Genomic DNA, 57,671 nt, shown 5'->3' with positions numbered 1-57,671 from the left:
TGGAAGCCTCAGTCCTTCCCGTCATGCGGCACCTTTTTTTGGGCTAAGTAGGTTGGAGTACCAAAAAAAGGGGTTAACCGCCCAGCTATATTTCCAGTACCAAGGAGAGCAAAGTTTTGAACATCTAGCCATTGAAGAGCGAAACAAAGATGAAATTTATGCCAAAGATCAAAACGGAAACAACTACTCCCCTGCCTGGTACACCGCCAATTTTAAAGTGAGCTATCCGATTTATAAAACCATACACACTCTGGTTGGAATCGAAAACATCACCGATCAACGCTATCGGCCTTACAGCTCGGGCATTTCCGGTGCTGGAAGGAATATCCTAATTTCGCTGAGCTATAATTTTTAGACCAAAAGATTCTTGAGTTCGGCTAGAATGGTATTTTTGAGCTGTATCTTACACCAATGAGCTCAAATTCAGATTTTTCTCCATTCTTACAAACCCTCGAAAATACGGGACTCAGCCAAGAGGAAGTTACTGCGCGTCAAGCTATTTTTGGAAAAAACACCTTAAAGGAAAGGAAAAAGAAACCTGCTTGGAGGCAATTTTTAGCCCAGTTTCAAGATTTTATGATTGGGATACTTTTGATTGCGGCTCTCATTTCGGGGCTAGCCGGTGACCTAACCGATAGTATCATCATACTGGTCATTGTCTTTCTCAATGCGGTAATGGGTTTTATCCAAGAATACCGCGCTGAAAAGGCATTGGAATCCCTCAAAAATATGAGCGAGGTTCAGTGTAAGGTTCGTAGAGAGGGAAAGCAATTACAGGTTGCCTCCACCGAATTGGTTCCCGGAGACATTATCTTAGTGGAATCGGGCAATATGATTCCTTCGGATATCCACTTGTTGGAAGCTTTTTCGGTAAAGGTAGATGAGGCTTCATTAACCGGAGAATCCATTCCGGTCGAAAAACAATCCCATCAACAAGTCAGACCAGAACCGGATATCAACAGCCCTTTCCAACTTTTCAAAGGTACCCTGATGACCAACGGACGGGCCACCGGGATAGTGCTCCGAACGGGGATGGATACCCAACTGGGAAAAATCGCCGATTTACTGGAGCAAGACCGACCGGAAACGCCCTTACAAAACCGAATGAAAAAATTCAGTAAGGTGATTTCCTACCTGATTTTACTGATTTGCCTGGTTTTGTTTGGCTTGGGGATTCTCAGGGGAGAAGACCCAATCCCACTACTTTTGGTCACGGTGAGTTTGGCTGTTGCAGCCATTCCCGAAGCCTTACCGGCCTTGATCACCATCGCGCTGTCTCTTGGGGCTGCCCGGTTAGCCAAAAAAGAAGCTTTGATTCGGCGACTCCCCGCAGTGGAAAGCCTCGGCTCAATCACCTATATCTGTACAGATAAAACCGGCACTTTGACCAAAAATGAGATGGCAGTCCTTCGAGAGGAACACTCCGAAAATCCTTCCATTCAGCATGGATCCCCCAATCTCTACTTAGCCCTGGCCTTTAACCATGATATCAAAATAAGCCAGACAGGTGACTTGGTCGGGGAAGCCACTGAAAAAGCGTTAGTTCAATACATGCTTGACCAATGGGGAAGAATGGAATTAGAAAAAATTCAAAAACAGTTCCCCCGAATCGGGGAACTCCCGTTTGATTCGGAGCGAAAGCGAATGAGCACTTTTCATCAAGTAGGAGATCGAGTGCTCATCTTGTGCAAAGGAGCAACTGAGTCCATTGTGCAAGTTCTTTCTGAACCTTCATTGGAAACCAAAATCACCTCCACGTCCAGGAAATGGGCAGCAGAAGGAGAACGCGTGTTGGCTTTTGCAGGCAAGATGATCGATCAACTGCCTGAACAAACCCGTTGGAATGAACTGGAGAATGAATTGGAATACTATGGTCTGGTTGGCATGATTGATCCTCCCCGAGCCGAAGTAGCTCAAGCCATACAGGAATGTAAATCGGCAGGAATCAAACCGGTCATGATCACCGGAGATCATCCTGAAACTGCTAAAGCCATTGCTGCAGCAGTAGGTATTTTTCAAGAAAAAGATTTGATTTTGACAGGGAAAGCTTTGACTGAGCTTTCAGATCAAGACTTTGAAAATCAAATCGAGCAAACCTCAGTTTATGCCCGGGTCGCACCGGATCAAAAGCTACGAATTGTCAAAACTTTACAGAAAAAAGGACATTATGTAGCCATGACCGGGGACGGAGTTAATGATGCTCCTTCCCTTAAGGCGAGCACCATCGGGGTAGCCATGGGAATCACGGGAACTGATGTGAGTAAAGAGGCCGCTCATATGATTTTGTTGGATGATAACTTTGCCACAATTATCCGGGCAATTCGAGAGGGAAGGCGAATTTTTGACAACATCCGCAAATTCATCAAATACATCATGACTTGTAATGGAGCCGAAATCTGGACGATTGCCATGGCTCCCCTTTTTGGATTACCTATTCCGCTATTACCTATTCATATTCTCTGGATCAATTTGGTCACCGATGGTTTGCCTGCCCTCGCATTAGCTGGAGAGCGGGAAGAAAAAGACGTCATGAGACGCCCCCCTCGCCCACCCCAGCAAAGCCTTTTTGCCGATGGCGTGGGAGTCCACATCATTTGGGCAGGAATTCTTATGGCGGGAGTAACGCTGTTCACCCAATACTGGGCAATTCGAAACCACGGGCATTGGCAGACCATGGTATTTACGGTTTTGGCCTTTTCCCAACTAGGCCATGTGATGGCAATAAGAAGTGATCGAACATTCTTGTTTCGGCAGGGGCTGCTGGGTAATGCTCCCCTCTTGGGTTCGGTTTTGGTAACCTTAGCCCTTCAGTTACTGGTGATTTACCTTCCCTTTTTTAATCAATTATTTCATACCGAAGCCCTTCATCTCACGGAATTAATTTACTGTGCAGGAATGGGGTTAGTCGTTTTCCATGCCGTAGAGATCGAAAAATGGGTCAAGCAACTCGTAAGCAACCGATCAAAAAAGGATTAGAATCTTTCCGCATTCTGCTTATCTTCCCTTTTTAAAAATTTCACCAACTTCATCAGACGTGACCAACCCCATTTCCTCGGAAGAAAAGCTTGAAAAATTACCACGAAATCTCGGCCTTTGGGGAGTTTGGATGCTGGTGGTCAATGGCTTGATTGGAGCGGGTATATTCGGACTGCCCTCTGGTGCTGCTGCCCTTGCTGGTGAATACAGCGTTTGGATTTATGCCTTTTGTGCGCTTTTGATGCTCCCGGTGATTTTGAGTTTTGCAGAGTTAGGCAGCTATTTCCGAGGGACTGGAGGTCCCATTAAGTATGGCACCTTAGCATTTGGGGGATTTGTTGGTTTTCAGGGTGGATGGCTTTATTATTTGGCTAGACTCATTTCCTTTGCGGCCAATACTGTCCTTTTGACTGACAGCATCGCTTATTTTATTCCTGCAGCAGGCTTGGGAGGCGGACGGTTGGTGACTGTATTTTTAACCATTTTCCTGCTAAGCCTGGTCAACACCCTGGGTTCCAGTCAATCGATAAAATCAATGACTTTGTTTACGGTGATCAAGTTCACCGTATTGATTGGGCTGGTTTTTGGCGGTTTTTTTCTGCTTGGGGATGCTGTTCTCCCAGGTTTTACCAGCCCTGTTCCACCGGGTTCAGATTTGGGAGCTGCGGCTTTACTGCTAATTTATGCGTTTGTGGGCTTTGAGGGAGCTATAGTACCCGCAGGGGAGGCAAAAAAACCTGAACGAGACATGCCTTTAGGATTGATTTTAGGGTTGCTGATCGTAGTAATTTTGTACATGCTCATTCAATTGGTGACCCTGGCTGCGGTACCTAATTTAAAGGATTCCAACACGCCACTTTTGGATGCTTCCTCTGCGCTTTTTGGTGAATGGGGCGCCTATGCTTTGATGGTTGGTGTAGCCACATCGGTGATTGCCAATTTAATCAGCTCCATGTTTTCGGCTACCCGAGTGACCTATGCCCTAGCGTTAGAAAACTCCCTTCCCGCTTGGTTTGGACAAGTTCATTCCAAATTTCTTACACCCGCCAATTCAGTCATTTTCTTTGGGATTGCAGCTTTTGCTCTAGCCGCTATGGGATCATTTCGTGTCTTGGCTGCCATGACCGTTCTTTCACGCCTTTTTTTATTCATCATGACCTGCGCGGCTGTGCCTGCCCTTCGATCCCGATTTCGAGGGCCGGGAAAATTCGTCCTTAAGGGAGGATATACTGTTCCGATTCTGGGAATTGCATCCTGCCTGTGGCTGATGATGCAAGTAAACTGGAATTCGGTTTGGATGACAGCTCTTTTTATTGGCATTGGAGGTGTACTTTATGGGCTGGGAAAAAGACAAAGTCCAAATTAATTCCTTCCGGCAATCCGCTCTTTACTTTCATTAATTGTACCTTTGATCATGTCCAAAAGTAAGCTTGCTATACGAACGGTAATTTTTAGCATGATCGGAAATGCAGGCTTGGCCGTCATTAAGTTTTTAGCAGGTTTTTTTGGAAACTCCTTTGCCTTAATTGCAGATTCCATCGAATCACTCCTTGATGTATTTGCCAGTATTTTGGTCCTCATCGGGTTGCGCTATGCCGCACGTCCAGCGGATGAAAATCACCCCTATGGACATGGGAAAGCCGAGCCACTAATCACTTTTCTGGTAGTAGGCTTTTTGATCATCTCTGCGGCCACTATTGCTTACCAAGCCATACAAAACATACATACTCCCCATCCCAGACCGGAAAATTGGACCTTGTTGGTTTTGGGTGCAATTATCATTTGGAAGGAAATCTCCTTTCAGTGGGTGATGGCTCGCAGCAAAAAGCTAAAATCCTCTTCGCTAAAAGCGGAGGCTTGGCATCACCGAAGCGATGCAATTACTTCGATAGCCGCTTTTATCGGGATTTTGGTAGCCGTATTTGGTGGAGAGGGTTTTGAAGTTGCCGATGATTATGCCGCATTAATTGCGGTAGCTTTTATCCTGTACAACTGCTACCGGATTTTTCGTCCCGCCTTGGGAGAGGTCATGGACGAGGACAATCATATCGAATTGACCGCTGAAATAAGAAAAATAGCGCTAACGGTCCAAGGGGTTCAAGAAACTGAAAAATGCTACATCCGTAAAGCAGGAATGAAATACCATGTCGACCTCCACGCCCATGTGGACGGGGAACTCAGTGTACGCCAGGGACATGATATCGCCCATGACCTTCAAGACACCCTACGCAAACAACTCCCTGAATTGGGTCATATTTTGATCCATATTGAACCGACAGAAACTAATGGGACAATGCTTGTCAAAAAATAAGATCATCAAGCATTTAACCTAGCCATTTTGTACTTTAGGTCTATGGAAAAAATTCAGGTTCAGACCTTCAAAAGTCCAGTCGGGGAATTGATTTTGGGTTCTTACCAAGAACAACTTTGTCTTTGCGATTGGACATTCCGTAAAATGCGGAAAACCGTGGATGCTCGAGTTCAGAAAGGCTTGAATTCAACATTTGAATCCGAAAAAAGCAGGGTCATCGAGCAGACGATTCGGCAACTCGAGGAATATTTTGACCAAAAGCGAAAGGTATTTGATATTCCCCTACTTTGGATTGGAAGTGAATTTCAGCGATTGGTTTGGGGGAAATTATTGGAAATTCCATTCGGGGAAACCAGAAGCTATGGGGCACTTGCCCGGGAACTGGGAAATCCGGATGCAATCCGAGCGGTAGCCACAGCAAATGGTGCCAATGCCCTCTCCATCCTGATCCCTTGTCACCGGGTGATTGGTTCGGATGGGAGTTTAGTCGGCTATGCCGGTGGACTTGAAGCCAAGAAAAAACTGCTAAGACTCGAGGATGCCCAGTTGCTGGCAAATAATGATCAACTATCGATGTTTTGACTTTTTCTAGATCAAAATCTTCTTAAGCTACTGTTCTATTCTCCAGTAAGCCAAAACATTGTTTGGCTATTTCCAATTCTTCATTGGTTGGTATTACCAGTAATTTAACCCGGGAATCTTCACGTTGAATTTCCTGAACCGATTGCTTTGACCCTTCGTTTTTTACCGGATCAAGAACTATACCCAGATAATCCATTTGCTCACAAACCAACTGACGGGTCATCCGGTCATTCTCACCCACTCCCCCGGTAAATATTACCGCATCCAACCCATTCATTACCGCAGCAAAAGCACCGATGTATTTTTTAACTCGATAGGCATAGAGCTGATAGGCCAAGCTTGCCTCTTGATTACCCTTAGCAATTTCTGCCTGAATATCCCGCATGTCGCTGAATCCGGTCAAGCCCAGCATCCCGCTTTTTTTATTCAAAATGGTGTTGACCTCATCTAAGCTGTAGCCCAACTGATTGACTAAGTGAAAAATAACCGATTGATCGATATCTCCTGCCCGGGTCCCCATAATCAAGCCATTCATCGGTCCTAATCCCATGCTGGTGTCTACGCATTTTCCATGTTGGATAGCGGCCATGCTGCATCCATTCCCCAGATGAATGGTGATCATTTTCAGCGGGAGTTGCTTGAGGTATTCGCTCGCTCGTTCAGAGACATATTTGTGGCTAGTTCCGTGGAATCCATAATTTCGGATTCCATGCTTTTGATAAAACTCATTGGGAATAGCCATGCGATAAGCAATCTCCGGCTGTGATTGATGGAAAGCCGTGTCAAAAACCGCTACTTGTTTGGCCTTGGAAAAAATTTGCTCGGCTACTTCAATTCCCAGAAAATTGGCTGGATTGTGCAAGGGAGCCAAAGGAAATAGCTCCTTGATTTTTGACTTTACCTCAGGGGTAATCCACTGAGTACTCGCAAATTTTTCTCCACCATGGACCACCCGATGACCTACAATTTTCACTTCATCAGGATTGCGAATCACTCCAATTTGAGGATCAGTCAGAAAGGTGGCTACGGCCTGAAGTCCCACCGAATGATCGGGAATTGGCATAATTTTGTACTCCTTAATTTCCTTGCCTGATAAAGTTGCTTGATAGTCTACTCGGGCACCTTGTTGCCCGATTCGGTCCACAATTCCTGAACAAATCACCTGCTCTTCAGGCATACTAATCAATTGATATTTGATCGAACTGCTGCCCGAATTAATTACAAAAACATGCATCATCTTAATTTTCTTGGGATTGAATAGCGGTAATGACCACCGTATTGAAGACATCAATAACGGTACAGCCTCTACTGAGATCATTTACGGGTTTATTGAGTCCTTGAAGCATCGGGCCGATAGCGATGGCGCCGGTTTCACGTTGGACTGCTTTGTAAGTATTATTTCCGGTATTAAGATCTGGGAAAATCAACACACTCGCTTGTCCGGCCACTTCGGAGTGGGGAAGCTTTTGCTTCCCAACGATCGGATCCACTGCCGCATCGTATTGAATCGGTCCTTCGATTTTGAGATCAGGCCGTCTTTCTTTGACCAACTCTGTGGCTTTTCTCACTTTTTCTACTTCCTCACCGGCTCCGGAAGTCCCCGAGGAATACGAAAGCATGGCAATTTTGGGCTCGATCCCAAACATCTGTGCCGACTCAGCCGATGAAATCGCAATATCGGCAAGCTGCTCTGAACTGGGATTAGGCACCACGGCACAGTCCCCAAAAACCGAAACTCGATTGGGCAAACACATGAAGAAAACCGAGGAGACGGTGCTGACTCCAGGTTTGGTTTTGACAAATTGCAAAGCGGGTCGAATGGTATGTTGAGTCGTATGCACTGCCCCGGAAACCATTCCATCCGCATGGCCTTGGTATACCATCATGGTTCCAAAATAGGATACATCCAAAATCAGGTCTTTGGCCATGCCTAAGGTCAACCCTTTATTTTTACGCAACTCATACAATGCTAGGGCATATTCATCAAAATGAGCCGAACTGGCCGGATCCTCAATTCGGATTTGATTCAAGTCCAAGGACAAATTCAGCTTTGACACCAAGCTTTCAATTTCCTCTCGATTGCCCAATAACGTCAAATCCACCACTTCCTGAGCGATAAGCATCGCTGCAGCCTTTACGATTCGCTCATCGGTACCTTCGGGCAAAACAATGTGTTTTTTATAAGTTTTAGCCCGACGAACAATTTGATATTGAAACATCCGTGGGGTAACAATATCGGAACGAAAAGCCACCATTCGGTCGGAAAGTGCGGTTTCATCGACATGCGCATCAAAGAGTTGGATGGCTAGCGCAATTTTTTCTTTGTCCTCCGGGGCGATCCGAGCCCGAATCTGATTTACTTTAGTGACGACCATAAACGTCCCCTCCTCCACTTGAAGAACGGGCACGACCGTCTCCAAGCCTTCAATTAATTTTACGATAGTTTTTTCTGGAAACATCCCCCCAGTTACAATCACCCCAGCTACTTTTCCAAAGTTTCTTGAAATATTTGCTTGCAAGGAACCCACCAAAATATCTCCTCTATCTCCCGGAGTGACCACCAACGTATTATTGGAAAGCCGATCCAGAAAATTGTGCAATTGCATGGCTCCAACGATGGAATGATCCACTCGATTGGTTAGAAACTGTTCTCCAAAAAGCAAATTAGCCCCCAAAGATTCTTTGATCTCCCCCATGGTGGGATTACTCAACTGTTCATGAGCCGGAATCGCATTGACCAAAATGCTTTCGGGTAGGACAAATCGCAATCGACGAAGCACTTCCTCGAGTTTTCCTTCTTCCACTTTGTTGGCCACCAGGGTCAGGACTTGTACACCCCTACTCAGGTAACTATTGGAACTGGCTACGGCCAAATCGATGATTTCTGAGGTGGTTCGCCCGGCACAATTTAAAATAATAGCCGCTGGAATTCCCAGATTTTTGGCAATCATCACATTCCCATCAAACTCCAAATTTGTATTGACATCGGTAAAATCAGTCCCTTCCACAACTACAAAATCTGCTTGATCCCGAAGTGTATTAAACTTTTCAATAATAGTATCAATCAAATACGCTTCGTTTCGCTTGTTGATTTCCTTTAAGGCATTTTTACGGGTAAATGCATACATTTCCTCATAGGGTTGAGGGAGGTTAAATTGCTTGGAAAGCAATTCCAATCTCCGATCTCTATCCTTCTTATTCCCGGTGATGATGGGTTTGAAATAGGCCATTTTGGCTGTTTTTCCAGCCAGCATATTCATTAGACCCAAAGCAAAAATTGATTTTCCCGAATAGGGTTCTGTGGTCGTGAGGTAAATGGCATTGGTCATAGCGGTGCGATTTGATCTAAAATTTGATGCGCCAAAAGTAGAATGGCTTAGCTTGAATTTAGCTGATAAAAATCAGTTTAGGAGATGAAGTTAGGTAATTTTCAAAAAGGATTGCGGAGTTTATCTTCTGGTCAGTTTGCTTTTTTTGCCTCTTATCTCCCATGGGTAGATTATCCTTACAAAGTTCCCGCTACAAAAAAACCAATATAGGTTCCCAATGCATTGCCTAAACTTCCCACCAGCACGCCCGGAATCAACAAATCGGGCCTGTTCAAACTCTCTGCCGCTGCTATCGCGGTGGTATTTCCACCCACATTAGCCTGAGAGGCCACCGCGATCACGTCCCAATCCATTTTTAACAAAGATCCCAAACCGAAAACCACCAATCCATGAATGGATACCAGGAGTAAGACAAACAGAATGAGTGTTCCGGCCAAATCCCCCACCTGGGTCAACGCTCCTACATCGCAAAGGGTACCCACCACTGCAAGAAATAACATAATCATAAAGAAGCCCAAAGTATGCTTCCCTTTCAACTGCTGAACAGAAGGAAATTGAGCTAAAATTAAAGCAAGGGTCGTCAATGTGATGAGTTCAGGAAGGGCAGGCAGATAGGCCTGTACTACTTTACTGATCACCATTGCCAGAAAACCCAAGGCAAAAATTGAGCCCAAGGAGGACATGGAAATGAATTCAACAGTGGGTAATTTTTCTGCGGATTGAGCAGAGTTCAACTTCTTTCTAGGAAAAAGCTTTTGTAAATAACGGGGCAAAATCAAAGTGGCAATAATCCAAGGTGTTCCAATCAAATTATCCACTACTGTGGCAGCAGCGAAAAGCGGCCCGTTTTCATTTACTCCATAGCTCAGGGCAATTGCATTAAAGTTAATGCTTCCTCCGATGTAAGTTCCCGTGTACATGCCTGCAACAGCCGAAGCCATCTCCCCAATAGCCACTGCAGGAGAAACCAAATACCAGGCTGTGATTACGCCGATCACCGTTCCCAGGGCCCCAATTCCAAACATCAGTAAAAGAGGAAATCCGGCATTTTTCAAACTTTTCAACTCTACTTCCAGCAGGGCAATAAAAATCCCCAAAGGAGCCAAATAACCAAAAACACCATCGTAAATAGGGCTACCCTCCATAGCAGATGGAATCAAGCCGATATTGGCGAAAACAGCCCCCAGGAGAATCACCCAAATCGGGGTGCCGATGCTTCTCCCCCAAGAAAAACGAGTCAACCAAATCGCAAAAAATACAGAAATGCAAAGGGTAGCAGCAATAAATAGCGGGTCCTGTGTAAAATCCATCAGGGAAAATAGGAGATTTTTGCTAAATATTTTACACGCAAACAAAAATGGCTGAACAGCAATCAACTAGCCTGACTGCCCCCCAACGATTAGCTTCTCTCTCAACCTAAAACCTAATTCCAGTTTCCCAGATAAAGTATGTATCTGATAATCTTATAATTATTTAAAATAATTATGTAATAACAATACTTCCATTCTTGGTCAGCTTTGTAGGGTAGCAACTCTGCTATCCATAAACTCACCTAAAAATGGATCCCAATCAAGCCAACCAAAACACTCAGCGAAAAGATAGACAGGCAGAAGATCGGTCAAATCGGGAAAATCAGCAAAAAAAATCTAATCCAAATGATCCAGATCAAAACGATATGTTTCAACAAGGAGATAAAACCAAAAAAGACAGAGAAGATCAAGTCTTGGCTAAACTGAATGAAGATCCCAATGAGAACCAACCAGATCAAGATGAATACTGCTCAAATCACCAGAAAAATTCAGAGGATTCTTCCCAAGAATCAGACCGCAAAAAAGATCATTCCCATATTGTCCAAAAATCAAAAGATCATAATTCTGATTCGGACCAAAAAGACAACCGGCCAGATAGAACGAAACTGGACAATAGCCGAAGGTGAATTCAATAGAGCGGGAAAAAGGGATTATTTTCCGTTTTGACCGACCACTCCAGGGCATATTCCCTTTGGAAAAGGATAGTTTCTGGCTTTTAAATCCTTAAAAGCGGGGTTGGTGTAAATTTCAGTACTACAGTCCTCGAATTACGCAAATCCTTCTTTCGAATTCCGTTGGATTGTTCTGACAAGAAACTTGTCAGCCCAACTCCTCATTCTTTTTCTTACCCTACCTTTCATTTACGACCCAACTGTCCCCCATCCACCCTATTATTTTAATAGTAATTTATACCTATCGCGGAAAAAATAATAGACTGGATAAATGCTATCCCTGATCTAAGGTTTTGAGATGAAATTCTTAAACCCGTTGAGATGGATCACGCAGAACCCCTTTCCATCATTGAGAATGCAATTTCAGATGTTGAAGTTGGATACCTTCACTCAAACCAGAAAGCAAGCCAATGCTTAACCTATGGCTTACAAAATCAGATGGGTGATAGGTGCCAATAATGACCTAGCAGCACATTATCCGTATTGATTTCAGAAAAATCTGTCAGAGCACTTTGCGAAAAACCTCAACTAACTTTATGAAAAATCAGCCTTAATTATTTCCCGCTTTCCAACTTTGGGATCAAGGAAAAATTACCGAAATGTGAATACAAAAATGTAAAACCATCCAAAATTTTTAATCGAGTCACCGAGGCTGAAATTCAAATTTTTCGGGTTTGTGACTCCAGATGTGATCTAGACTTTATAGTTCTTTGAACAGTTAACTTCGCCCAAGCGGAAGACTTCAATTCATAGCACTACACCCCTGATAAATAATTGGAAAATCAACCAAAAAACTGCCTCACCTTCTTGACGATATATTCCGACTCTTCCTGGCTCAAATAAGGATTTAAGGGCAAGGAGAGGCTTTGATCAGCTAATAGTTGGGCATTGACAAAGTCTCCTTCGATTCGAAAGGGCTTCATGCTAGGAATAATCTGAGGATAATGAATGGCGGTTCCAATTCCGTTTTTGGCCAAAAAGTCCTGCAACTCATCCCTTTTTTCAGTCCGGACCACAAACAAATGGGCATTGTGATCTTCTTCCAACATTCCCTCTGGAAGAATCAATTCCGGTATTCCAGTAAGGCCTTGTATATAATCCTGCGCTATTCGCTTGCGAATGTTCTGATTGGCTTCAAATTCAGCCAGCATCTCCACTAAAAATCCAGCCTGAAGGGTATCTATCCTACTGTTTCTCCCGATCAACTCATGTTGATCCCGAATCGGCTGACCATGAGTGGAAAGCAAACGGATTTTTCTTGCTAACCTTTCGTCTTGGGTCAGACACATTCCCGCTTCCCCGAGGGCTCCGAGATTTTTGGTCGGATAAAAGCTCAAGCAACCCACGTCTGCCCAAGTTCCTGCTGCCTTTCGCTGCTGATGGGCTCCAAAAGCTTGGGCCGCATCTTCGATCACAAAAAGCCGATACGTGTTGGCTTTTTGGATGAGCTCATTCATTTGCTGCATTTTTCCATACAAATGAACTGGAATCACTGCTTTGGTTCGCTCAGTCACTGCTTTCTCCCAATCTGATCGAAGCAATCCCTGCTCATCGGTATCCCAAAAAACCGGTTTGGCCCCTACCCAAACTACCGCCTCAGCAGTACTCACCCAAGTCATCGCAGGCACCACAACCTCATCCCCTGGCCCGACACCTAAGGCTCGAAGGGCAAGCTCAAGGGCATCGGTTCCATTGGCACAAGGAATCGCAAATCGAGTCCCCAGGAGGTCTTGAAGTTGAGATTCAAACCGCTCCACTTCTTTTCCTCCTGAAAAAACACCTTGATTCAAGAGCTCGGAAAATTTACGCTCCAAACGTTTTTTTAACTCAGGACTTATCCTAGACAGCTCAAGAAAGGGGATATTCATCAAGGATCTCAGCTAAGTGTTGGGTGAGGTTTTTTCGGGAAAATTGAGCAATCAAATCCGGGTCTGCGGCAGGTAGGTTTCCTTCGCAGAGTTTTCGAAGGGCCACTTGCATCTTGACCTGATCAAAATGGGGAATTACCTCCCCCGCTCCGGTTTCCCGAAGGATTTTGGCGGTATCTCCTTTGGGATCTCCAATAGCCAAGATGGGAACTCCGGTGGAAAGGTATTCAAACACCTTTCCGGGGATATTTCCCTGTGCATTTTTGGTATCGGTCAAAATAAGCAGCAAAGCACTGGCTTCTGCATAAAACTGAAAAACAGCTTGGTGAGCAACATATCCTGTAAAATACACATGCTCGGTGAGCCAGGTATCCTGAGCCACTACGTACCGGATCACCTCACTTACTTTGCCTACAAATGTAATCCGAACGGTTTGCTGGCTTTCCATAAATTCCTCTCGAAAAGCTTTCAACAGAGGAATTGGATTTCGAATGGCATCAATCACACCGGTATAGACCAAATGAAAATCCGTGTTGGCTTTCTTCAGTTTTTCAAAATGATCTGGGAGATCAGTAGGATCGAAGCCATTGGTCAACAGGTCAATCTTCCGCTGGGATAGCCGCTCAAAATCCGATTGAAAAGTCGGAGAAATAGTCAACACGCGATCTGCCTTTTGCAAGACTTCCTGCTCGAGCTGCTGATGCTTTTTACGAACCGATTTCCGCATGGGTAGGGTATCCAAAAACTCCCACTCAGACCAGGGATCCCGAAAATCGGCCAGCCAATACAATCCCATTTTCTCCTTGAGCGCTTGACCAATCAAATGCATGGAATGCGGAGGTCCTGTGGTAATGACTGCCTGAAATTGGCCATTACTCACCAAATTCAGCAAAAATTTAATGGAGGGTTTTACCCAAAAAACACGAGGGTCGGGGATGAGCAAATTCGCTCGAGCCCAAATTCCCGCTTTTTCAAGAACGCTTTTTTGGGTTTGCTCCAGGACCCTGGAGGGATGGTTTTTCCTTTTCCCTCTTAGCTTTCCAAAGATCGAGTAGGGCTCCCAAATCGGAAACTTAATCACCTCAAGGGAGGGATTGATTTCACGTTCCAAGGAAGGGTCCTGAATATCAAAATCAGGGTTTTCGGGAGTAAAAATGACCGGTTCCCAACCAAAATCCGGTAGGTATTTGGAAAATTTCAGCCAGCGTTGCACGCCAGAACCGCCACTCGGTGGCCAGTAATAGGTAATAATGAGAACTCGCTTTTGCATGAACGTACAAAATACTGGTAAACCAGGACAAAGTGCAATCTTAAGCCAAAAAAGGGGAAAGTTTCCTCTCCCCTGTATTCCTGACTAGGACTTCAATCAAAAATCCTATTTTTCACATCAATTTATTCTCCTTGGGCAAGCGAATAGCCTCTCTGCCCATCAAACACACAAAGGTGCTCGGTTTTGATAAAGTCAAATCCGAGATCCTTGATTTGCTTCAACAGTTCCAACACATGCTCGTGTGAAATTGCACGCTGATCATCGGTTTTGAATCGACATCTCCAATGGTCAGTGCAGAATGTTTCGCGCAATCCCTCAGGGAATACTTTTACTCCTCTGTTGGTAATCAAATGAAGCTGCAGACCGTCCACATTTGCTTTGCGTAATCGTTCTCCAATGACATTGGGATTGCGATTATCTTCATCCCAGTCAATAAATACATCGACGCCCACCAATTCTTTCTTGGCCTTGGTTTTTGGTGTTAATTTGATCTCCATGGGCTGGGTAGCCTCTTGCCCAAATACCGCGGGAGTCATTTTTTCCGGTTGCTGACCCAGACGCTCTATGACCGCATTGGCAAACGCTGTGGTGGTCGCTCTTGTTGCTGAAAGCCCTTCTTGGTAAATGTCTCCGGTATGAATGCCATCTTCTAATGTTTTCATCCAAGCGTTGGAAATCTTCTCGGCAATTTCCGGCATTCCAATATGGACAAGCATCATGATTGCCCCATTTAACAAGCCGGATGGATTGGCGATCCCCATTCCAGCAATATCCGGTGCTGACCCATGAATCGCTTCAAACATGGCCACTTCTTCGCCCACATTGGCCGAGCCCCCCAATCCAACAGATCCGGTTACTTGTGCCGCGACATCGGAAATGATATCCCCATACAAGTTGAGGGTCACAATCACATCAAAGGTCTCTGGACGATCGGCAATTAAGGCCGTTCCGATATCGATGATTTTATGATCCGCTTCAATTTCCGGGTACTCTTTGGCAACTTCATTGAATTTTTTATGAAAAAGACCATCGGCTAACTTCATGATGTTATCCTTGGTCATGCAGGTCACCTTTTTGCGGCCATATTTTTTGGCATATTCAAAAGCATATCGAATGATTTTCTCCGATCCTGGTTCAGAGATCAACTTTAAAGTTTGATAGACCTCCTGGGTTTGTCGGTGTTCGATTCCAGCATATAGATCCTCCTCATTTTCCCGAATGATCACCAAATCAGTTTTTGGAAAGTGGGTTTTGACAAAAGGTGAAAAGGCCTTGCAGGGACGGACATTGGCATAGAGGCCAAATGACTTCCGGGTGGTCACATTAAGCGACTTAAATCCTCCACCTTGCGGTGTGGTGATGGGGGACTTCAAAAAGACTTTGGTTTCGCGAAGGGAGTCGATTGCTTTTGGTTCCATACCCGAAGAAATCCCCTTCAGGTACACTTTCTCACCGATTTCGATGACATCATATTCGAGTTGGGCGCCGGCTGCATCAAGAATCCGAAGGGTGGCATCCATGATTTCTGGACCGATTCCATCTCCGTATGCCACGGTAATCTTTCTTTTTGAAGACATATATGTTGAGGGTTTAGTTTAAAATTTTGTTCTGCAAAAGTAAGTAAAAAAAGCCAGATGGAGGGTTTGGAAAGGATCATTTTAGCCTTATGGATATCATAAGTTTTGAACGGACTTAGATTCAAAAATTGGATTTTCCAAAGACTTAATTTGGGATTGAAAACCCGACTTGTATATTTGTTCACTACTGAAAAGCAATCTCTATGGAAGATTTAAAAAATATCCTCGCTGAAGAAAAAAACGGTGTATTGTTTTTGACTATAAATCGGCAAGACAAAATGAATGCCCTCAACTTTGCCACCTTAGAAGAGCTGCGCGAAATTTTTGATGAGGTTGTCGATAATAAGGCGATCAAGGCGGTGATCTTGACCGGTGCGGGAGAAAAAGCATTTATTGCCGGTGCGGATATCAAAGAAATATCGGAACTCAATGAGGTCAATGCACGGAAATTCGCCGAACATGGCCAAGAAATTTTTTCCATGATCGAAAACTGTCACAAACCGGTCATTGCGGTGACCAACGGATATACGCTAGGAGGTGGCTGTGAATTAGCCATGGCCTGCCACATTCGGATTGCGTCTGCGAATGCCAAATTTGGTCAACCTGAAGTCAATTTAGGTATTATTCCCGGTTACGGGGGTACCCAGCGATTGACCATTTTAGTCGGCCGGGGAAAAGCCAATGAGCTGATGATGACTGGGGACATGATCGGTGCAGAAGAAGCCCGAGAATTGGGATTAGTCAACCATGTCCTCCCAACGAAAGAGGATGCCATGGCAAAGGCTCAGGAAATCGTGGAAAAAATCATGTCCAAAGCACCTTTGGCGATTGGAATGGTCGTGGATTGTGTCAATGCAGCTTATCTTGCCGATGAAAACGGTTTTCAAACCGAAGCAAATAGCTTCGCACGATGCGTCAAATCGGGCGATTACAAAGAGGGTACCTCAGCATTTTTAGAAAAACGTAAACCCGTATTTAAGGGAGAGTAACTTCCCTTTTCAGATGAGCAATCTCAAAAAACTCGCCGGACAAACGGCAATTTATGGACTGAGCAGCATTCTGGGCCGGTCCATTAATTTTTTACTGATCATGGTCTACACGGCCTACCTGAGCAAAGCATCCCTAGGGTCGTTTACAGCGATTTATGCCCTGATTGGATTTTTGAATATTGTCTTTACCTATGGGATGGAAACGAGTTTTTTTCGCTTTGCCACAGGGAAAAACTTAGACCCCAACCGGGTGTATTCTCATAGTCAATCGCTGCTGGTAGTCAGTAGCTTGATTCTGGGCACAGGTCTTTATTTGGCCGCTCCGGTACTGGCCAATTGGATGGAGTACCCCGGCCAAGCCTACCTCTTTCGTTGGTCAGCCCTGATTCTGACCTTTGATGCGGTACTGGCAATCCCTTTTGCCAAGCTGAGACTGGAAAACAAGGCGCTGCTGTTTGCCTTGGCCAAACTGATCAATATTTTCATCAATGTCGGGTTGAATATCCTGCTCATTATTGGGTTTCCCCATTGGATTGAAACCGGAATCATTCCGGCAAACTTTCTGGGTTATCAACTGGATTGGGGCGTGGAATATATTTTACTTTCCAATTTGTTAGCCAATGGATTAATCATTCCTTTGGTCTGGTGGAAAGCAGGATTTTTCAAATTTGGAGTCGAAAAATCGCTACTTAAGCCCATGTGGTCCTATTCCCTACCCTTGCTGTTTATGGGCTTGGCTGGGGTGACCAATGAGCTGCTGTCACGAATGCTATTTGAATATATTCTGCCGGAGAATTTCTACCCTGGACTCAGCAGCCGTGAAGCAGGCGGGGTTTTTGGAGCCAATTTCAGGCTGGCCATCTTGATGAACCTGGTCATACAAGCCTTCAAATATGCGGCTGAACCTTTTTTCTTTAAGGAATCTGAAAATAAAAACTCCCCCAAACTTTATGCGCAGGTGATGCATGCCTTTATCCTTTTTTGTTGCCTGTTAATGATTGTTATTTCTGTCAACTTATACTGGATTGGACCGCTTTTCCTCCGCAGTCCAGGGTATGAGGATGGACTGTTTTTTGTACCTGTCCTACTGATGGGCTATTTGCTCTTGGGCGTTTATTTCAATCTTTCGATTTGGTTTAAAGTCACCGACAAAACCCAATACAGCTTTTGGATTACCTTTATCGGCGCAGGGGTGAGTGTGGCAGTGATTTGGTTTTTGGTGCCCCTGTGGGGATATATGGGAGGGGCCTTAAGTACGTTGGCTTGCTACCTGGTTATGACTGTAATTTGCTATTATTTTGGGCAGCGCTACTACCCCATTCCCTATCAAACCCAAAAAGGGATCAGCTATCTATTACTTGCATTATTACTAAGTTATGGTGGTTTTTACTTGAGTTTGGATCAGCCTATGCTGAATTTTGTGGTAAAAAATGCGTTTTTGATCCCCTTCATTCTTCTAATTTTATGGAGTGAACAGGCGTTTATTGCCAGGTTGAAAACCAGATTTAAAATTTAAAAGGATCATTTTAGGGACAAGATCGTTATACATGGATATGTCTTTTCAAAGCTTTAGCACGAGCATTAGGGTAAAAGGCATTATGTTTGTGATTTGATCCCCATAATTTAAGAAAAGTGATTTCAAGAATAACTCTCTATATATTCCTGTTTTTGACCAGTGTACTAGCTGGAGAAGTCCTAGCTCAGAAAAAACTCAGTAAAAAGGAGCGCAAAGCCCAAAAAAATGAAGCTTTGGCCAGTCGGTATTTTATTGAAGGAACCAAGCTGATGAATCTGGGAGATTTGGAGAAATCCTATTTTTATTTTCAAAAAGCCCTCGAACTGGAAACTGAAGAGCCTGCTATCCATTATAAAATAGCAGAGCTCTACACGAAGGCCAATCAGCCTGACAAAGCATTACCCTTTGCCGAAAAAGCGGTCACACTCGATCCAGAAAATAAATATTATGCTTTGATGGTGGCCGAGATTTACACCCAACTCAAGCAACCGCTTAAAGCCGCAGAAATACTCGACCGCTTGACCGCTGATGGACAAACTAATCAACAGTACAATTTAGATTTGGCTTCGATCTATCTCAATGCCAATGAATTTGACCAAGCACTCCTAGCCTTGGATCGAGCAGAACAATACTACGGAATATTGGAGCCCATCACCTTGCAAAAGCAGCGAATTTACCTTCGTAAAAACCAACTCGACCAAGCGGTTAAAGAAGGGAGAAAACTGATCGAAGCCCAGCCTGGGAATCCAAATTACGTATTGGGTCTAGTCGAGATTTTATTCAATAACAATCGATTGGAAGATGCCATTTCCCTAGTTTTGGGCGAAATCAAAAAATACCCCAACCAGCCCGAACTGCAAATGGCCGCCCATAGTCTATTCAAAGAAAAAGGAGATTTGAATCGGGCAAACCGCTATTTATTCACCGCTTTTCAGAGTACAGAACTCGATCCGGAAGTGAAAGCCAGAGCTTTTATGGGCTTGATGAATGAAATCAAAACCCAAGAGCGCGAGCTGGTGCTGGATTCTTTGGAAGTTCTCATGATCGAAAAAACCGCAGAAAACGCCCTGATTTTTGAGGCACTTGGAGAGCGGGCAGGGCAGGTTGGAAATCAGGAAGCGTCCATTGATTATTTCAAAAAATCATTGGAATTAAAGCCCGAGAATGCCTCTGTTTTGGAAAAAGTCATTTTAGGCTCCTTTGGCGAGGATGCGGATTTTGCAGAACTCGAACAATACACCACCTTGGGCGTCGACCAATTTCCCAAAAATCAGGAATTTTGGTTTTACGATGGAGTAGTCAAATCTGCTCGCAAAAATGACAGTTCAGCTGTCATCTCCTTACAAAAAGCCCTAGCGCTCAACCAAGGTCAAAATCCACAATTAGACCAAGTAGCCTTTGGTTCATTGGGTAGCTCTTACTACAATCTAGGAAAAAAGGATTCAGCATTCCACTATTTTGAAAAAGCACTCCAAATCAACCCCAACGATGAGCAGGTCTTAAATAATTACGCCTACTTCCTTTCCTTAGAGAAAAAAGACCTGCAAAAAGCCAAGGCTATGTCCGAAAAAGTGGTCAAGCGATTTCCCAATAATGGCACTTTTCTTGACACACATGCCTGGGTATTGTTTCAGATGGGGGATTACGAAGGTGCCAAATATTACATGAACCTAGCCATTGAACAAGAAGTGGAACCCAGTGGGGTGATGCTAGAGCACTACGGGGACATCCTGTATCATTTGGGGCAAAAATCCGAAGCATTAAGTTTCTGGAAAAGAGCTGCCGATAGCCCGGAAGCCTCAGAAAAATTGCCTTTAAAAATAAAAGACGGTAAATACCATGAATAAATTTTTATTGCTTGGATGGGTATTGATTGGAATGATTTTGCTCAATTCCTGCTCTAAGCGGGTGATTCCTTACCAATCCAATGAGCGAATGAAGGAATTTTCACCCCAATACGCAGATTTTGATTATTTGAGTGCCCGAGCTAAAGTGGTCATTGAAGAAGGCTCCGGCAAAATTACGCGAGGCACGTTGAATCTGCGTGCAAAAAAGGACAGTTTGCTTTGGTTTACCATTTCTCCAGGATTGGGTATGGAGGCTGTTCGAGGGTTGATTTCGAACGAAAAGATCCTAATCAAAGATCGAATCGGAAATCAGGACATCGACATGAGTTTTGCCGAATTCAAGTCACTCTATGGCTTAAATTTATCCTTGGATTTATTCCAAAATATGCTTTGGGCGAACCCTCCCTTTCGGTTTGATTACCGAGACCGACTCGTTAAAGTGGGCAAAGTGTATGAGCTCACCCAAGTCCGTGATCAAGTCCGGTATTTTTCCAAAGTGGGAACAAGTGAAGCAAAAGTGACTGAACTGGTCAGTAATTCACTCGATGACCGGGGTAGCTTGCTGGCAAGTTTCGCTCATTTTCAAACGATCGATCAGATGCCCTTTCCAGCCGAAACCCTTTATAAACTCATCTATCAAACCCCTCAAGGCGCCCAAAACACCATTATCCACGTGGAATGGACCTCAATTGATCGACACTCCTCTGCCTTGAGTTTCCCATTTAGATACTAATCAAGCATGCGTCAACTACTCTTATTTTCAGGCTTGCTTTGGATACTGATGAGTTGGTCAGTGACCGATTCTTTTTCCCAGACCAAAAAAAGTAGGGAAGAACTGGAACGGGAAAAAGCCGAAGTACAAGCCCGCTTACGGGAATTTGACGCGATTCTCAAAAAAACTTCAGCGACCAAAAAAACAACCATTGGGGAACTCAATGCCATCACCAGGCAATTTCAAACCCAAAATCGCTTGGTCAATACCCTGGACCGGGAAGTTAAACTCATCGATCAAGAAATCCAGGAGACTGAATCGAAAATCAAAAAAATGGAGCAGGAGTTGATCGATTTGAAAGCAGAATATTCCCGTATGATTTACAATACCTCTAAGCTCAACCGGAGTATTTCCATCGTCGCTTTTGTATTCAGTTCCAGCACCTTTAATCAGCTCTACATGCGCTTGAAATACCTCAAGCAATATACCGATAGCCGAAAACAGCAAGCCGCTCAAATTGAAGAAGTCACGCAGCAATTGGCCCAGGAACGCATCCAGCTGGATGCTCGAAAAGGCGAAAAAGTGAAAGTCCTGGCAGAGGCTCAAGCCGAACGACGAAAGCTCGAAGGCCTGCGAAGAGAACAACAGGGAATGGTCAATAACCTGACCAAGCGGGAGACCGAAATCAAGCGAAAGATCACCGCTACCAAAAAACAACAAGAACAGCTCGAGTCACTCATCCGACAGGTCATTGAGGAAGAAATTCGACTGGCAGAAGCTGCGGCCAAAAAAGATAACAGTACGGCCACCAAATCTGCAGGAAGTTCCATGCCCATGACTCCTGAAGTGGCCGCTTTATCCAGTTCATTTGCCGGTAATAGAGGAAAACTTCCCTGGCCGGTAGAAACTGGTTTTGTTACCGAAGTGTATGGGGATAATCCCCACCCGACGCTCAGAGGGATCAGCGTGCCCAATGACGGAATCAATATCCGGACCCAACCCAATGCCAGCGTGCGTTCGGTCTTTGACGGAACGGTCACCAAAGTGGCTACCATGCCCGGCTATGGGGAGACGGTCATTATCAAACACGGGGAATATTATACCTTATACAGCAAGCTAAAAACCATTACTGTAAAAACCGGTCAGACTGTCAAAGCAAAAGACGTAATTGGCCGGGTAGCGGTTGATGCCAACGGAGAGTCAGAGGTTCATTTCCAAACCTGGAAAGGACTTCAAAAGATGAATCCTTCCACGTGGATTGCACCCAAATAGCTTAAAAATTCGTATATTTAAAAAAAGATTCATACTAGCCCTTTGCTTCTTTGTGTAAGCAAATGACAATTATATCTTTGTGACCTCATTTACCCTAAAACAAAAGTAATTATGACAACATTGGGTTTTATTCAAAATATGGGCGGAGGCTCGATCGTACTGATCATACTTGTCATCCTCCTGTTATTTGGTGCAAAACGAATCCCTGAACTCGCTCGTGGACTTGGCCGAGGAATCAGAGAATTCAAAGACGCTACTAAGGATATTCAAAACGACCTCGAAGAAGGATTGAAAGACAAAAAAAAGTAATCCTCCAAAAAGGCTAATCGCTTTGAAAAAATTCATTTCGTTCGAGGAAATCAAAAAATTGCTCGAGAAAAAACAGACTTCCTGCCAGGCAATAGTTAGTCATTATCTCCATAACATTCAAACGAAGGCGCATCTCAACGCCTTCGTTGAAGTTTATGGGCAGTCCGCTTTGAAGCGGGCCGAAGAAATTGATGAAAAATTAGCCAATGGGAATGCCGGAAAACTAGCCGGCATGGTCATCGGAATCAAAGATGTCCTCTGTTATCAAGGCCATGAATCTACTGCTTCCTCAAAAATTTTAAAAGGCTACCAAGCCCAATTTACTGCCACAGCCATTCAGCGCTTGATCGACCAAGATGCCATTATCATCGGTCGACTAAACTGTGATGAATTTGGAATGGGGAGCTCAAATGAAAATTCTGCCCATGGCAAAGTACGCAATGCTTTAGACGAAAATCGTGTCCCTGGCGGATCTTCAGGAGGATCAGCCGTTGCGGTACAAGCCAATCTTTGTACCGCTTCCCTGGGTACAGATACCGGAGGATCAGTTCGCCAGCCCGCAGCATTTACGGGTGTGATAGGCATGAAACCCACTTATTCTAGAGTGTCTCGGTGGGGATTAATTGCCTACGCTTCATCTTTTGATACGATCGGTATTTTTTCACATACCGTAAAGGACAATGCGCTAATCATGGAAATCATCGCAGGGCATGATGAGTTTGATAGTACCTCCTCGCGCAAACCCATTTTCCCCTATAGTCAATTGCTTCATTTTGAGAAAAAAACTAAAGTTGCCTACTTAAAAGAAGCATTAGAATCCCCTGCTTTACAGCCCGAAATCAAGAAAAATACAGTTGCTGTCTTGGAAAAATTGAAGGAAGAAGGGCATGAAGTGGAGCAAATCAGTTTTCCGCTACTTGATTATATTTTGCCTACTTATTACATTCTTACCACTGCTGAGGCAAGCTCTAACCTTTCCCGGTTTGATGGGGTGAAGTACGGCTATCGCACCCCAAATGCACACAATTTGGAAAGCATGTATAAAAAGACTCGATCGGAGGGCTTTGGGGAAGAAGTTAAACGGAGAATCATGTTAGGTACTTTTGTGCTTTCTGCGAGCTATTATGACGCTTATTTTACTAAAGCCCAAAAGGTCAGAAGGATGATAAAGGATTTCACCGAAGATCTTTTATCCGATTTTGATTACATTATTATGCCGACTACGCCCACTTCAGCGTTTAAATTTGGGGAGCATCGGGATGATCCTGTGGCCATGTATCTGGAGGATTTGTTTACAGTACAGGCCTCAGTTTCTGGCGTTCCTGCCATTTCGATCCCCAATGGTAGCGATCAAAACGGCATGCCGATTGGGCTTCAGATTATGAGCAATTCGTTTAAAGAAGCAGAACTGTACGCCTTTAGCCATTACCTTAAAGATCTAACCCTGTAAAACAATGAAAAAAACTTTGCGCAGCTTATTTACAGTATTCAGCTTGACTGGCTTACTCATCCTGCCCAAAGCTTTTGCTCAAGTAGAAGAAACCATTGAGGCCCCATCCCTTTTTAATGAAGAAGAAGTCCAGCCTAATTACCACTACGAATACATTCCTGATTTCACCTACGCCGAAGTGGAAGAACGGATTAAGGCGATGGACACCGAAATGCCCTTTGAATTAAATGACCGGATTTTTTCTTTTATCCAATATTTCACGGTTAGAAACCGGGATTACACCAAAATGGTATTGGCTCGAAAGGACCTGTTTTTTGACATGTTTGATCAGACCCTGCGTAAACACGAGATGCCTGAGGAGATCAAATACCTTTCGATTATCGAATCGGGATTGGATCCACAGATCCGCTCTAGAGTTGGAGCCATGGGGCTTTGGCAGTTTATGCCTGCCACGGGAAGAATGTATGGAATGCATGTGAATCCAGAAGTGGATGATCGCATGGATCCGGAAATGTCTACCGATGCGGCAGCTAAGTATTTGAAATCCCTGTATCGCATGTTTGGAGATTGGGAAGTGGCTATGGCTGCTTATAATTGTGGGCCAGGAAACGTCCGAAAAGCCATTCGTAGGTCTGGTGGAAAAAAGACCTTCTGGGAAATTTACAACTACCTGCCTCGGGAAACGCGGAGTTATGTTCCCCAAGTCCAGGCTATGCTCTACATCCTCAATCACCTCGATGAGCATAATTTTCATCCAGAAGACCCCACATATGCACTGGAATATGAAAAGATTCGATTCGATCGAGCCATGAGTCTGGACAAACTGGCCGAACTGACCAATCTCTGTGTGAGTGATTTGGAAAAGCTAAACCCCTCGGTGAAAAACCGAAGAATCCCAGAAGCAAATCGAAGTATGGCCCTCCGGATTCCAAAAGCTAAACTCCCCTTCATCAACGAAAATCTGGCTTGGATTAGTGATTCACTCGGAAACGCTCCGCTTTCGCTGTTGGCCTCTGACAAGGTTCGGGTTCAACCCGTCGAAAGCCTGGCTCAAGAAATTCAGCGAAACGGCATCACCTATCGGGTAAGACCAGGGGATGTTCTTGGACGCATTGCAGGAAATCACGGCGTTTCGGTGGCCCAACTGAAAGCCTGGAACGGTCTGAGCTCAAACCTGATTCGAGTAGGACAACAATTAACCATTTATTCGGCAAATGCCCCCACAGCAGCGGCCACAATTCAGACCAATTCCAATGGTCAAAAACTCTACACCGTTAGGCCAGGAGATTCACTTTGGATCATTTCAAAAAGGCATGCGGGGCTGAGCGTCGAACAAATCAAACGACTGAATAACCTCAGCAACAACACGATCAAGCCCGGTCAAAAATTGATCATTGGATAGGCTTTTTTTTAAAATCGGCTTCTAAAAACAGGGAATCTGTTAATTTTTTTTAACAAACGCCAAATCGGACCGAGGAAACAAGGTTTGCGCGGGGAAAGTATTTATTTTGTACACACCCAAAGAATCAAACCAACATTCGAATGAAAACCATTTTCCGGATAGTTTCTGTAGTACTGATTGCCTCGCTCTGGATGGCATGCGATTCAGATGGCAGCAACTCAAACAGCTCCAAACCTAAAGCCCGTGGATCTATTGGAGAGATCATTTTAGTCATGGACTCTGCAAAGTATGCAGGCCCCGTGGGCGATGCAATTCGTGACATTTTCGAATCCGACCTACCGGGAATGATTCGATCAGAAGCCAAATTTAAGGTTAATCGTGTGGATCCCCGTGCGATGACCCGAATGCTCCGGATGTCAACCAACCTGATTTACGTGACCACATTTGATGATCGGGGTGCTGCCAGCCAAGTAATTAACGCTCAATTTTCCAAAGAATCGAAAGAAAAAGCACTCAATGATCCCAATCTCTATTCCTTGCGTGTCGAAGATGAATATGCAGTGGGGCAAGAAGTCCTTTACCTATTCGGCAATACCGAGCAGCAACTCATCGAAAATCTAGAAAAGAACGGAGACCGACTAGAAAATCTCTTTGAAGTACGAGAAAGAGGTCGACTGGAAAAGGCCATTCTGGCCCGAAAAAACACCGCGGCAAATGCAGAGGCGGAACAACAGCTCGGAATTCAAATCAATGTTCCTGCCTCCTACCAGATCGCCAAATCTGAACCCGGTTTTTTGTGGGTCCGCCAGCCTACCCCAACGGCTAACCGAGCGGATATTAGTCTGTTTTTTCACGTAGAAGATTACGTCTCCGAAGAGCAAACTTTTCCAGAGAACATCCTGACAATGAGGGACTCAATTACAAGACAACACATTTTTGGTGATCCCGAAGATCCTACCTCTTATGTAGTAACTGAAAAACAAATCGTCCCTGCTTTCCAAAACATGGTGATAAATGATAATTTTACCACCGAAATCAGGGCTTCTTGGAAAACCAACAACATGAGCATGGGCGGATCCTACCTAGGATACCTCATGGTGGATAAGGAAAAAGGGAAACTTTATTACCTCGAAGGATTTGTGTATTATCCCAATGAAGTTCATCGGGACGCACTTCGAGAGATAGAGACAATTTTACTTAAAACCGATGTAAGCTGGACACCAGAAACGGGAGCCTAAAACCCAAATAATTCAGCTTTTTATGGCAATTAAAATTCGAAAGGAAGACGCACTCAATTATCACACACAGGGCTCTCCAGGGAAAATTGAAGTAGTTCCCACCAAACCCCTATCCAGTCAGATGGACCTTGCATTGGCTTACTCTCCGGGAGTAGCCGAACCCTGCAAGGAAATCGAAGCAGATATCGAAAACGTGTATAAATATACTGCCAAAGGAAACTTGGTGGCAGTAATTTCGAATGGGACGGCAGTTTTGGGACTTGGAGACATTGGACCGGATGCTTCCAAACCGGTAATGGAGGGAAAAGGTGTCTTATTCAAGAAATTTGCTGGAATCGATGTCTTTGATATCGAAATCAACGAAAAGGATCCCAAAAAACTCATTCAAATCATCAAGTCTCTTGAGCCGACTTTTGGCGGAGTAAATCTCGAAGACATCAAAGCGCCTGAGTGCTTTGAAATCGAGCAAACCTTAAAGCGGGAAATGAACATTCCCGTCATGCATGATGATCAGCACGGAACTGCCATTATTTCAGGAGCGGCTCTTCTAAATGCCCTCGAACTTGTCGAAAAAGACATCACCGCAATCAAATTGGTCGTCAATGGCGCGGGGGCTTCGGCAGTGTCCTGTACCCGATTCTACATGTCTCTTGGCGTTAAGCGGGAAAATTTGATCATGTGCGATAAAGAGGGTGTGATCCGAAAAGACCGGGAAAACCTCGATGACATTAAAGCCGAATTTGCCACAGACCGGGATATTCACACCTTAAGTGATGCCTTACAGGATGCGGATGTGTTCTTGGGGCTTTCTGCCGGAAATATCGTTTCGCAGGATCAAATCAAATTGATGGCCCCGAATCCGATTGTTTTTGCCTTAGCCAATCCTGATCCTGAAATCGCTTATGATTTGGCTATTGCCGCACGAAAAGATGTCATCATGGCAACGGGAAGATCCGATCATCCCAATCAGGTCAACAATGTATTGGGTTTTCCCTACATTTTTAGAGGTGCTTTGGACGTCAGGGCTACCGCAATCAATGAAACCATGAAGTTGGCAGCTGCAAAGGCCATTGCCAAACTGGCCAAAGAGCCCGTTCCAGATATTGTGAATAAGGCCTACGGTGAAAGTAAATTAGGCTTTGGAAGAATGTATTTGATTCCAAAACCCCTTGACCCTCGCCTAATTACAACCATTGCTCCCGCTGTAGCCAAAGCAGCCATGGATTCGGGAGTTGCCAAACATCCCATCCAAGACTGGGGAGCCTATGAACTTGAATTACAAGAGCGGATCGGTATCGATCAGCGCTTGATGTCAGTGGTCATCGCACGGGCGAAAAAAGATCCTAAGCGTGTCGTATTTGCCGAAGCAGACAACCGAAAAATTCTCAAGGCGGCCCAGATCATCCGGGATGAAAAAATTGCCCATCCGATCTTATTGGGAAATCGAGAAAAAATCCTTCAACTTATAGAAGAAAATTCCCTCGATCTCCAGCAAGTCACCATTATTGATCCTTTAGAGGAGAAAGAAAAAACCAATCAGTTTGCCGAAATTCTCTACCAAAAGCGTCAACGCAAAGGAATGACCCTACCGGACGCGAGTAGATTGGTTACCCAGCGTAATTACTTCGGTGCCATGATGGTCGAAACGGGCTATGCGGATGCCTTTATTTCGGGTTTGACTCGGGATTACCCCAAGACTATCCTTCCTTCCCTTCATTCTATCGGCGTAAAACCCGGAACCAACCGAGTGGCGGGAATGTATATCATGAATACCGACAAAGGACCCTTTTTCTTTGCCGATGCCACCGTCAATCTCAACCCAACTGCTGAGGAATTGGTGGAAATCATTGGACTTACCGCAGATGCGGTCAAGTTTTTCAATATCGAGCCAAGAATCGCGGTCTTATCCTATTCCAACTTTGGATCAGCCAAAGGAGACATTGCCTCCAAAACAGCAAAAGCCACCGCAATGGCCAAAGAAAAATATCCGGATTTGGTCATAGAAGGAGAGATGCAGGCAAATGTGGCCCTAAATGAAGAGATTCAACGAGAAATGTATCCCTTCTCCAAGTTGGTCAATAAACGAGCAAATACTCTAATTTTCCCCGACTTGAGTTCCGGAAACATCGCCTACAAACTCATGGCCGAATTGGGAAATGCCGAAGCGATTGGTCCTATTCTTTTGGGAATGAACAAACCGGTTCATATTCTTCAACTGGGTAGTTCGATTCGAGAGATCGTCAACATGGTTGCCATCGCAGTAGTGGATGCTCAAACAGCCTCGGGATCATGATCGCCTATTTGCAAGGCAAACTGGTATTCAAAGACCCAACCTATGTCATCATTGATGTCGGAGGAATAGGCTATCAGGTCAAAATATCCCTGCAAACTTATAGTAAAATCAAGGAGGAGGAGCAAATCAGGCTCCTCACCTTTTTGCATATTAAGGAAGATGCCCATACACTTTACGGGTTCAAAGACGAGGAGGAAAAGCGGCTTTTTTTACTTTTGATTTCGATCAATGGCGTGGGGCCCAATACGGGTTTGATGATTCTTTCCTCGCTCAGCACTGGGGAAATCGAGCAGGCAATTTTGGAAGGAGACGTGGCTACCATTCAGCATGTCAAGGGAATAGGTGCCAAAACCGCCCAGCGGATCATTTTGGAATTGAAGGACAAAGTGGGTAAATCTGGATCCGAAAATACGCCAACCCCACTTGGATTTTTGAAATCAAGCAATAAAATACGCGAGGAGGCGTTACAAGCGCTCATTACTTTAGGATTTCCCAAAGCTGCCGCAGAGAAAAATATTGCGCAAGTACTGAAAAAAACCAATGGGGAAATTTCTTTAGAAGATTTAATTAAAGCATCTTTAAAGACACCATAACAAACAATTGGATTGGACTTCCGGAAGATACTGACTTTTTGCAAGAGAAGGTTCCGAGGCGGTTGGTCAGCTGGCCTTATCCTGTTTGGTTTGATTCTCAGCTACCAAACTGCCCAATCCCAGCAAATAGCCACTGACACGACGCAAACCCGCATCGACTCGCTAAATCAAAGGCGATTATCCCGCTCATTTTTGCTTTGGCAAAATCTGAGAACAAATCCACTTTTCCCCTTTTCCAATCCCTTTTTACGACCGCAATCCCCATTTCTTCCAAAGTCTTCGATTACTCAGTCGGTGGAAGTTAAAATCGATTCCACACTCAAGTATAACCTTGTGGATCAATTAGACACCACCCGAATGGGGAATGAGCAGGAATACGATTTTGAGCAATTTTCCAAAATCCAGGAATACAAGGTCCGGCAAGAGTACTGGAGAAGCAGAGCCCGTGGAGGAGACGGAGAAAGTGCGGTTGAGGGACGGGGATTGATTCCCCCATTGACGGTAAGTCCGCAGTTTGATCGGATTTTTGGTGGAAGTGAAATAAATATTGAACCGACCGGATATGTAAATCTTGACTTTGGAGCCATTTTCAGAAGAATTGATAACCCTACTCTTCCGATCCGGCAACAGCGAAATGGAGGCTTCAATTTTGATCAGCAAATCCAAATGGCTGTCAATGGTTCTTTGGGAGAGAAAATGAAAATCGGAGCCAATTTTGACTCCAACAACTCCTTTGATTTTCAGAATCAGCTTAAACTGGAATTTAATGGATTTGAAGAAGACATCATCAAATCCGTGGAAATCGGAAATGTTTCCATGCCGGTTCAAAATCGACTCATTCAAGGCGCCCAAAATCTGTTTGGGGTTAAAACTCAACTCCAATTTGGAAAACTGGGCATCACTGCAGTGGCCTCCACCCAGCGTGGCCGAAGGGATAACCTGGTCATCGATGCGAATGGTCAAGGCAGAAGTTTTGACATTCAGGCCTCTAAATACGACGAAAACCGCCACTTCTTTCTCTCCCATTTTTTTAGAGAAAATTACGAGCGCTGGCTTCGGGGATTGCCCCAGGTGTTATCCGGAGTGAACATCACCCGAATTGAGGTGTACATCATGAATCGAGCGGCCAACACCGAAACACTCCGAAATTTTGCCGCTTTTATGGATTTGGGAGAAGGCAGGGTTTTACTCAACCCTGACAACCCGAACATTGGCCCTGGAAACCCGAATGCCCCGGCAAGCAATTCGGCCAATAGTCTATTTCAAAACTTGAGTACCAACCCCGCTTTCAGACCCTTTGATACCGGCTCTCGATCCATGGAAGATGCGCTGGGAATCCGAAAGGGAGTGGATTTTGAACAAATCAATGGAGCCAGAAAACTGGATGAAACGGAGTTCTTTTTCAATAAGCAATTGGGCTTTCTTTCCCTTTTCCGCAGACTTCAAAATGATGAGGTGTTGGCCGTATCCTACGAATACACCTACAATGGGCAGGTATATAAAGTCGGGGAATTGACCGAAGACTACCAAAATCGGGAGGGGGATGAGTTGATTTTCCTCAAACTCCTTCGACCCGCGCGAATTAGCACCCAGGTTCCCACTTGGGATTTGATGATGAAAAACGTGTACAGTCTCAATGCCTCTCAAATTTTGAGAGACGGATTTCAGCTTCAGGTAATCTACCGGGACGACCGTACAGGACTGGACAATCCCTCCCTGCTGGAAGGCGAAAATGTCAAAGACGTGCCTTTGATCCGATTGACCGGTTTGGATAACCTCAACCCTCAAAATGATCCTGCACCGGATGGGAATTTTGACTTTGTGGAAGGAATTACCATGATTTCCAATCGAGGATTGTTGATTTTTCCTGTGTTAGAGCCTTTTGGCTCCAATCTGGAACGACGATTTTTGCCTACAGAAGAGGTACTCAAAGAAAAATATGTATACGATACACTTTATGAGACCACGCAAGCGGATGCCGAGTTAGTCACTCGACTCAATAAGTTTTTTATCAAAGGCCGCCTTACCGCAGGCTCCGCGAGTGAAATCCAATTGCCTGGATTAAATATTTCTCCGGGATCGGTCATTGTACAAGCGGGAAATATTCCACTGACCGAAGGGGTAGACTATACCATCGATTATAATGTAGGTCGATTGGTTATTATCAATGATGCCATTCTCCAATCCGGCAAACAAATCAATGTCAGTTTTGAAAAAGCCGATTTGGTTTCCTTTCAGACCCGGAGTTTGTTGGGAACACGCTTGGACTACCTTTTCAATGAAAATTTCAGCTTAGGGGGTACCTTTTTATACTTAAATGAGCGACCGAATGTTACCCGTATTGCCACTGGAAACGAAACCCTTCGCAATAGTCTATGGGGCTTGGATGCCAATTTCAGCGATGAATCGCGCTTGCTGACGCGACTGGCCGATGCCTTACCTTTTACAGATACCAAAGAAACCTCCCAAGTCACTTTCAGCGGAGAATTCGCCCACCTCATACCAGGCACTTCCAACCGGGTCAATGGAGAACAAGCCTCGTATATTGACGACTTTGAGGCGGCCATCACGCCCTTTAATTTGGGGGGAGCAGCAAATCAAAACTGGAAACTGGCTTCAACTCCTCAAACCGAGGACAATCGCTTTGATCTGAGTTTTCAAACTGAAGATAACCTGGGAACCACCTACCGGAGGGCTCGATTGGCTTGGTACAATATTGATAATATTTTCTACCGAGAAAACGGTCCCGGTGTACCTCCCAATATCAATAGAGAGGATCGAAGAAATCACTATGTGAGACGAGTGATCCCTCAGGAAATTTTTCCAAATCAAGATCGGGAGGTGATCATTACCCCGCAACCGCTCTTCGAAATGGCCTTTTTCCCCAGTGAGCGAGGAATGTACAATTACAATCCCAACTTGACTCCAGAAGGCTTGCTTCCCAATCCTGAACAAAATTACGGAGGAGTTACCCGAGCGATTACCACTGAGGTGGATTTTGATCGAACCAATATTGAGTACATTGAATTTTGGCTGTTGGACCCCTTCATTGAAGGAGAAAACGGCCGGGTCTTGGATGGGATCTTTAATGAAAACAATACCACGGGTGGAAAGCTTTTCTTCAACCTAGGAGACATTTCTGAGGATGTCATGAAGGATGGAAGCCACGCATTTGAAAATGGACTTCCCGAAGATGGAGATCCTGCCGAAACCCGAAGTAACGAATGGGGTAGAATTACTCGGGAGCAATTTCTGATTCCTGCTTTTGATAATTCGGAATCCGCCCGTGAAAATCAGGATGTGGGACTGGATGGCTTGAAAAATGAAGATGAGGTTGAATTTTTCCAAGATCGCTTTATCGACCGACTCAATGTCAATCAACAGGCTAGAAATCAAATTTTGCAGGATGTTTCGGGGGATCTATTCCAGTACTACCTCGATGAGGAATTTGACCAAAATGATGTCAAAATTCTCGAACGTTACAAAAAATTCAATGGTATGGAGGGCAACTCTCCGGTCACCTCAGATCAAAACCTTCCCTACACCCCCTCGGGAACCAACAATCCAGATAATGAGGATCTCAATACTGACAATACCATCAATGAACTGGAAAATTATTACGAATACGAAATTGACCTCCGGCCAGAAACGATGGAAGTGGGGCAAAACTACATCGTAGACAAAGTTACCCACAATGAAGCCGGAGAAAATGTAGATTGGTACCTATTCCGAATCCCTGTCCGTCAGCCCGACCGAACTCAAGGGGATATCTCTGGATTTAAATCCATTCGCTGGATGCGAACCTACCTGACTGATTTTGAGCAGCCCGTAGTGATGCGAATGGCAAATTTCAGATTAGTGGGAAGTCAATGGCGTGTTTTTCAGGAGTCTTTATATGAACGAGGTTTTTTTGAAATTCCAGAGCCTGATGTATCCAATGTGGTCGTGGACGTAGTGGGCATTGAAGAAAATTCCCAAGGGAGCGATACGCAAAGCCCTTATGTTTTACCTCCAGGCATCATCCGGGACCGGGATAATACCTCCACTGTGGAACGAAGGTTAAACGAACAGTCCCTACGAATCTGCATCGAGGATTTGGCTTCTCGAGATGCCCGGGCGGTATTCAAAAATATTCAGCAGGATTTGGTGCAGTTTGAGCGAATTAAGATGTTTTTTCATGCGGATAGCGAAGATGCTCAGGATGGGGAACTGACCGCATTTTTGCGCTTGGGAACCGATTATACGGATAATTATTACGAAATCGAGGTTCCTCTGATCATCACTCCAAAAGGCACTCGAGACCCAAGGGGGATCTGGCCTTTGGAAAATGAAATTGACATTGCGATTCAGGAAATTGTCGATGTGAAAATCGAACGGGACAATCAACGGATTCCGCTAAACCTCCCCTATTCCAAGCAAGTCAGACAATATACCGTGACGGTGGTGGGAAGACCTGAGCTCAATCAAACCCAGGGAAGTATGATCGGCGTGAGAAACCCCGGAACCAGCGGTGGGGGGAGCAAAAGTGTCTGCATTTGGGCCAACGAACTCCGAGTCACAGGAGCTACCAAATCCAATGGTTGGGCGGCAAATGCCTACATGAATGCAAAAATCGCAGACCTGGCAGTAGTTTCTGCTTCGATTCGACACAATTCCATTGGATTTGGAGGATTAGAAACCCGACTTTCTCAGCGAGCCCGTCAGGCCACGACTCAATACGATATTTCCACCAATGTGGATGTTCACAAGCTATTACCTGAGCAATTGGGAATTACCATCCCCATGTATTTCAGCATTGAAAATGCATCTACCAGACCGGAATTTGACCCGCTCAATCCCGATGTTCCCTTCGAATTGGCGCTAGGAAAATTTGAGACCGACGCTGAACGGGATGCCTATCGGGATATTGCACTGGATCAGCAGAAACGAAAAAATATCAGCTTCAATAATATCCGGAAAATAAAAGCCAATCCAGAAGCTCCAAACCGAATTTACGATTTAAGTAATTTTTCCTTTAGCTATGCTGTTGGTACGGTGACCCAAAGCAATGCCCAGATTCAGAACTACGAGTTCAAAACAAACCGGGGAAATATTACCTATTCGTTCAGCCCCAAACCGCTACCTATTGAACCCTTCAAAAATTCCGAATGGCTAAATTCACCCCATTTGAAATTGATCAAGGACTTCAATCTCAATCTTTCTCCAACCCTGATGTTGGCCAGACTCGATGTAGACCGTAGATTTTTACGATCCCAATATCGAAATGATCAGCTCTCCGCCACGGGGGTAGATCCCTTGTTTCAAAAGTCCTTTTTCATGAATCGCTCCTATACCTTAAACTGGGATTTGACTCAAAACTTACGGGCTGACTACTCGGCCTCGGTGATGGCTGTAGTGGATGAACCTCAAGGGGATTTGGATACGGAAGCCAAACAGGATTCGGTGAGAACCAACTTCTGGAATTTTGGCAGGAGAACCAATTACAATCAGGTATTGGATGTAAACTATACGCTCCCACTAAACAAAGTCAAGCTCTTGGACTGGATTCAATCTGATTACCGGTACAATGCCACCTACACTTGGATGACCGGGGCCATTGGACAGCGAGACACCTTAGGTAATACGATTCAGAATACCCGGGAGCAAACCCTAACCGGGAAATTCGACCTGCTTAGACTCTATGCCAAGAGTAAAAAACTGGATGCCTTGAATGCTCCCAAAAGACCGAGTATTCCCGGCAGACAAAACATCAATGCAGAAGACACCATCGGCACCCCTTTCAGCAATAAGCTGCTGAAATTCCTGATGATGGTCAAAGAAATCACCTACAATTACACCCTGATCGAAGGAACCTATTTACCGGGCTATATGCCCAATACGGGGCTTTTGGGGATGGATCGAGAGTTTTCCAATCCGGGTCTGGCCTTCTTGTTTGGAAGTCAAAACCCTCAAATCCGAAATGAGCTCGCACTGCGAGGCGAAATCGCCCCAAGTGCCGAACTTACCCAGCCCTTTGTTCAGAACCGCTCGTTCAATCTGCGACTGGGTGCCTTGGTGGAGCCTTTTCAGGATTTTCGAATAACCTTAAATGCCACCAAGCGAGAAAGTGGAGATTATCAAGAAATTTTCCGCAACTCCCTGGATAATCCGGGAGAATATGTATCGGTCAGTCCCAATCGAATAGGGTCCTATTCCATTACTACTCTGATGTTGGGCACGAGTTTTTCGCGGGATGACAGTCAAAATAACTCTCCAATCTTTACTGATTTTGAAACTAATCGGAGTATTATCAAATCCCGACTTGACGCCCTCAACCCGGGGGGAGAATACAGTATTAATGGGCAGGATGTGCTGATTCCGGCATTTTTAGCCGCCTATCGAGGTAAAGACGCATCGGATTTTAACCTTAATCCATTCCCCAAGACCCCACTCCCCAATTGGCGGATAGATTATCGAGGTCTTTCCCGTTTGAAAGGGCTAAGTGATATGTTCTCCAGTATCAATATCACCCACGGCTATACTTCCACCTATGATGTAAGCAATTTCTCCAATTCCCTCCAGTATCAACAGGGACTGGAGTTATTTAATCGACTTCAAGACATTCCACTGGCCAATCAACTGACCACCGAGGGGCAGTATATCCCCATTTTTGTGCTCAACCAAGTCGTTTTATCTGAACGCTTTGACCCTTTGATTGGACTGGATTTATTAACTAAGGATCGATTTAGTATCGCAGTCAATTACAATAAAGAGCGGGCGTTAGGACTTAATTTTTCCAATTCACAAGTGACCGAACAACGCACCACCGGATTTGGCTTAAACTTGGCTTATACCAAGGCAGGGATGAAAATTCCATTTAAAATCCAAGGACGAGAGACGGTACTGAAAAATGATGTGCAAATGCGCCTGGATCTAAAAGTTGGAGATACCCGGCAAGTGCAACGAAAAATCGAAGAAGAAAGCACGGTGACCAACGGTAACCTCAATATCCAATTCCGTCCAACGATAGGCTACATCATCAATCAAAATTTGGAATTGACTATTTATTTTGACCGTACGATCAATGATCCCCGGGTCACCACAGCCTACAAGCGGGCCACTACCTCATTTGGTGGACAATTACGATTTAATTTATCTCAATAGATTTTTTAAAGTGTCGAATCATCTTATTTTTGAACTCGATTTTAAAATCTTTCAAACATGAATTTTCCTCAGGAATTAAAGTACACCAAAGATCACGAATGGGTTAAAATTGATGGTGACATCGCCACGATTGGAATCACCGAATTTGCACAATCTGAATTGGGAGACATCGTCTATGTAGAAGTAGAAACCGTTGGTGAAACCATCGAAGCCGGTGAAGTCTTTGGAACAGTAGAGGCAGTAAAAACCGTTTCCGATCTATTTATGCCACTCAGTGGAGAAGTGATTGAATTTAATGAAGAGCTGGAAGGTTCTCCAGAACTGGTCAATGAATCTCCCTATGAATCCGGTTGGATGGTCAAAGTAAAAATCTCCGGAGATCTTCCTGAAGATTTATTAAGCGCTGAGGAATACACCGAGTTGGTAGGAAAAGATTAAATCAACTTTTGCGCCTTACTGTCAGTATCCTTTGGCTGATCCTGTTGGGTTTTGCCATGCTTACTCCCGGAGACCGGTTTCCCGAAGTCAATGCTTTTGACTTTCAGGATAAATTTATTCATCTCCTTTGCTTTTTTCTCCTGGCTTACCTCTGGGCAGGCGTAGGAAAAAAGCGAAATTTGAACGATTGGAATCTAAAAAACTGGATCATATTCCTTTTTCTGGGATTCTTACCGGGAGTATTCTTGGAAACCGGACAACTTGTTATTCCCAATCGGTCGTTTGATGAATATGATCTGATTATCAATTTATTAGGTGGATTTTTAGGAATATTAGCATATTTTAAGACTCCATCCATCCTCAGTCTCTTGCATTAATGCAGTAGATTACTTACAATTGTTAGTAAATAAGAATAAACTTAACCTTCATAAACCAAATTCGCCATGGAAGCAAAAAAGACTCCAAGCGCTGACTTGACCAAAAAGACAGGAATGTTCCTGAACTTAGGGTTGGCAGTAGCTGTAGGTGCTACCCTTGCGGCCTTCGAATGGAAGTCTTTTGACGACGGATCTTTAAAAGATCTAGGGATGGTCAATGACAATTTCGAAGAACTGCTAGATATTCCAATCACGGAGCAACCACCGCCCCCACCGCCACCGCCAGTAGAGCAGCCTATTATTCAGGAAATTCCTGATGAGGTAGAAATCGAAGAGAAAATCGAAGTAAACTTTGACGTGGACGTGAAAGAAGAAACGGTGATCAAGGAAGTGGTCATCGCTGAAGCTCCAGTTGAAGAAAAAGTAGATGAGATTTTTGACGTAGTAGAAACTCAACCTACACCTCCAGGTGGAATGAGCGGTTGGAATGAATACTTAAGAAAGAATCTTAAATACCCCACTCAAGCCAGAAGAATGGGGATCGAAGGAACCGTAATTGTGGTCTTCGTTATCAACACCGATGGATCAATTCAGGACGTTGACGTACTGAGAGGTATTGGAGGAGGTTGTGATGAAGAAGCAATCAAGGTTGTAGAAAATGCTCCTAAGTGGGAGCCTGGTAAACAACGAGGTCGTCCTGTACGAACTCGAATGAGATTACCGATTCGCTTCGCATTGAGCTAATCAATCTTTGAAAATATGAAAGCCCGATTCTGTCGGGCTTTTTTTATGCCTATTCACAACTTTTAACCTAGTTAACAAATCTTAAAGGGCTCATTTTTAGCATTTTATTTTATAGCTTTTCCTATGTTTCATTTAACCACAAAAACAATGGAAGCTAAGAAAAACCAAAAAGCAGATCTCAAAAACAAATCAAGTCTATTCTTAAATCTCGGACTGACCCTCAGTGTCGGTTTAGTCTTGGTAGCTTTTGAATGGAAAAGTCCATACTCAGGACCACTGAAGGAGATCGGGACAAATTCGGAAAATTGGGTAATTGAGGACATCCCGCTTACTATTCAGACACCACCTCCCCCACCACCTCCGCAGGTTAGCGTGGAAATCAAACAAGTAGATGATGAAATCGAATTGGATGACCTGGATATTGATATCGACATTAACCTCTCCGAAACCGAAGAGATCTCCGATGTTATTCTTCCCGGGGAGGCTCCCATCGAGGAGGAAGTTGATGAAATACTGGATTTTACAGAAGTCCAAGCTACTTTCAAAGGAGGAATGGAAGCCTGGTATAGCTATTTAAATAAAAACCTTCGCTATCCAAGCCTGGCCAAACGAATGGGAATCGAAGGAACCGTGTTGGTGAGATTTGTAATCAATAAGGATGGGAGTGTTCAGGATGTGGAAGTGCTCCGACCTCTTGGAGGTGGCTGTGATGAAGTAGCCATGAAGGTAATCCAAAACTCCCCAGAATGGATACCCGGCAGATTTAAGGGACAAGTCGTCCGCTCTCGGATGGTTATGCCCATCAAATTTAAACTCGATTGATCAAGGATGCTGTCTCAAAAGTTCGCCTTTCTCAGCCAACTAATCGCTCTGGCCGAAGAATACAGGGATTAAATTTGAGACAGCCTCTTTTTGAAGGCAGGATTAACTAGCTAATTCAAAATTAAGGAATAAGGTATTTTTAATAAAAAGGCGTATTTTTCATCTGTTTATAATTTGTTCTTCAGCGGTCATATGGAATCTCGCAATTCTAATCATCCCCGAGTGTGACGGGTACGTCGTGCTCAAATTCATTTACCCAAATCGTATTCGTGATGAAAAATCATTCCTCTGCCTTAATTCTGATTTTCCTTATCTTTTTTTCCTGTCAAAGACAGGAAACATTTGACATTCTGATTTTAAACGGAACCATCTACGATGGAATGGATAATCCACCCCTTGAGGCAGACTTGGGAATCCGAGATGGTAAAATAGCAAGGATTGGAGAGCTTGCCGGGCAAAAATCAAGAAAGACGATCAATGCAAAAGGGTTGATTGTCTCTCCAGGATTTATTGACATGCACACCCATTTAGAACCTATCATGGAAATGCCACTGGCCGAAAGCTTGCTCAGGCAGGGAGTGACCTTGGCTTTGGGAGGACCAGATGGCGGAGGTCCTTGGCCATTTTCTGATTATTTGGATTCCTTAGATCAGATGGAAATAGGTCCCAATCTCGCTTACCTAGTCGGGCACAATACCATCCGAAGGGAAATTATGGGGAATGAAAATCGCGAACCTACTCCAGAAGAATTAACTACGCTAAAAAGTTATGTTGCCCAGGCGATGGATGCGGGAGCCTTTGGTATTTCCACAGGACTTAAATACCTCCCCGGGACCTTTGCCCAATTGGATGAAATCATAGCGCTTTCGCAAGTAGCAGCAGCTGCCGGCGGCATCTATACTTCCCATTTACGGGAAGAAGGATTGGGCTTAATTGAAGCAGTACAGGAAGCAATTCAACTATCAAAAGCGGCAACAATCCCGGTGGTACTGACGCATCATAAAGCGATCGGGGTGAAAATGTGGGGACAAAGTGCCCGTACTCTGGAATTAGTTGACTCGGCTCGATCGGCGGGATTGGATATCATGATGGATCAATACCCCTACGCAGCAAGTCATACGGGAATTAGTGTTTTAATCCCCAGCTGGGCTTTGGAAGGGGATAAATTTGAAGAGCGAGTAAAGGACCCTGCCTTAAAAGACAGCATCAAATCTGGCATCATCTTCAATATTCTAAATGATCGAGGCGGGAACGACCTTTCAAGAATCCAATTTTCGCGGGTGAGTTGGCAAAAGGACCTCGAGGGTAAAACCTTAGCGGATTGGCTAGAAATGGAAGGATTGGAGCCGAGTATTGAAAATGGAGCAGAGTTGGTCATTCAAGCCCAGCTCAATGGGGGTACAGGAACAATTTACCATGCGATGGATGAAAAAGATGTGGAAAATATCATGAAACACCCCATGACTATGATCGGCTCGGATGGACGTCTTTCCAGGCCCGGGGAAGGTCATCCTCACCCTAGAGCATACGGTACCTTTCCGCGAGTACTCGGCTATTACACCCGAGAAAAAGGAGTTTTAGATCTTCAAAAAGCCATTTATAAAATGACGGGGCTCTCAGCCAAGCGGCTGGGTATCCCTGATCGTGGTAGGATCAAGGAAGGGAATTTTGCCGATATTGTGATTTTTGATGCTGATAAAATAATTGACAAAGCTACCTTTACCGATCCCCATCAATACCCCGAAGGCATTCCCTTTGTGATCATCAATGGCCATATGGTAGTGGAGGACCATCGATTTTTAAACCGGGGATACGGGCAGATTCTCCGAAAAAATCAACTCTGATAAGCAAATTCAAAGCTGCGAAACCCTTTTTTCACAGCTTTGATTTTCAATTGAAACTTACAAAACGTTCAAGGCCTGCTCTTTGATTTTTTCAAGCTCATCTTTCATTCGAATGACATAGCGCTGAATTCCTGCATCATTGGCTTTGGAACCGATGGTGTTAATTTCCCGGCCAATTTCCTGAGAAATAAATCCCAGCTTTTTACCTTGACCCGTTTCCTCAGAAAGCGTTTTGGTGAAATAGTTTAGATGGGTATCCAATCTCACCAGCTCCTCGGTAATATCCAGTTTCTCAAAATAATAGATCAGCTCTTGCTCAAATCGATTCTCATCAAAGGAATTTTCATCAAGCCATTCGTTAAAATGGTTTCGAATCCGATCTTGGATTTTAGTCTTTCTTCTCCCTTCTTCAGATTTTACCGAATCGAGGTTTTGAGCGATTTCTTGAATAGTTTCATTTAACTTTTCGAAAAGTACCTTCCCTTCGTCTTGCCGGAATCCATCACATTTAAGAATCGCCTCTTCCAAAACCCGCTTGACCAAAATCCATTCTTCGGCCACATCGGCAGTTTCTATGGCGGTGGAATTCATGACCGATGGGGCTTGTAAGGCAAGTTTGAAAACCTCAGAAGCATCTGCACCGACCGATTCAGCCAAATCCTTAAACTTATGGTAATAGGATCGAAACAAGTCTTCATTAATCAGCACCGGCAAGTCACTGCCTGCTTTGGACAAAAATTCAATACTCACGCTAACCTTTCCCCGTTCCAGAATCCCCTGAACGAGCGTCCTAATTTCAAGTTCTTTATCCGAAAACTGTCGTGGACTTCTTATGGATAAGTCTAAAAACTTGGAATTAAGGGATTTTACTTCGATATGAATGACATAGCGATCATCCTCCCATCCGGCATTTCCAAAGCCGGTCATTGATTTTATCATGCTGATTTTATTCGATTAGAAATTATAGCCCAAAGATACATAGAACTTCAAGTCTTCGGTTTCATAATTCCTAATTGGTCTGGCTATGTCAAATTTGACATAATAATTGAGCAATACAGTGCGGATACCTGCACCATAACTTTGAAGCCAAGGATTATTGAAATTATTGAGTGTAATGGTGAAAGGTGAACCTTCGGTATTAATTACTTCTGTATTTTGATCATTGACCCGCTCCCAGGGAGCAGCCTCATCCCAAGCGGACCCGATGTCGTAAAAGCCAACCAATTGGAAATTTCGGATAAAATTAGATGTGATATTTCCCCTAGTGAGGTAAGAAAACACGGGAATACGCAGCTCTGTTGTAAAAGTGATTACGTTATTTCCCCGGATTTCATCGTAATCATACCCTCTCAGGTCGACAAAGTCTGCGAAAAGAATATTGGAGTTTTCCTCGCCTCCTGGGTTTCGTACCGGAGAAACTTCGGGTCTATTGGTGGGTGGGCGATAAAAGGAATTGAATAACCAATTGTCCATCCCTCCCACAAGGTAGGTTTGTGGATTTTTCCCAAAGAACGAACCGGTATACAGGCGTGAGGCTAAGATGATATTTTTATGGATTCGCTGATAATTCCGAAAGTCTAGGTAAAAATTGGAAAAACTTCGATTGCCTTCATTCAATCCTTGGTAATGAATGATTCCCATTTTACCCTTCAATCCGGCTTGGGAATATAAGCCGATTTGCTGCGTTCTGTCGTAAACAAACTCCGCTTTCCCCCCGACATAATTCACATCAAACCGATTCAATTCTGGATTGGTCGCTAAAATCAATGAATCCGAGTTCAAATTGAAGTATTGACTCTTGGCAATAAAGGGGGCAAGAGTGAATCGCGAATTAATGTTGAACGGATAAGAAACTCCAAGCTCCGCCTTGGTTAACACGTATTTCTGAAAGGTAATGTCTCCCTCGGTGACTCGGATCGTCCTGCGGTCAAAACGTCCACGGAAATCCAAGCGGCTTTTCAGGTACTCATATTCAAAAAACACATCTCCACCGGACCTAAAGTCCAATGCGGTCATAATTCCCCCTTGAAAAACGTGATTGTCCAATAGATCGGTCATTTTTCCATGGAGATTGATCCCAAACCCGCGAAGAGGATCGATGACAAATCTAGAGTTGATGCTATTGGTAAAAAACTGGGGCTCCATAAACTGAGGACCCGTGACCCGCTTTTGAAGATTCTGAGCACGAAAACTTTCTAACAGGTTAAATTGATTTGATCCTTGTCCGGATTCCCCTGCCTGAAAATTTCCGGGAATGGTATCAAACTGATAATTTTCAGTATTGATTCCCCTAGAATTCTGAAATTTTAGGCGATCGATATTGATACTGGAAGTTTGCGGGCTAGTACGAATGGTATCCACCGGGATTTCGGCTTGGGGAACACTTGGCTTCTTTTCCTCGACAGCAGGAGTTTTCTCTCGTTCTTCCGCTGTATTGGTATCCAAGCGACGTCTGGCTGCAATTCGTTCATTCAGACTCTTGGCTTGTTCGAGCTGAATTCGAGGGGTGCTCGGCGTAAATTGATCCGCCGCGCTGTAATTTTGAACAACCAGAAATGACTGCTTGCCTTCCCGTACAGCAAAGGCGATTTTATTCATCCTACTGGTCACATCAAAAACCTCCACACTTTTGTCCCATGCGCTAATTTGATTGGCGATCTCATTGCCAATGTTCAATCGCATCAAATTCGTAATCCCACTCAAATCACTGAGGTAGACTAAGTTATTGGAATTGACTTTTCGAGGGATACTGTTTTTACTAAAAGAATTAGTCAATCGGGAAATTCGTATCGTGTCTCTTACTTCAATCTTAAATAGGTTATAACTTTCCTCAAAAATACTCAAGCTCGGATCATCGGAGGCTACCGAATCCGGAATATCGGAATAATTAGTCGAATAAATGATGGTAGAATCATTTAAAAACATGGGAGTGAGATCATCAAATTCATCATTGGTTAGTCTCCTTCCACCCCCTCGCGCATTTAAGGAATAGATATCCGTTTTTCCATTAGAAATAGCCGAAAGGACCATATTTCGTCCCGTGCTATTGTAATCCATACTTAAGATTTGAGTGATATTACGCAAAAATATTTTGTCCTGATTCGTCCCATCAATCGACCTTAAGCGTAGCGTCGTCAGTCCCCTTTTGAAAGAGGCAATGGCTAAATTTGAGGAATCTCTCCAAGCAATGACCGGGGTCAGAAGATTGGCCTCTTGATCCTGATGAACCGCACCTCCTTGAAGGAGGGTGCGTTCTACTCCGCTGGACAGTTCCCTTACCTGAACTTTATACTTGCCCCCATTATTAAGAACATAAGCCAAATGAATCCCATCTGGGCTAAACTTGATATCGGTAATAGCTCCGGTAACTCGTGCAGAGGTAGTGGCTATTCCTTGCGAAGCTTCGATAGACTTGAAATTGGTATTGACCTGTTTATTGATCGTGAGGTAATAATTTTTCCAATCTTGAGTAAACGTCTTGTAGTTTAGACCAACCGTATTGGCTATACTATTTTCTTCATTCCGATTAATCCTTGAGAGATTGAGAATGCTGGAAATATAGCGTTTCCCGTAGCGCTCTGCAATGTAATTCCAGACCGACTGGCCGACCAACCCAGCTTCCAATCCGCTCAATTTGAGAATTTTTGGATTTTCTTCTTCTTTAAAATACTGTCTGGTGAAATCATCCATTTCCCTACTCCAGCCTTTTGCGAGGTATAGCGCAATCCCTTCTACGTACCAATCAGGGAAAGAATTCATCAAATTAGACTGAAATGCATCGGCTACGGAGGCTCCGTAAAGCATTTCTTGGATAATTACTTTCGAAGTGGCATAGATTAAGTCCTCTTTGAATAAATCCACCCGACCTTTGTAGCCTACCTCAGCGATAAGGCGACTGAAATTGGTTTGCCCTTCTTCATTATATTCTTCTTTGTTCAGGTTTAAATTACTCTGAAGGAGTTCTTCGGGGGAATTGTAAATGTAAATTTTGGGCTTGGTATAGGCCACATAGCCAATCATTTGGGTCAGCCGCTGAAATTCTTCTTCGAGAAACTCGATAGCCATTTTGGCATTGGCTCCCCCTCGGTCATAATAATAGACCTCAAAATTATTGGAGGAAAAATAATACCACTCGAATTCCTTATGCTGAATCCTGTTTTTACCGAATCGTTCTTGATCAAATTGTGCGAAACTGACCCCGGTAACCAACCAGAGCCCTAGTAAGAGTAGAAGATGGTTTACTTTTAATCGCATTCGAAAATTTTTCTTAGTCGGTTAAATATAATTAAAATACCTCGCGATATCTACCTCTTGGGGAAGTGGCGTGTTTCTGATCAAAAAAGAAGTCATGACCTTACTGTAATAAGGGATTAACGACACTCCTTTCGCTCCGAAACCATCAAACAAGTAAACGTTTTGCTTTACAGGATGTTTTCCCAAAAAGGGTTTTCTATCCTTAGTTGCTGGACGGATGCCTACTTTTTGAGAAATATAGGCATCAACGGGCAATTTGATCAATCCGCTCAATCGTTCAGTCAATTCCTTTTTCGCGCTTTCTGTGGGACCCTGGTCTAAATCATGCCAGGTATAAGTTGATCCCACCCGATGCAGGTCATTGCCCAGATGCACCCGAAAGACTCCTCTATTTACGATGTAATCCGGGGAAAAGCCTTGTTTTACTTCCAAAATTTCTCCCTTGACCGGTGCAAAAGGTAAAAAATTAAAAAAATCAGAATTCATGGCCCCCAATCCATTGCAAAACACCAGGGATTTAGCCTTGATATTTTTTACAACCCAAAACTCTCCTTCCTGTTGAATATCCGAAACGTCAAGTTGATTCCTTATCAAATCCTCCCCAAAATAGGCTTGCATTCCATCCAATAATGGATTGATATCCAGCCAGCCACTATTTTGGAGCATCACTCCACCATAGGGATCGTTGAGAAAGGGAGATTGACTTTGCTGATGAATGGCAGAAAGGAATTGGGAAAAACGCGTTTCGGCACTGTTTCCCATCCATTCATTTTGCTCCTCGATGGATAAAAAGGGGCGGTAAATCCCCTGCTCGCGGAGAAATTTCCTGGAAGTAAGCCTCTCCATCTGGCGATAGAATGGGATGATTTCCGGAAATAACAAGTCCGCATTCCAGGTTTTGACCATTTTTCTCCCTGTTACCGGATTAAATAATCCTGCCGCCACCCGACTGGATTGGTTGAGATCGGGTCGGTCGAAAATCTTGACTGATTTACCGGCCTCCTTGAGACGAAATCCCAAAGCAGTACCTGCTAAACCTTGCCCGATAAGCAAAAAATCTGTTTCCATAGTCCAAATAAAAGGTTTTATTCCTTATTTTGTTAATTCCCCAGAGACAAAAACTATGTTAAAAATTAAGCTATTCACATTCAATCCCTTTCAGGAAAACACCTACCTTATCTACGATCAACATGGGGCTGCTGCGATCATAGATCCTGGATGCTATGAAACCGATGAGCAAGAAGAATTACGGAGTTTTATTTTGGAACAAAATCTGAGTCCTCAGCTTTTGCTCAATACCCATTGCCACATTGATCATGTGCTGGGAAATGCCTGGGTCAAACATACCTTTGATATTCCCTTACTGATTCACGATAAAGACATTGCAGTACTGAATTCTGTGAAGGTTTATGCCCCTAATTATGGGTTCCATCGCTATGAACCCACCGAACCGGATGGCTATCTTTCCACCGATCAGGACATCAAAATTGGAGACCAAACCTTGCAGGTGCGCTACGTACCGGGCCATGCTCCAGGCCATGTGGTATTTTATCATCAAGAGAGCGGAATCTGTCTGGCAGGCGATACTCTTTTTCGTCAGAGCATCGGAAGGACAGATCTGCCTGGGGGAAATCACGACCTTTTGCTCGAAAAGATCAAATCAGAACTTTTCAGCCTACCCGATGAGACGGTAATTTATCCCGGTCATGGGCCAGAGACAACCATTGGATTTGAAAAAATCCACAATCCATTTGTAGGTAAAAACGCCAGACTTTGAAGCTAAAATCACACATTCCTAACACCCTCACCTTACTGAATTTACTTTCAGGCATTATAGGGATTCATTGGGTTATCGAAGGGGAAATTTTCTCTGCCGCCTGGTTTATTATTCTCTCCGCTTTTTTTGATTTTTTGGATGGATTTGCTGCCCGTATGCTCCAAGTCACCGGGGAATTGGGTAAGCAGCTGGATTCGTTGGCAGATTTGGTCTCATTTGGAGTTTTGCCGGGGTTTGTGCTTTTCAGCATGTGTGAGCAGGTTAGTCCAGGTTCTTGGCTGGCTTATTTCACCTTAACTATTCCACTTTTTTCGGCTCTTCGACTCGCCATGTTTAACCTTGACACCCGCCAATCCGATCGATTTATCGGCTTACCCACCCCTGCCAATGCACTTTTTATTTCTACCCTCCCCTATCTTTTCACTCAATGGATTGATTTGGAGCGATTCTTTTTGACTCCTTGGGCTTATTTGGTATTGGCAGGAGTCCTTTCGTTCCTTTTGGTGGCCGAAATTCCTCTCATCGCATTGAAATTCAAAAACTTTTCTTTCAAAAAGAATGTATTTAGATATGTGCTGATTGGATTTGGAATCGGATTAATTTTGGCTTTTGGATTGGCAGGGATTCCACTGATTATTCTTAGCTATTTGATCCTTTCCCTGGTAGAAAACAGCCTAAGCAAGGCATGATTTTACATTCACGAATAAAAATACTTCTGGGAATAGCTGGGCTTTTTCTGCTCATGGAGCAGACTTTGGCTCAAGGGCGATTTTATAAGTTCCCAGTCACCCAAACCGGGATATATGAAATTTCAAATCAACAATTGGCCGAACTGGGCTGGTCGGAACCCTCCCAGGTTTCTTTTTTTGGATATCCGGGACGACTTCCCCAAAAGCTGGATTCTGCCAGTTTGGATTTACGAGAAATCCCAGCTGAAGAAACAGCCACCGGCCTGCGGGTTTTTCTCACCGGTCCACATGTCATTTCCGATTCGCTGGGAAATCCTTCCTACCGCCACCATTATTACCTGGATACCTTAAATTACCTGATTGGACAGACCCAACAGCCCCAACGAATCCGAAAAGTGGAAGCTATTGAAACAAACTCCATAGGCTCAACTTTATATCAGTGGAAATCAATCAAAGAAGATGCGGTTAATCTTTTAAATTCTGGGAGAGTTTGGTACTCTGATCCCATTCGAGCAGGCGGATCTCGGTCTTTTGCCGTTGATTTAGCAAGCTCAAGCGACAAACTTTGGAAAATTCGAGGCGTTTTGATGAGTGCTTCCACCGGGGGGGGAAAGTTTGAAATTATAGCTCAGGAACAAGTTATTCAATCCCTCGAAATCGCTGCTATTCCTAGCTCCACCTACGGCATCAAGGGAATCGAATCGGAGTTTCAAGCTGAATTTCAGCCTGAAAATGGTCAACTCAATGCCCTCCGCCTTGAATACCAAAGTAGCAATTCATCAGCTTCTGGGTACTTGAATTATGTGCTGGTAGGAAGGCCCATTGACCCTGAAAATCCCTCCAGTGGGGCTTACCAATCCAGCCAAAACTTCAGCAACCTTCACCTCCGAGAAGAGCAGTTCGTTTGGGCAATTGAAGATTTTTACCAGCCCATACAAATTTCACATGCGGGGAACCCCGTTCAGATCAATGCCTCTGAAATAGTTATTTTTGAGGACAAAGATATTCAAGCCATTGAGCAGTTGGCTCCGGTTGACCCGAACCTTCGAGGCTCCACCGTTTGGCCTGATTTATTGATTATCAGTCCGGATTTACTCCTCCAAGCTGCCGAATCCCTTCGAATTCACAAACTTTCACAGGGGGTAGTTGCTGAGGTAGTTCGGTTACCGGCCATTTATGATGAATTTGGCTATGGAAATCCTGACCCCGTGGCTATCCGCAACTTTATCGCCTGGCATTACCATCGGGGAAAGCAGTTGAAAAATGTATTACTTTTTGGAAAAGGAACTTACGATTACAAAGGGAGACTAGGGGGTAGACCCAATTTGATCCCAACCTATACCAGCAGAACCAGTCTCAATCCGCTGACAACATTTAGTTCGGATGATTTTTTTGGCTTACTTGATTTTGGCCAAGGAGAATGGATCGAAAGCAGGGAGGGTGATGAAATCCTTCAAATCGGAGTAGGTAGACTACCGGTGATCAACTCCAGAGAAGCCCGCATCGTGGTCGAAAAAATAATCCAGTACGAATCCAACCCCTCTGGCCTGCAATGGAAACGAAATTTTACCTTGATGGCCGATGATGCAGATACTAATATTCACCTCCGAGATGCCGAATCACACAGTCACTATTTGGCCACCAATCATCCAGAGTTCAGTCAAACCAAGCTTTATTTGGATCGGTATGAGCAAATTCGCGAGGGAAACACCCAACGGATACCTGCTGCCAGAGAAGCTTTAAAAAGCACCTTACAGGAGGGTACTTTGTTTTTAAATTACATCGGACACGGCAATGAAACTACCCTTGCCGCAGAGCAGGTTTTTCGGATAGAGGATATCCAAGACTGGCCCGTTCAACGAAACCTTCCGCTTTGGATTACGGCCACTTGCGAATTTGGGCGCCACGATAGTCCATTTATCCGTTCAGCAGCAGAAGAATTATTGACCGTCGAAGCAAAAGGGGCAATTGGTTTATTGACCACTGGAAGGCCGGTTTTCAGTAGTATCAATTTTTCCTTGAATCAAGCTTTTGTCCAAGCGGTTTTTCAAACCCCAGATCAGGCATTCGCTGATCTGGGATCAATTTTCAAAGAAACCAAAAACAACAGTTTGAATGGCTCACTCAACCGGAATTTCAGCCTCTTAGGAGACCCTTCGCTCCGATTAGCCTCACCCAACTTTGAGGTCAGACTTACCGAATTGAAAAATCAAAGGGGAGAAAAGGTAGAATCGCTTTCTGCGGCAAGTGAAGTCAGCTATGAAGCCGAGGTCGTCGATCCGGAATCCGGTGAATTAGCTAGCCAATTTAATGGATCGGCTCTCATTCAAGTTTGGGACCGCCCCAAACCCGTGGAGACCTTGGGGGATGAAAGTAGCAGCACGGTGTTTACAGAGGAAAAAACACTGCTTTTTCAAGGGAATGTACCCGTTGCAAATGGAACCATTTCCGGAAAACTGAAAATCCCGGCTCAGGTAGCCGAACAGACCGCAAGAGGGGCAATCCGAATTTTTGCAGTCGATGAGCAGCGGCAACAAGACGCCTCCGGGTTTAGTCGTCCGCTACTCGGCGGATTAGCACAGGGGTTTGCAGAAGATGAAGCCGGACCAATCGTCAATTTATGGGTGGATGGCATCCCTGCCGATCAAGCAGAATCCTTTCAAACCCGCCAAATCCCGGCTGAAATCACCCTAGAAGACCGCAGTGGAATTGATATCAGTGGGCTAGACCCTAGTAAAAACTTGATTCTGCAAGTCAATGATAGCCCTCCGGTGATTCTAAACAACGACTACCAAGCACTAGAGGGGGACTTTATCCGTGGAAAAGTAAATCTAACGCTCACTGCGCTGCGGGAAGGAAGCAACCAAGTCCGAATTACCGCATTTGATTTGGCAGGCAATGAAACGACCCGAACCTACCCAATCGAGGTGGCAGGAAGTGAACGGATTCAAATCCTTTCTCACTCCACTTTCCCCAATCCCACCTCTCTTCAAAGCAAGTTTGAAATCAACCATAATCGACCGGGTGAAAACCTTAATTTAATCTTAGTAGTTTATACCTCAGAAGGACGAATACTATTTGAAGATTCCCTTCGTTTAGTGGAAGCTGATGCTGTGATTGATGATTTATCTTGGATTTTTTTACAAAACCAAACCAAATATCCAGCAAAAGGAACTTATATTTACAAAATAGCGCTACAGTCAGAAGTGGATCAAACCACTGCTATTGCCAGCGGGAAAATCATAATTGAATGAAATCTATGGCCAAAACAAACCGGACAAGCATACTGATTGCACTTTTCGCTCTGGCTAGCTATTCGACCATTGCACAAAACTCTGTAATCATTTCCGGTCAGGACCCAGACCGCCGTGTCATTACGACGGCTGTTCCATTTTTGAATTTTGCACCCGACTCCAGACATTCGGCAATGGGAGATGTGGGAGTGGCTACCTCTCCGGATGCCAATTCGGCGCACTGGAATGCTGGCAAACTTGCTTTTGTTAAAGATAACTCAGGGTTTTCCCTTTCCTACTCACCTTGGCTTGGCAAATTGGTGAACGACATGTCTTTGAGCTACCTGACGGGCTTTTTCAAAATTGATGAAAATTCGGCCTTTGGTTTTGATCTTCGTTATTTTAACATGGGCGATATCCAACTCACCGATGGACGGGGGAATCCGCTGGGAGAATTCAATCCCCGGGATATTGCCATCGGGGGTACTTACTCTAGAAAATTATCTTCTAATTTAGGCCTGGGGATCTCCGCTCGATTTATTCATTCCAATTTATCCGGAAGTATTTCTTCGGTGGGAGGATCTGAAGGAAGACCCGGTGTCAGTGTGGGCACGGATGTAGGACTTTATTATTCAAAACCCATCTTGGCGGGGTCTAGAGAAGGAACCTTCTCCTGGGGTGTTAGCTTGACCAATATCGGTCCAAAAATCACCTACAATTCTGCAGACGATTTGGACTTCATCCCCACAAATTTCAGAATCGGGACCGCTTATGGGATCGAATTGAATGAATTGAACTCCATCACCTTTGCCCTGGATTTCAACAAACTTTTAGTTCCTACTCCTCCGGTTTATCGAACCAACGATAATGGAAGCCTCTACACCGATGAAAATGGCAATTTGGAAGTCTTGAGAGGTAAAGATCCCAATAGACCCTTGATTTCGGGTATGTTCGGTTCTTTTGCCGACGCTCCGGATGGATTTTCCGAGGAGTTACAGGAAGTGATGGTTTCTTTCGGGGTAGAATACTCCTACAATGAAAAATTTGCCTTGAGAACGGGGTATTTTTATGAAAATCCAAACAAAGGTGGACGAAGATATTTTACCATGGGTGCAGGTTTTGATCTGAAAAGACTAGGTTTCGACTTCTCCTACTTGGTACCTCAAACCCAAAACCATCCACTTGCAGAGACCCTGAGGTTCTCCTTGCTTTATACGATCGCATCCAACTAATGCTATTAGACCGAAGTCAAGCACCTGAATTTAAAATTCCGGAGGATTTTGAATTACGCTATCCGGAAAAATTTACGCTCTCCAATGGAATCCACGTTTTTTATTTTCCCACTCAGGGAATTGATGCGGTAAAAATAGACATCACCTGCCAAGGGCAGCGGGACAAGCTTCCCCTCGAGCAAACCCTTCTTCCGTCTTTTACCTTACAGATGCTATCGGAAGGTACCACCAGTAAGTCTAGCCAGGATGTCGCTAATTTCCTTGACTTTCACGCCAGTGAAATCAGCCCAATTTTGACTTTTTCCAAAGAGGGCCTCTCGCTTTTGAGTACTCAAAAGCACCTCATGGCGGTATTGGAGTTGATGGTGGACCTGATTCAACAACCCAGTTTTACTCCAGAAATACTGGAAAAACGAAAGTCCCAACGAAGATTGAGTATTCAACTCGAACGAGAAAGAACCTCCTCTCGGGCAGGACAGTTGTTTCGAAAAGGCCTCTTTGGAGCAACGCATCCCTACGGCTTTGAAATTGGAGAGAAGGAGGTTGATCTCATCGATCCAGAAAAAATTCATTTTTATCGGGATCATTTATTGTGGCAAGAAACAGAAATCTTTATTTCAGGAGACTTTAGTTCCCAAAAGCTTAGAAACATCTTAGATTTTCTTGAACAAATCCCCATCAGAACAAAGGCTTCGGGAATCATTTCCCATGAATTCAACCCCATGGAGGTACTACACGAGAATCGTGAAACAGCGGTTCAAAGTAGCATTCGCCTAGGCTATTATTCTATCCCAAAAAATCACCCGGATTTTATTTCTCTCAGCATTTTCAATACCATACTGGGTGGGTATTTTGGCTCTCGATTGATCAAAAACATCCGTGAAGACAAAGGGCACACCTATGGAATCTTTTCCAGCCTAGCTGAAATCGGAAACTCAAATTATTGGGTCATCAGTGCCGATGTCCAGAAATCGTTTAACCGCGAAGTCATTTCTGAAATCCATCGTGAAATCCAGCGGTTGGTCCATGAACCTTTGGAACAGGAGGAACTTGAAACGGTCCGGAACTACCAGATCGGTCAGATGTTGAGTCGTTTTAGCTCTTCTTTTGATCTGATGGATCGATTCCGAGCCGTTCATCATTCTGGCTTAGATTTGGATTTTTACGCCAAAAAACTGGAGTTTCTAAGACGGTTTTCATCTGAAGACATCCTTCAAACCGGAGAAAAGTATTTTAAAGATTCCCCATTCCTGGAAGTAATCGTAGGCTAAGTGGCTTTTTCGTAAATCCAGGAAATATCGATTCTACTTTTGGCCCAAAGCTTATAAAATCCAAAAAGAGGTCGTTTAATTTTTAGCCTTTTCCCAAGATCAATTAATGAATCTGCCGCTTGAAAATTGGCCGACCATAGGGCGTGTTTGAGCTCGTACATGACCCGCTCTCCCAAAGCATGATCTTCCTGTGGCGTACGATTCATCTCTTTTGCCTTTTCACAAATCAAAACCGTACTAGGCAGCATATTTGAGCGGTGACTGGCATATTGGCCGGCGGACATTGAATTGCGATGCTGACGCTTTAAGACCCCCACGTGATTAGAAAACAAAACAGGATATTTTCGGGTCAGGCGAAGTTGAATATCAAAATCCTCGTAGTATAAACTCGCATCGTATCCCCCTTCTGCTTTTAGAATTCGGGCGTTAAATACTATCGTGGCTGCACAGATAAAACTCCGTTTCAGTAAGGTTTCGTAGATAATTCCCAACTCGATCACTTCCATCAATTCCCCAAAGCCATTTCGCTTGTAGAAATTATTTACCCCCCCCCTTTGGTCCAAAATATAGGCATCCGAAAAAACAAAAGCTGCCTGGTTATCCTTTTCCAGAAGTTTCACCGACTGGCTCAGATGATCTGGGTAAAAGACATCATCTCCGGCCAAATCTACCACATACTCACAGTCTACTTCGGCTAATACCTCATTGAAAAGCGCGCAGTAGGGCTGCTCCTCATTTTTAAAAATGGTTTTGACTGTAAATAATCCCGTAAAACTCGTAACCCAGGATTGGATTTTGTCACGGGTTTGGTCGCTGCTCCCATTATCGACAATGATGAGTTCCTTGTGATAATAATCCTGCATAGCAACACTCTCCAGGGCCTCCTGGATCCAGTGCTCATGATTGTAAGCAATGCAAATAATACAAACCCTAGGTTTTACCATAATCAAAGAAACTTAATCCAATTGACTTTATTAGAAATATCGTTGGAAAAACGTGATTTGAAAAACATTAAGGGATGATTGGCACCTCCAAGCTGATCAGAAGTGCCTAAATCGATGAATTCAGATTTTTCTGCCACGGCCAACTGAAACAATTTCATCAACATGTACTCTCCTCCATTTTTTAATCCTGACTCAGGATCGATAGCCGAAAGAAAATAATAGAAGGAATTTGAGGTCAGTTTAACTGCCAAACTATGGGCAATTGGCTTTTGGTTCTTAAGGATTGAAATCAAAAAATATCGCGCCGGAAATAAGGAGACCTGCCTAATCAAACCATCCTCATCCACTTCAAAATTATACCCGCGGTTTAGGTTCCATTTTTTGATATCATTCAAAAAGGAAAATTGCGCTATAAAACCGGATTGGATTTCAGCCTGTTCCTGCTTCAACTTCGCCATGGTTTTGGCAAATCGCTGATCAACCATTTTTTTGATTTTCTTCTTCCCTAAGAAAAACTGATGAGACAAAATCGATTGTAGCTCAAAACCGGATTTGAACAATAAGTAATTGATCAAATCGGAATGTGACTCATATGGTTTTGGTGCTTGAATCAAGCGCAATTCCCTAAATCCCATTTTCTGTGCATACTCCATCACTGCAAGGATAAATTCTTGGAGATCCCTTGATTTCAGCGTGGTTTGCGTCCAAATCCCTCCAAAAGGGGATTTATCCAACGAAGTTAAAACACCTCCTTCCTGGACGGTGACGGGAAGACATGCCAATACCTTTGTGCCCTTTTTCCAGGTAAATTCCTTCAAGGAGGATGGGTTTTCGGTCTTGAAATTGGATGCCAAAAAGTAATCCAATTGACAGGGATCTCCCTCAGATACCGAGAGTGTATACTCTCCAAATGCTTGGTCAGTGATATTTTTCAAACTCATGGAAATCTCGGATATAATCGCTTTCAGAAAATTCGTGATTGGAAAAACCCAAAAGAATGGATCCGGGCGAAAATTGGGTTTCTACCCAGGTCATTGCCGGAATGAAAAGCCCCACTTGTGGTCCATCCAACTTAAACTGAACCGCCTTTTGACCGGGCTGCTGTGTGCTTACCTTTACCACTCCGCTGACAGCTACCAAAACCTGGCACTCACGCCGATGGGCATGATTCCCCCTTTTGGCTTCCTCATTCACCTGGCTGATCCAAAAAGCCCGTTTGATTCCACCGGGAAGTAGGTCTTTTCTTTCTAAAAAATGAAGTACTCCCGTCGTATCTGTTGCCGTTGGAAAATCGATAAATCGAACTTTTTGAAGGGTCAGTTTCGAGCTCATTGGATGGTTTGATCTGTCCAAATTAAGACAATTCGAACTGATTCAGGAAATCCACTGTATTAATTTTCTACCTTCGATAGTTGAATACAAAATTTGAATTGATCTCTTAGATCGCATCCATGGATCTTTCCGATACCTATCGCACCCTTGCCACTAGCTCCTCGGGACTTTATAAAGACAAAAGCAGTAAATTTCATTATTTCGCTTTTCCAGTAAAAACCGAAGAGGAAATTAAAGCCCATCTTGCTGATTTACGAAAAACCTTTTACGATGCCCGACATCATTGCTTTGCTTGGGTTTTAGGAAAAGACGGGGAAAATTACCGAGCCAATGATGATGGCGAACCCAATCATTCAGCCGGAGACCCTATTTTGGGCCAGATTCGCTCGCATCAACTAACCTATATATTGATCGTTGTTGTTCGTTATTTCGGAGGCACCAAACTGGGGATTGGGGGCCTGATTCAAGCCTACAAAACCTCCGCTTTGTTGGCCATTGAGGCCAATGAAATCATCGAGGAACACCTGAAATCGCGCGTAAAAATCAACTTCCCCTATCCTCAAATGAATGAGGTGATGAAATTGGTGAAAAGTCTGGATTTGGAAATTCTGAAACAGGAAATGACCTTGGATTGCGAATTTGAATTGCAAATGAGGCAGAGCCTACTCAAGGAGGTGATTCACTCACTCCAATCGATCGAGCTACTTGAGGTTCTTGAAATCAAAGAGTGAATCAAAATAACCTGATTGATTTAGTTTTTTAAAAATCTCCAAACAAGCCCAGGCATCGGTAGCCGCATAGCGCTGTTGCCGCTCGGTGAGCTCGTCGGCTTCCCAATTGGAAACCTGCTCGGATTTGGAAATCCGTATTCCCAAAACCATCCCACTTAAATTTCGCACGCCCACATTTTGAAAGCCTATTTTCTTTAATTCATCATTGAGATCAAAAAACGAACTGGCATAAAATGAGTCGGTCAGCTTTGCCAATCCTTTAATATCATCGTGAACAGCAGCTCCGACTTTAATGATGTGTTCCCGCTCCAAAAGATTCCGAATCGAATCCGGAAAACCAATGTGATTTAAGCGGAATAAAAATGCCTGATCCGAAGTGGAAATTTGAAGTAGGGAAACCAGATTGATGACCCCTTTTTTAAAGGCGGGTTTGGTTTCTGTATCAAAGCCCAATACATGCTGCTTTTCCAAAAACTCCACGACCTCATCCACTTCTTCAGCTTGGTCTATTAAGTAAATTTCCCCCTCAAACTGTCCCAATGGAAGCTGATTGACCTCCTCTTTACTTATTTGCAATGGAATCATACGTTAATTCTTCTTCGTCCTCCTGGTAATAATTTATTCCAATATTCAAGTACCCATATAAAATTGTCATGATGGGACTGATGATATTAAAAAAGCAGTAAGGTGCATAAACAAAGGTTGCTACTCCCAAAACTGATGCCTGAGTTGCCCCACAGGTATTCCACGGAACCAACACTGAAGTAACCGTCGCGGAGTCCTCTAAGGTTCGACTGAGGTTTTCTGGCTTTAATCCCCGCTTTTTGTAAATGTCTGCATACATCCTTCCCGGGACCAAAATGGCTAAATATTGGTCTGAGGTGGTCACATTGAAAAACATACAGGTAGCTGCCGTAGAAGCGATCAAAGAGCCTACTTTATGGACCTTTTTGATTATGGCTTCCGCCAATACACGCAACATGCCGCTGACTTCCATAATTCCCCCAAAAACCATCGCACAGATGATCAACCAAATGGTGTAAAGCATCCCGCCCATTCCTCGGGTAACCAAAAGCTCGTTAACCACCTCATTGCTGGTAACCACAGAAATTTCGCCATAGAGCGCCATCATCACGGCTTTAAAACTCAAATAGGCATAAGAAGCACTGCTTTCATTGGCAATACCTGCAATGATTTCAGGCTGAAAGATCACGGCAAAAACTCCACCCAAAAGAGCTCCTGTTAACAAGGCGGGAATGGCAGATACCTTTTTGATAATCATCACCAATACCACTACTGGAACAATAAAAAGCCAGCCATTGATT

43 protein-coding genes (2 of these 43 cut by a window edge) are annotated in these 57,671 nt (G+C 44.1%); 29 read left to right on the top strand and 14 right to left on the bottom strand.

Annotated features, from left to right (window positions below; translation table 11 throughout):
* The 5 genes in view from Q0L00_RS01895 to Q0L00_RS01875 are tightly spaced (at most 58 nt apart) and all read left to right on the top strand, a layout consistent with a single transcriptional unit that may run on beyond the window.
* On the top strand, positions 1-355 hold the end of the coding sequence (locus Q0L00_RS01895; RefSeq protein ID WP_297335163.1) for a TonB-dependent receptor. 2,054 nt of this gene lie to the left of the window's left edge; the window shows 355 of its 2,409 coding nt (coding positions 2,055-2,409); its start codon lies off the left edge, out of view; its stop codon occupies positions 353-355.
* A gap of 56 nt (positions 356-411) precedes the next feature.
* Complete coding sequence (locus Q0L00_RS01890; protein ID WP_297335162.1) at positions 412-2,976, top strand: cation-translocating P-type ATPase; 2,565 nt, start codon at positions 412-414, stop codon at positions 2,974-2,976.
* Between the two features lie 58 nt (positions 2,977-3,034).
* Entirely contained in the window at positions 3,035-4,342 is a 1,308-nt protein-coding gene (locus Q0L00_RS01885; protein ID WP_297335161.1) for an APC family permease, read from the top strand.
* 48 nt (positions 4,343-4,390) lie between these two features.
* A complete protein-coding gene (locus Q0L00_RS01880; protein ID WP_297335160.1) occupies positions 4,391-5,287 on the top strand; it encodes a cation diffusion facilitator family transporter in 897 nt (298 codons plus the stop codon).
* 42 nt (positions 5,288-5,329) lie between these two features.
* Complete coding sequence (locus Q0L00_RS01875; RefSeq protein WP_297335159.1) at positions 5,330-5,869, top strand: methylated-DNA--[protein]-cysteine S-methyltransferase; 540 nt, start codon at positions 5,330-5,332, stop codon at positions 5,867-5,869.
* A 22-nt stretch (positions 5,870-5,891) separates the two neighbouring features.
* Here the strand turns inward: Q0L00_RS01875 and Q0L00_RS01870 are convergent, their stop codons facing one another.
* The 3 genes from Q0L00_RS01870 to Q0L00_RS01860 all read right to left on the bottom strand — a co-directional run bounded on the left by Q0L00_RS01870 (position 5,892) and on the right by Q0L00_RS01860 (position 10,508).
* A complete protein-coding gene (locus Q0L00_RS01870) occupies positions 5,892-7,106 on the bottom strand; it encodes an acetate kinase (RefSeq protein ID WP_363318491.1) in 1,215 nt (404 codons plus the stop codon).
* 1 nt (position 7,107) lies between these two features.
* Positions 7,108-9,198: a phosphate acetyltransferase gene (gene pta / locus Q0L00_RS01865; RefSeq protein ID WP_297335158.1), complete on the bottom strand. Its 2,091-nt coding sequence runs from the start codon at positions 9,196-9,198 to the stop codon at positions 7,108-7,110.
* A 176-nt stretch (positions 9,199-9,374) separates the two neighbouring features.
* Positions 9,375-10,508, bottom strand: coding sequence for a DUF819 family protein (locus Q0L00_RS01860; RefSeq protein ID WP_297335157.1), 1,134 nt, complete (start codon positions 10,506-10,508; stop codon positions 9,375-9,377).
* 248 nt (positions 10,509-10,756) lie between these two features.
* Here Q0L00_RS01860 and Q0L00_RS01855 point away from each other — a divergent pair, with 248 nt between their 5' ends.
* Positions 10,757-11,134: a hypothetical protein gene (locus tag Q0L00_RS01855; RefSeq protein ID WP_297335156.1), complete on the top strand. Its 378-nt coding sequence runs from the start codon at positions 10,757-10,759 to the stop codon at positions 11,132-11,134.
* Positions 11,135-11,961: 827 nt separating this feature from the next.
* Here the strand turns inward: Q0L00_RS01855 and Q0L00_RS01850 are convergent.
* The 3 genes from Q0L00_RS01850 to Q0L00_RS01840 form a co-directional block, all read right to left on the bottom strand.
* The gene (locus Q0L00_RS01850) at positions 11,962-12,993 is read right to left on the bottom strand and encodes a DegT/DnrJ/EryC1/StrS family aminotransferase (RefSeq protein ID WP_297335155.1); all 1,032 of its coding nucleotides are present in this window, start codon (positions 12,991-12,993) and stop codon (positions 11,962-11,964) included.
* 34 nt (positions 12,994-13,027) lie between these two features.
* Positions 13,028-14,317, bottom strand: a complete 1,290-nt coding sequence (locus Q0L00_RS01845) for a glycosyltransferase family 4 protein (RefSeq protein ID WP_297335154.1) — start codon at positions 14,315-14,317, stop codon at positions 13,028-13,030.
* A gap of 122 nt (positions 14,318-14,439) precedes the next feature.
* Positions 14,440-15,894 (bottom strand): NADP-dependent isocitrate dehydrogenase, encoded by a 1,455-nt coding sequence (locus tag Q0L00_RS01840; protein WP_297335153.1) that lies wholly within the window; start codon positions 15,892-15,894, stop codon positions 14,440-14,442.
* 203 nt (positions 15,895-16,097) lie between these two features.
* On the opposite strand from Q0L00_RS01840, the gene Q0L00_RS01835 reads away from it, so the two are divergent.
* The 17 genes from Q0L00_RS01835 (at position 16,098) to Q0L00_RS01755 (ending at position 40,883) form a co-directional block, all read left to right on the top strand.
* Positions 16,098-16,883, top strand: coding sequence for an enoyl-CoA hydratase-related protein (locus Q0L00_RS01835; protein ID WP_297335152.1), 786 nt, complete (start codon positions 16,098-16,100; stop codon positions 16,881-16,883).
* Positions 16,884-16,896: 13 nt separating this feature from the next.
* A complete protein-coding gene (locus Q0L00_RS01830; protein WP_297335151.1) occupies positions 16,897-18,399 on the top strand; it encodes a polysaccharide biosynthesis C-terminal domain-containing protein in 1,503 nt (500 codons plus the stop codon).
* A gap of 152 nt (positions 18,400-18,551) precedes the next feature.
* A complete protein-coding gene (locus Q0L00_RS01825; RefSeq protein WP_297335150.1) occupies positions 18,552-20,246 on the top strand; it encodes a tetratricopeptide repeat protein in 1,695 nt (564 codons plus the stop codon).
* On the top strand, positions 20,239-20,979 hold the full coding sequence (locus Q0L00_RS01820) for a DUF4292 domain-containing protein (RefSeq protein WP_297335149.1): 741 nt from the start codon (positions 20,239-20,241) through the stop codon (positions 20,977-20,979). The genes Q0L00_RS01825 and Q0L00_RS01820 overlap by 8 nt, the downstream gene beginning before the upstream one ends.
* A gap of 6 nt (positions 20,980-20,985) precedes the next feature.
* Positions 20,986-22,230: a peptidoglycan DD-metalloendopeptidase family protein gene (locus Q0L00_RS01815; protein ID WP_297335148.1), complete on the top strand. Its 1,245-nt coding sequence runs from the start codon at positions 20,986-20,988 to the stop codon at positions 22,228-22,230.
* A 111-nt stretch (positions 22,231-22,341) separates the two neighbouring features.
* Positions 22,342-22,539 carry a twin-arginine translocase TatA/TatE family subunit gene (locus Q0L00_RS01810; RefSeq protein WP_184492828.1) on the top strand — a complete coding sequence of 66 codons (198 nt, stop codon included), beginning with the start codon at positions 22,342-22,344 and terminating at the stop codon, positions 22,537-22,539.
* 22 nt (positions 22,540-22,561) lie between these two features.
* The gene (gene gatA, locus Q0L00_RS01805) at positions 22,562-23,989 is read left to right on the top strand and encodes an Asp-tRNA(Asn)/Glu-tRNA(Gln) amidotransferase subunit GatA (RefSeq protein ID WP_297335147.1); all 1,428 of its coding nucleotides are present in this window, start codon (positions 22,562-22,564) and stop codon (positions 23,987-23,989) included.
* A gap of 4 nt (positions 23,990-23,993) precedes the next feature.
* The gene (locus Q0L00_RS01800; protein ID WP_297335146.1) at positions 23,994-25,391 is read left to right on the top strand and encodes a lytic transglycosylase domain-containing protein; all 1,398 of its coding nucleotides are present in this window, start codon (positions 23,994-23,996) and stop codon (positions 25,389-25,391) included.
* 140 nt (positions 25,392-25,531) lie between these two features.
* Positions 25,532-26,629 (top strand): DUF4837 family protein, encoded by a 1,098-nt coding sequence (locus Q0L00_RS01795; RefSeq protein WP_297335145.1) that lies wholly within the window; start codon positions 25,532-25,534, stop codon positions 26,627-26,629.
* A 22-nt stretch (positions 26,630-26,651) separates the two neighbouring features.
* Positions 26,652-28,922, top strand: a complete 2,271-nt coding sequence (locus Q0L00_RS01790) for an NADP-dependent malic enzyme (RefSeq protein WP_297335144.1) — start codon at positions 26,652-26,654, stop codon at positions 28,920-28,922.
* Positions 28,919-29,515: a Holliday junction branch migration protein RuvA gene (gene ruvA / locus Q0L00_RS01785; RefSeq protein ID WP_297335143.1), complete on the top strand. Its 597-nt coding sequence runs from the start codon at positions 28,919-28,921 to the stop codon at positions 29,513-29,515. Before Q0L00_RS01790 ends, ruvA begins: the two co-directional genes overlap by 4 nt.
* An 81-nt stretch (positions 29,516-29,596) precedes the next feature.
* Positions 29,597-36,658, top strand: coding sequence for a cell surface protein SprA (gene sprA / locus Q0L00_RS01780; RefSeq protein WP_297335172.1), 7,062 nt, complete (start codon positions 29,597-29,599; stop codon positions 36,656-36,658).
* 57 nt (positions 36,659-36,715) lie between these two features.
* Positions 36,716-37,096: a glycine cleavage system protein GcvH gene (gene gcvH / locus Q0L00_RS01775; protein WP_297335142.1), complete on the top strand. Its 381-nt coding sequence runs from the start codon at positions 36,716-36,718 to the stop codon at positions 37,094-37,096.
* Between the two features lie 8 nt (positions 37,097-37,104).
* Positions 37,105-37,473: a VanZ family protein gene (locus Q0L00_RS01770; RefSeq protein WP_297335141.1), complete on the top strand. Its 369-nt coding sequence runs from the start codon at positions 37,105-37,107 to the stop codon at positions 37,471-37,473.
* Between the two features lie 66 nt (positions 37,474-37,539).
* Positions 37,540-38,217, top strand: a complete 678-nt coding sequence (locus Q0L00_RS01765) for an energy transducer TonB (RefSeq protein ID WP_297335140.1) — start codon at positions 37,540-37,542, stop codon at positions 38,215-38,217.
* 147 nt (positions 38,218-38,364) lie between these two features.
* On the top strand, positions 38,365-39,039 hold the full coding sequence (locus tag Q0L00_RS01760; RefSeq protein WP_297335139.1) for an energy transducer TonB: 675 nt from the start codon (positions 38,365-38,367) through the stop codon (positions 39,037-39,039).
* Positions 39,040-39,311: 272 nt separating this feature from the next.
* Complete coding sequence (locus tag Q0L00_RS01755; RefSeq protein WP_297335138.1) at positions 39,312-40,883, top strand: D-aminoacylase; 1,572 nt, start codon at positions 39,312-39,314, stop codon at positions 40,881-40,883.
* Between the two features lie 57 nt (positions 40,884-40,940).
* Here Q0L00_RS01755 and Q0L00_RS01750 read toward each other — a convergent pair whose 3' ends face one another.
* Genes Q0L00_RS01750 through Q0L00_RS01740 form a run of 3 tightly spaced genes read right to left on the bottom strand, consistent with a single transcriptional unit; the run spans position 40,941 to position 46,205 of the window.
* Positions 40,941-41,822, bottom strand: coding sequence for a YicC/YloC family endoribonuclease (locus Q0L00_RS01750; protein WP_297335137.1), 882 nt, complete (start codon positions 41,820-41,822; stop codon positions 40,941-40,943).
* A 15-nt stretch (positions 41,823-41,837) separates the two neighbouring features.
* Positions 41,838-45,137 (bottom strand): biopolymer transporter Tol, encoded by a 3,300-nt coding sequence (locus tag Q0L00_RS01745; protein ID WP_297335136.1) that lies wholly within the window; start codon positions 45,135-45,137, stop codon positions 41,838-41,840.
* Between the two features lie 21 nt (positions 45,138-45,158).
* Positions 45,159-46,205, bottom strand: a complete 1,047-nt coding sequence (locus Q0L00_RS01740; protein ID WP_297335135.1) for an FAD-dependent oxidoreductase — start codon at positions 46,203-46,205, stop codon at positions 45,159-45,161.
* Between the two features lie 55 nt (positions 46,206-46,260).
* Here Q0L00_RS01740 and Q0L00_RS01735 point away from each other — a divergent pair, with 55 nt between their 5' ends.
* Genes Q0L00_RS01735 through Q0L00_RS01715 form a run of 5 tightly spaced genes read left to right on the top strand, consistent with a single transcriptional unit; the run spans position 46,261 to position 53,339 of the window.
* Entirely contained in the window at positions 46,261-46,914 is a 654-nt protein-coding gene (locus Q0L00_RS01735; protein ID WP_297335134.1) for an MBL fold metallo-hydrolase, read from the top strand.
* Entirely contained in the window at positions 46,911-47,603 is a 693-nt protein-coding gene (gene pssA / locus Q0L00_RS01730) for a CDP-diacylglycerol--serine O-phosphatidyltransferase (protein WP_297335133.1), read from the top strand. The genes Q0L00_RS01735 and pssA overlap by 4 nt, the downstream gene beginning before the upstream one ends.
* Positions 47,600-50,857, top strand: coding sequence for a type IX secretion system sortase PorU (porU, locus tag Q0L00_RS01725; protein ID WP_297335132.1), 3,258 nt, complete (start codon positions 47,600-47,602; stop codon positions 50,855-50,857). The genes pssA and porU overlap by 4 nt, the downstream gene beginning before the upstream one ends.
* 5 nt (positions 50,858-50,862) lie before the next feature.
* Positions 50,863-52,068, top strand: a complete 1,206-nt coding sequence (gene porV, locus Q0L00_RS01720) for a type IX secretion system outer membrane channel protein PorV (protein WP_297335131.1) — start codon at positions 50,863-50,865, stop codon at positions 52,066-52,068.
* On the top strand, positions 52,068-53,339 hold the full coding sequence (locus Q0L00_RS01715; RefSeq protein WP_297335130.1) for a pitrilysin family protein: 1,272 nt from the start codon (positions 52,068-52,070) through the stop codon (positions 53,337-53,339). The genes porV and Q0L00_RS01715 overlap by 1 nt, the downstream gene beginning before the upstream one ends.
* On the opposite strand, the gene Q0L00_RS01710 is transcribed toward Q0L00_RS01715, so the two are convergent.
* From Q0L00_RS01710 to Q0L00_RS01700, 3 genes are read right to left on the bottom strand one after another with little or no spacing between them, the layout of a single operon-like run.
* Positions 53,336-54,283, bottom strand: a complete 948-nt coding sequence (locus Q0L00_RS01710) for a glycosyltransferase family 2 protein (protein ID WP_297335129.1) — start codon at positions 54,281-54,283, stop codon at positions 53,336-53,338. The two genes, Q0L00_RS01715 and Q0L00_RS01710, sit on opposite strands and share 4 nt — an antisense overlap.
* Before the next feature lie 2 nt (positions 54,284-54,285).
* Positions 54,286-55,224: a hypothetical protein gene (locus Q0L00_RS01705; RefSeq protein ID WP_297335128.1), complete on the bottom strand. Its 939-nt coding sequence runs from the start codon at positions 55,222-55,224 to the stop codon at positions 54,286-54,288.
* A complete protein-coding gene (locus tag Q0L00_RS01700) occupies positions 55,202-55,615 on the bottom strand; it encodes an FdtA/QdtA family cupin domain-containing protein (RefSeq protein ID WP_297335127.1) in 414 nt (137 codons plus the stop codon). Before Q0L00_RS01700 ends, Q0L00_RS01705 begins: the two co-directional genes overlap by 23 nt.
* Positions 55,616-55,734: 119 nt before the next feature.
* On the opposite strand from Q0L00_RS01700, the gene Q0L00_RS01695 reads away from it, so the two are divergent.
* Complete coding sequence (locus Q0L00_RS01695) at positions 55,735-56,346, top strand: YigZ family protein (RefSeq protein WP_297335126.1); 612 nt, start codon at positions 55,735-55,737, stop codon at positions 56,344-56,346.
* Here Q0L00_RS01695 and Q0L00_RS01690 read toward each other — a convergent pair.
* Entirely contained in the window at positions 56,317-56,931 is a 615-nt protein-coding gene (locus tag Q0L00_RS01690; RefSeq protein WP_297335125.1) for a 3'-5' exonuclease, read from the bottom strand. The genes Q0L00_RS01695 and Q0L00_RS01690 overlap by 30 nt on opposite strands.
* Positions 56,909-57,671 carry the 3' portion of a Na+/H+ antiporter NhaC gene (gene nhaC, locus Q0L00_RS01685; protein ID WP_297335124.1) on the bottom strand. 722 nt of this gene lie beyond the right edge of the window, so the window shows 763 of its 1,485 coding nt (coding positions 723-1,485); its start codon lies beyond the right edge, outside the window — the gene reads right to left on this strand; it ends in the stop codon at positions 56,909-56,911. Before nhaC ends, Q0L00_RS01690 begins: the two co-directional genes overlap by 23 nt.

Origin of the sequence: Algoriphagus sp. (genome assembly GCF_024305035.1) — a bacterium.
Lineage (GTDB): Bacteria > Bacteroidota > Bacteroidia > Cytophagales > Cyclobacteriaceae > Algoriphagus.
This window is presented reverse-complemented; position numbering and strand designations above follow the sequence as displayed.

Excerpts from the sequence above, each read along its gene's own strand:
- Q0L00_RS01890 (WP_297335162.1), top strand. The coding sequence starts at position 412 with ATGAGCTCAAATTCAGATTTTTCTCCATTCTTACAAACCCTCGAAAAT.
- Q0L00_RS01880 (WP_297335160.1), top strand. The coding sequence starts at position 4,391 with ATGTCCAAAAGTAAGCTTGCTATACGAACGGTAATTTTTAGCATGATC.
- Q0L00_RS01875 (WP_297335159.1), top strand. The coding sequence starts at position 5,330 with ATGGAAAAAATTCAGGTTCAGACCTTCAAAAGTCCAGTCGGGGAATTG.
- Q0L00_RS01870 (WP_363318491.1), bottom strand. The coding sequence starts at position 7,106 with ATGATGCATGTTTTTGTAATTAATTCGGGCAGCAGTTCGATCAAATAT.
- pta (WP_297335158.1), bottom strand. The coding sequence starts at position 9,198 with ATGACCAATGCCATTTACCTCACGACCACAGAACCCTATTCGGGAAAA.
- Q0L00_RS01860 (WP_297335157.1), bottom strand. The coding sequence starts at position 10,508 with ATGGATTTTACACAGGACCCGCTATTTATTGCTGCTACCCTTTGCATT.
- Q0L00_RS01855 (WP_297335156.1), top strand. The coding sequence starts at position 10,757 with ATGGATCCCAATCAAGCCAACCAAAACACTCAGCGAAAAGATAGACAG.
- Q0L00_RS01845 (WP_297335154.1), bottom strand. The coding sequence starts at position 14,317 with ATGCAAAAGCGAGTTCTCATTATTACCTATTACTGGCCACCGAGTGGC.
- Q0L00_RS01840 (WP_297335153.1), bottom strand. The coding sequence starts at position 15,894 with ATGTCTTCAAAAAGAAAGATTACCGTGGCATACGGAGATGGAATCGGT.
- Q0L00_RS01835 (WP_297335152.1), top strand. The coding sequence starts at position 16,098 with ATGGAAGATTTAAAAAATATCCTCGCTGAAGAAAAAAACGGTGTATTG.
- Q0L00_RS01830 (WP_297335151.1), top strand. The coding sequence starts at position 16,897 with ATGAGCAATCTCAAAAAACTCGCCGGACAAACGGCAATTTATGGACTG.
- Q0L00_RS01820 (WP_297335149.1), top strand. The coding sequence starts at position 20,239 with ATGAATAAATTTTTATTGCTTGGATGGGTATTGATTGGAATGATTTTG.
- Q0L00_RS01815 (WP_297335148.1), top strand. The coding sequence starts at position 20,986 with ATGCGTCAACTACTCTTATTTTCAGGCTTGCTTTGGATACTGATGAGT.
- Q0L00_RS01810 (WP_184492828.1), top strand. The coding sequence starts at position 22,342 with ATGACAACATTGGGTTTTATTCAAAATATGGGCGGAGGCTCGATCGTA.
- Q0L00_RS01800 (WP_297335146.1), top strand. The coding sequence starts at position 23,994 with ATGAAAAAAACTTTGCGCAGCTTATTTACAGTATTCAGCTTGACTGGC.
- Q0L00_RS01795 (WP_297335145.1), top strand. The coding sequence starts at position 25,532 with ATGAAAACCATTTTCCGGATAGTTTCTGTAGTACTGATTGCCTCGCTC.
- Q0L00_RS01790 (WP_297335144.1), top strand. The coding sequence starts at position 26,652 with ATGGCAATTAAAATTCGAAAGGAAGACGCACTCAATTATCACACACAG.
- ruvA (WP_297335143.1), top strand. The coding sequence starts at position 28,919 with ATGATCGCCTATTTGCAAGGCAAACTGGTATTCAAAGACCCAACCTAT.
- gcvH (WP_297335142.1), top strand. The coding sequence starts at position 36,716 with ATGAATTTTCCTCAGGAATTAAAGTACACCAAAGATCACGAATGGGTT.
- Q0L00_RS01765 (WP_297335140.1), top strand. The coding sequence starts at position 37,540 with ATGGAAGCAAAAAAGACTCCAAGCGCTGACTTGACCAAAAAGACAGGA.
- Q0L00_RS01760 (WP_297335139.1), top strand. The coding sequence starts at position 38,365 with ATGGAAGCTAAGAAAAACCAAAAAGCAGATCTCAAAAACAAATCAAGT.
- Q0L00_RS01755 (WP_297335138.1), top strand. The coding sequence starts at position 39,312 with ATGAAAAATCATTCCTCTGCCTTAATTCTGATTTTCCTTATCTTTTTT.
- Q0L00_RS01750 (WP_297335137.1), bottom strand. The coding sequence starts at position 41,822 with ATGATAAAATCAATGACCGGCTTTGGAAATGCCGGATGGGAGGATGAT.
- Q0L00_RS01745 (WP_297335136.1), bottom strand. The coding sequence starts at position 45,137 with ATGCGATTAAAAGTAAACCATCTTCTACTCTTACTAGGGCTCTGGTTG.
- Q0L00_RS01740 (WP_297335135.1), bottom strand. The coding sequence starts at position 46,205 with ATGGAAACAGATTTTTTGCTTATCGGGCAAGGTTTAGCAGGTACTGCT.
- Q0L00_RS01735 (WP_297335134.1), top strand. The coding sequence starts at position 46,261 with ATGTTAAAAATTAAGCTATTCACATTCAATCCCTTTCAGGAAAACACC.
- porU (WP_297335132.1), top strand. The coding sequence starts at position 47,600 with ATGATTTTACATTCACGAATAAAAATACTTCTGGGAATAGCTGGGCTT.
- porV (WP_297335131.1), top strand. The coding sequence starts at position 50,863 with ATGGCCAAAACAAACCGGACAAGCATACTGATTGCACTTTTCGCTCTG.
- Q0L00_RS01715 (WP_297335130.1), top strand. The coding sequence starts at position 52,068 with ATGCTATTAGACCGAAGTCAAGCACCTGAATTTAAAATTCCGGAGGAT.
- Q0L00_RS01710 (WP_297335129.1), bottom strand. The coding sequence starts at position 54,283 with ATGGTAAAACCTAGGGTTTGTATTATTTGCATTGCTTACAATCATGAG.
- Q0L00_RS01705 (WP_297335128.1), bottom strand. The coding sequence starts at position 55,224 with ATGAGTTTGAAAAATATCACTGACCAAGCATTTGGAGAGTATACACTC.
- Q0L00_RS01700 (WP_297335127.1), bottom strand. The coding sequence starts at position 55,615 with ATGAGCTCGAAACTGACCCTTCAAAAAGTTCGATTTATCGATTTTCCA.
- Q0L00_RS01695 (WP_297335126.1), top strand. The coding sequence starts at position 55,735 with ATGGATCTTTCCGATACCTATCGCACCCTTGCCACTAGCTCCTCGGGA.
- Q0L00_RS01690 (WP_297335125.1), bottom strand. The coding sequence starts at position 56,931 with ATGATTCCATTGCAAATAAGTAAAGAGGAGGTCAATCAGCTTCCATTG.